The organism is Phenylobacterium sp., assembly GCF_965229015.1.
GTDB lineage: Bacteria > Pseudomonadota > Alphaproteobacteria > Caulobacterales > Caulobacteraceae > Phenylobacterium.
Map to the genome: position 1 here is coordinate 1,318,271 of NZ_CBDDIM010000002.1, position 55,369 is coordinate 1,373,639.

Below are 55,369 nucleotides of genomic sequence, written 5' to 3' on the forward strand. Positions count from 1 at the left end.
GGCCCTGGTGGACCTGATCGTGGCCGACAGCCACACCTGCTACCGCGGCGAACGCGGCGAGCTGCACGACTGGGGCCACGGCTGCGGGGACTGCCCGGCCTGCGAGCTGCGCATCAAGGGCTGGAACGAATGGGTGGCCGCCGGCCGCCCGGAGCTTGTCCTGTGAGCTATTCGGTCAAGGAGATCTTCCTGACCCTGCAGGGGGAGGGGGGCCAGGCCGGTCGCCCCGCCGTCTTCTGCCGGTTCGCCGGCTGCAATCTGTGGTCCGGACGCGAGCAGGACCGCGCGACCGCCGTCTGCACCTTCTGCGACACCGACTTCGTGGGGATGGACGGCGAGGGCGGCGGCCGGTTCGCCACGCCCGACGCCCTGGCCGACGCCGTCGCCGCCAAGTGGACCGGGGGGCCCGACAACCGCCTGGTGGTCTGCACCGGCGGCGAGCCCCTGCTGCAACTGGACCCGCCCCTGATCGCGGCCCTGCACGCGCGGGGTTTCACCATCGCGCTGGAGACCAACGGCACCCTGGCGGCCCCCGAGGGCGTCGACTGGATCTGCGTGAGCCCCAAGGCCGACGCCGCCGTCGTCCAGCGCTCGGGCCAGGAGCTGAAGCTGGTCTTCCCGCAGGCGGGCGTCGATCCGGCGGCCTTCGAGGGCTGGGATTTCGAGCGCTTCCTGCTGCAGCCGATGGATGGTCCGGCGCGCGTCGAAAACACCCAGGCGGCGATCGCCTATTGCATCGCACACCCCCAGTGGCGTTTAAGCGTCCAAACCCACAAATACCTCGGCATCCCATAGGGTTCACGAGCCCTGCCGGACGCCAAAGACAGCTGATGACCGCCCCGATTTTCGAGATCACCAAGTCCGCGACCTTCGACGCGGCGCACTACTTCGAGGACGGGCCGGAGCACCGGCCCTACTCGCGGCTGCACGGCCACTCGTTCAAGGTGGAAGCCACCGTCCGCGGCGCGCCCCAGGAGCCGGTGGGCTGGGTCGCCGACCTGGCCGACCTGGACGCGGCCCTGCGCGGGGTGGCGGCCGAGCTGGATCATGGCCTGCTCAACGAGAAGCCGGGCCTGGAGCGGCCGACCCTCGAACACCTCTGCCTCTATTTCGCCGAGCGGCTGAAGGCCCCGTTCCCCGGCCTGTGCCGGATCGTGGTCTCGCGCCCGACCATCAACGAGAGCTGCGCGCTAAACCTCTAGGCGCCACCGCGGGTTGACGCCGCCGCCGCGCCGCCTCTAATCCGCCGGTAAGGCTTCCGGGGGGAACGGCGATGCGAAAGTGGTTGGGGACGGCGTGCGCCTTGGCTCTCGGCCTTGGCCTGGCAGGTCGGGCCTTCGCGGACGAGGTCACCTCCGTCGACGAACTCATCGTCACCGGCACCCGAGTCACCGGCCTGCGGGCCAGCGACAGCGCCGCGCCGATCCAGGTGGTCGGCCAGGCGGCCCTGGAACGGAGCGCCTCCACCGACCTCGTCAACACCCTGGCCCTCATGGTGCCATCCTTCACCGCCCAGGCCGTGGGAGGCGACACGGCCAACGAGACGCTGTCGGCCCGCCTGAGGGGGCTCAGCCCCAACCACGCCCTGGTGCTGATCAACGGCAAGCGCCGGCACGGCACCTCCAACCTGGCGATCCTGTCGAGCGCCTATCAGGGCGGAGCGACGGCCGACCTGAACTTCATTCCGCCCGCGGCCATCGCCCGCATCGAGATCCTGCAGGACGGGGCCGCGGCCCAGTACGGCTCCGACGCCATCGCCGGTGTCATCAATGTCATCCTCAAGCAGGACGACGCCGGCGGCTCGGCCGACGTCATGGCCGGCCAGTATTTCGAGGGCGATGGCGACACCGGCGAGATCTCCATCAACGCCGGCTTCCGCCCCGCAGGCAACGCCTTCGTCAACGTCACCGCCCTCTCGCGGTACCACAGCTATTCCAACCGCGGCGGCCCCGACCAGCGGGTCGAGCAGGCCATCGCGTCGGGCGCGCATCCGGAGTGGCGCAGCCTCCCGGGCTACCCCTACCTCAACAAGATCTTCGGCGACGCCCGCTATCAGCTGAACCTGGTGACCGTGAACGCCGGCGCCGACCTGGGCGGCGAGACCCGCGCCTACGCCACCGCCACCTACGGCGCCAAGTACGGCGGCGGCTGGGCCAACTTCCGCACGCCCACCCGGTTGCCGGCCCTCTATCCCCAGGGCTTCGACCCCATCGACACCACCAAGGAGCAGGACTACGCCCTCACCGGCGGCGTCGCGGGCGTGTCCGGCGGCTGGACCTGGGACCTGTCGAGCACCTGGGGCCGCGACGAGATCGCCGTCAACGTCACCAACTCGGCCAATATCGATCTCTATAACGACACGGGAAGTACGCCGTCCGACTTCCACGCCGGCGATTTCATCGCCACCCAGTGGACCACCACCCTGGACCTCGCCCGGCCCTTCGACCTGCTGGCGCGCCCGGCGACCTTCGCCGCGGGGATCGAGCGCCGGGAGGAGATCTACGAGATCAGGGCCGGCGACGCGGCCTCCCGCTACAAGGCCGGCTCCCAGTCCTATCCGGGCTTCGCCCTGACCGACGCCGGCAAGCACAAACGCGACAACTGGGCGCTCTACGCGGATCTCGCCTTCGCGCCCGCCCCGGACACCACCCTCGACATCGCCGTGCGCCACGAGCGGTTCAGCGATTTCGGCGACACCACGGTGGGCAAGCTCACCGGCCGTTGGGACGTGACGCCGGCCTTCGCCATCCGCGGCACGGCCAGCACGGGCTTCCGCGCCCCGACCCTGGCGGAGAGCTACTACTCGGCCACCAACGTCCAGCCCAACTCGGCCTATGTCCAGCTGCCGCCCAACGCGCCGGCCGCCGCCCTGATCGGCATCGACAAACTGAAGCCCGAGAAATCGGTGAACTTCAGCGCCGGTGTCCTGGCGCGCCCCGGCGCGGGCGTGGTGATCACCCTCGACGCCTACCAGATCGAGGTGGAGGACCGGGTCGTGGGATCGGGCACCCTCTACGGCTACGCCAACGGCGTGGTCCGCTCGGCCGCGGTCAACGCCGCCATCGCCGCCAACGGCAACGTGCTGGAGCCTGTGCCCTTCAGCGGGATCAACGTCTTCTCCAACGGCGTCGACACCCGTACCCGCGGCGCGGATCTGGTGGTCACCTGGTCCAACAGCTACGGGGCGCCCGGCCGCATCGACTGGACGGTGGCGGCCAACTACAACCAGACCAAGGTCACCGGCGTGCGGGCCACGCCCGCCCAACTGGCCGCCTCCGGCCAGAGCCTGTTCGACAAGGTGGCGCTGTCCACCCTCGAAACCGCCTCGCCCAAGACCAAGCTGGTGGCCGGCGCCCTCTGGCAGGCCGGACGCTGGAGCGTCGACCTGCGGGAGACCTGGTACGGCCAGGCGTCTCGCTACGCCGACCCCGGCGACGGCCGCTACTATCTCGACAAGGCCGGCGCCAAGCTGATCACCGATCTGGTGGTGGGCTACAGGGTGACGGAGGGGGTCAGCCTCACGCTCGGGGCCAACAACCTCTTCGACGTGCGCCCCAATCGCGTGAACGCCGCGGGTCTCGCCGCCAGCGCCGCGGCCGGCAATCCGGCCGTGGAGGTCTATCCCGCCTTCTCGCCCTTCGGCATCAACGGCGGCTTCTACTACGCCAAGGTCGGCTACCGCTTCTGAGCCGGCGGCGTCCGCTTCGGCTAGCGCCGCTTGCGGTCGTCGCGGGTTTCCTCGTCCTTGCCGTCGCCGGGGATCATCGCCCCCACCACCATGCCCGCGCCCTTGGCGGTCATGCCGACGGCGCTGGCGGTGACGCCCACGGCGGTGCCCACCACAGCGCCGGCGGCCATGGCGATGCAACCCGACTGGGAAAGGCCAAGCGCCAGGAACAGGGCGCCGGTGGCGGCGGTGCGGGCGAGTTTCATGCTGGGGTCCCCGGGTGGTCCCGTACGGTTAACCGCCAAACCATACCAAAAGGTGGCGAGGCCGGGGCTGCGGCGTCTCAGCGCCTGGGGCTGCGGGGGACCGGGCCCGCGGCGGCGCGGTCGGCGGCGCGGCGGCGGGGGCCGTCATAGTCGGGGTCGACCTTGCGACGGCGGTCGGGGCCGAAATAGTCGTCGGTGCGGACGAAGGGCCGGGGATGGTCGATGATCTTCTGCAGCCGGTCCAGCACGCCGCGCGCGGTCAGGGGCTTGGCCAGGAACTCGTTGACCCCGGCGTCGCGGGCCTCGTGGATCCGGCGCAGGGTGGAGTGACCGGTGATCATGATCACCGGCGCCATCTGGTTGGGGCTGTCGGCGGAGTTGCGCAGCAGCCGCACGAAGTCGATGCCGTCCAGGGGCTCCATGGCCAGGTCGGTCATGACGATGTCGATGGTGTGGGCCCGCATGCGCTGCAGGGCCTCGGCGCCGTCGCTGGCCTCATAGATGTTGTTCACGCCCACCGCGCGCAGGATCTCCGACAACAGAACCCGGATGTGGGGGTTGTCGTCGACGAGCAGGATCTTGAGAAGGTCAAGCCGCACGGGGCGTCGCTACAATCTAACCTAGAAAATTGGACGCCACGACGGCCCTCGGAATCAAGAGCCGGAAGCGCAGGAGGCGCTCAATAACGGGGCGTAACAAGTTCGGTCAACGCCGAATAATACTGTTCGATCAATTCGATTCCGCAGGGGCGAAGGTCAGGCGCGGCGCTGGCCCGGGTCCGCCCTCAGTCTTCCGCAACCCTGCCGGGCAAGAAGGCTTCGCCACCCGTTTGGGCCCGGTGGCGCAGGAAGGCGTCGGCCAGGACGCAGGCGGTCATGGCCTCCACCACCGGTACGGCGCGCAGGCCCACGCAGGGGTCGTGGCGGCCCTTGGTGCGCAGCTCGATCTCCTCGCCGGCCTCGTTGATGGAGCGGCGCAGGGAGAGGATGGAGGAGGTGGGCTTGAAGGCGACGCGCGCCACCACCGATTGACCGGTGGAGATGCCCCCCAGGATGCCGCCGGCGCTGTTGGAGAGGAACATCGGGCCCTCGTTGCCCATGCGCATCTCGTCGGCGTTCTCCTCGCCGGAGTAGGCGGCCGAGGCGAAGCCCGCGCCGATCTCCACCCCCTTGGCGGCGTTGATGGACATCAGCGCCCCGGCCAGCTCGGCGTCGAGCTTGCCATAGATCGGCGCGCCCCAGCCGGCGGGCACGCCCACAGCCTCCACCTCGACGATGGCGCCGGTGGAGGAGCCGGCCTTGCGGACCTGTTCCAGGTGCTCCTCCCAGACGCCGACCATCGCAGGATCGGGGCACCAGAAGGGGTTCTGTGTGGTCTGGTCCCAGTCGAAGCGCGACCGGTCGATGGCGTGGGGTCCGATCTGCACCACCGCGCCGCGGATCGTCACGCCCGCCAGGATCTTGCGGGCCACGGCGCCGGCGGCGACCCGGGCGGCCGTCTCGCGGGCCGAGGCCCGGCCGCCGCCGCGATAGTCGCGAACCCCGTACTTGGCGAAATAGGCGTAGTCGGCGTGGCCTGGGCGGAAGGCCTGGGCGATCTCCCCGTAGTCGCGGCTGCGCTGGTCGACGTTCTCGATGATCATCGAGATCGGCGTGCCGGTGGTGACCTGGCCGTCGGTGCGCTCGTCCTCGAACACGCCCGACAGGATATTCACCGCGTCCGGCTCCTGGCGCTGGGTGACGAACTTGCCCTGGCCCGGCCGGCGCTTGTCCAGCCAGACCTGGATCTCCTCGGCGGTCAGCTTGATGTTGGGCGGGCACCCGTCCACCACGCAGCCCAGCGCCGGCCCATGGCTTTCGCCCCAGGTGGTGACACGGAACAGGTGGCCGAAGGTGTTGTGCGACATGGCGGCGCTTCTAAACGCGCGGGCTGAATATGGCTAGGCCGCCCAGGCCGCGGCGAACCGGCGGAGCTGGGCGCGGGCGGCGGAATCGCCGGTGGCGCTGTCGGCGGCCAGGCGCAGGAACAGGTGACCCTGGCGGTGGCGGCCGCGCGCCGGCAGGCCCTGGCCCACCAGGCGGATCAGGCCGCGCTCGCAGGCCTTGCGCGTGATCCAGATCACCCGGCGGCCCAGGGGCGTGTCCACCCCGATGCGGCCGCCCTCGGCCAGCAGGCGCGGTTCGATCTTCACGGTGATCCAGAGGTCGTCGCCACGCACCAGCATCTCGCCATCGCCGCGGATGGCCACCTCCAGCTCGGCCTCGCCGGCGCGGACCGTGTCGCCGGCCCGCAGGCCGGGGGGCAGATCGATCTTCACCCGGCGGCCGTCGGGCAGGCGGTGCTCCACCTTGCCGCCGGCCATGGCCACCAGGGGCGGGACCGACAGGGTGGGGGAGGCGGCGACCGGACGGCTCACCGTGGCCGGCGGCTGGCCGACCCGGTCGCGCGGCGCGGGCGCGATCTGCAGGATGCGATAGGCCTCCACCACCTCGCGGAAGCGTTCGGCGTCACCCCCCTTTCGATCAGGATGGGCGCGCTTGGCGGCCTCGCGGAAGGCGCGGCGCAGCTCGGCGGGGCCGGCGAGGGGACCCGCGCCCAGCACCTCGCGCGCCCGCTTCACGCTCATCGTGGTTGTGTTCGCCCCGGCCATCCCGCGCAGTCTTAGGAAGACGCGGTCAATGCGGGGTTAAGCCCCTGACGCTGGGCCACGCCTGCGCTATATGCCGAGCATGACCGACAAGCCCGCCATCCCCGCCTCGCCGAGCGAGGACGACTACGTCCGCAGCGTCACGGAGGCGCATCCCCTGCCGCTGTTGACGGAGGAGGACCCCATGGCCCTGTTCAACGCCTGGCTGGGCGAGGCCCTGGACAAGGAGCCGAACGACGCCAACGCCATGGCCCTGGCCACCGCCGACACCGATGGCCTGCCCGACGTGCGCATGGTGCTGCTGAAGGACGCCGACGACCGGGGCTTCGTCTTCTATTCCAACGAGACCAGCGCCAAGGGCCGCGAACTGGCCGCCAATCCCCAGGCCGCCCTGCTGTTCCACTGGAAGTCCCTGCGCCGCCAGGTGCGGGTCCGTGGGCCGGTCTCCCACGTCACCGACGCCGAGGCCGACGCCTACTGGGCCACCCGCGCGCGGCCCGCCCAGATCGGCGGCTGGGCCTCCCAGCAGTCCCAGGCCCTGCCCGACCGCCTGGCCCTGGAGAAGCGCATCGCCGAGTTCGGCCTGAAGTTCGGCATCTCCAAGGTGCCGCGCCCGCCGCACTGGCGCGGCTTCCGCATCACCCCCCACGTCATCGAGTTCTGGCGCGACCGCCCGTTCCGCCTGCACGAGCGCCTGGTCTTCCAGCGCGAGGGCTCGGGCTGGACCACGACTCGGCTCTATCCTTGACCGACGGCCAGGAAGCCGAGGTGGCGGCCTGGTTCGAGGGCCGCTCCGAGCGCGCCATCGAGACCGCCTGCGCCCGGGTCTACCTGGCCGGCGACCAGGCCTTCAAGGTCAAGCGCCACGTCGACCTCGGCTATCTCGACTACTCCACCCTGGACCTGCGCCACTGGGCCCTGGAGCGGGAGCTTAGCTTCAACCGCGCCGCGGCGTCGGACATCTACCGAGCCGTCCGCCGGGTCAGCCGCGCCGCGGGCGGCGGGCTGGAGCTGGACGGCCCCGGCGAGACCGTCGAGTTCGCCCTGGAGATGCGCCGCTTCGATGAGCATGCGGTGCTGTCGGCCCAACCCTGGGCGGTCGACGGTCCCCTGGCCGACGCCCTGGGACGCACCGTGGCCGGTTTCCACGCCGCGGCCCCGATCCGGCCCAAGGGCGGCGGCGGGGCGGCCCTGAAATACACCATCGATTCCAACGCCCACCTGCTGCGGGGCCTGGCGCCGCGCCTGGGCGCCGAGCGGGTCGAGCGCCTGGTGGCGGCCACCGACGCCGAATACGTCCGCCGCGAGCCCCTGCTGGACGCCCGCCGCGCCGCCGGCTTCGGCCGCCACTGCCATGGCGACCTGCACCTGGGGAACATCCTGCTGGAGGCCGGCCGGCCGATCCTCTTCGACTGCATCGAGTTCAACGACGTGCTCTCGGAGATCGACGTCCAGTACGACCTGGCCTTCCTGCTGATGGACCTGCAGTTCCGCCGGCGCTCCGACGCCGCGGTCCGCGCCCTATCGGCCTATCTGGACGAGGCCGCCCGGGTCTGGGGGGGCGAGCTGCGCCTGGGCCTGGCCGCCCTGCCGCTGATGCTGTCGGTCCGCGCCGCGGTCCGCGCCCATGTCTGCGCCAACAGCGGCGATGACCCCGGCGCCCTGGCCTATCTCGAGGCCGCCATCGCCCACCTGACCCCCGTGACCCCCAGCCTGGCGGCCGTCGGCGGCCTGTCGGGCACCGGCAAGTCCACCTTCGCCCGGCTGATCGCGCCGGGCCTCGGCGCCTCGCCCGGCGCGGTGGTCCTGCGCACCGACGAGGTGCGCAAGCGGCTGCTGGGGGCGGCCCACGACCAGCCGCTCTCCAGCGAGGTCTATTCCCAGTCCTACTACGACCAGGTCTACGACACCCTGTTCGCCGACGCCGCCGACCTGCTGGCGGCCGGCCGGGCGGTGGTGCTGGACGCCACCTTCATCCAGCCGGAGCTGCGGGTCCGGGTCGAGGCCCTGGCGGCGCGGGCCGGGGTCCCCTTCCACGGGGTCTGGCTGGAGGCCGCCCCGGAGATCCTGGCCGGACGCATCCAGGGCCGCACCGGCGACGCCTCCGACGCCACCCTCGCCACCCTGACCATGCAGCTGGCCCGCGACATCGGCCGGGTGGCCTGGACCCGCGTCGACGCCTCGGGTCCCGCCGAGGACTCCGCCGAGGCCTGGTCCACCCGCTACGCCCGCTGACCCTCGTCGCGGACAACCCGTTTTGAGCCTGTGCGGGGACGTCGCAGGCGGGGCCTGATTCATGGTCTGTTAGCCGCGACCGCACAGGGTCTTCCGACACAACTCGGGGATCGGTGTTATGGGCGCGCAGACGCAGACCGCGGACGTCCTGGAGGCCAGCGTCTCCAACATGGTGGGCGTGCTCTCCTGGGAGATCGAGCTGGCCGGCGCCCGCTGCATGAAGCTCGACGTCCTGGTGGCCGAGCTGCTGCACATCCTGCCCCAGGAGCATCGCGAGAAGCTGGTGGAGGGGATGCAGACGGTGGACCTGCTGGGCCAGCAGCTCACCAGCCTGGCGGCCTTCGCCCGCCACCTCAGCGACGAGATCTCCGACGAGGTCACCGCCTCGGTGCAGGACGCCCTGGGGGACATGAAGCTCGCGGCCCTGGCCGACCGGATGTTCACCGCCCTGGGCGGTGAGGAAAAAGGCCTCAACGACGGCGACGAGGCGGGCGACCTTGACCTGTTCTGAGCCGATAGTCGTCCCCACCCGGTCCGCGCGGAAAGGCTGCCCATGACCCACGAAACCCAAGGCCGCCGGATCGTGATCTGCGATCCCGACCGCACCGTCCTCGAGCTGCTGCAGATCCGGCTGGAGCTGGCCGGCTGCGAGACCTTCACCGCCCGCACCGGCGAGGCGGCGCTGGAGACCCTCGAGCAGGTGGCCCCCGACGCGCTGCTGCTGGAGCTGGACCTGCCGGGGATGGACGGGTTCGCGGTCCTGCGCGCCCTGGACCCCGACGGGGAGGGCCTGGCCTTCCCGGTCCTGGTGATGGGCAAGCGGCTCGGCGAGGCCGACTTCCAGCGCGCCGTGGCCCTGGGCGCCCGCGCCGGCCTGGTCAAGCCCTTCGGCGGCACCGACGTGGTGGAGACCGTGGAGCGCGAACTGCGCGCCGCCGCTCCGGCCCGCCGCGCGGCGGTGGCCTAGGCTCTTTCCTTCCCCGCCGCGCCTCGTCCATGGTGGCGGGGTGAACATCCTCTTCATCACCCTCGACCAGTTCCGCGGCGACGCCCTCTCGGCGGCGGGCCATCCGATCGTGCGCACGCCGAACCTCGACCGGCTGGCGCGGGAAGGTGTCCGCTTCGCCCGCCACTACAGCCAGGCCGCCCCCTGCAGCCCGGGGCGGGCCAGCCTCTACACGGGGACCTACCAGCTCAATCACCGGGTGGTGGCCAACGGCACGCCCCTCGACCGGCGGCTGGACAATGTGGCCAAGGCCGCGCGGCGGGCGGGCTATACGCCGACCCTGTTCGGCTACACCGACCAGGCGGTGGATCCCCGTGACGCCACCGGCCCGGACGATCCCCGCTTCCGCTCCTGGGAGGGCGTGCTGCCGGGCTTCGAGGTGGGGCTGAACTTCGCCACCCACAATCCCGAGGTCTGGGTCGAATGGCTGCGCGGCCTGGGACACGAGGTCCCCGACGACTATGAGGGCGCGGTCGGCGGCGAGCCGGGCCGGCCCGCCGAGCACAGCCTGTCGGCCTATCACACCGACGTCCTGCTGGACTGGATCGCCGCCCAGGACGGGCCCTGGTTCGCCCACCTGTCCCAGCTTCGCCCGCACCCGCCCTATGGGGCGGCGGGCCATTTCGCGGCGATGTACGACCCCGCCGACATGGCGCCGCCCATCGCGCCCTCGCAGGACCGCCACCGCCTGCACGACGGCCTGCGCCGCGCCATCGGCGCTCCGGAGGACCCTGCCGAGATGGCCCATATCCAGGCCCAGTATTTCGGCATGGTCAGCGAGGTCGACCACCAGCTCGGCCGGCTCTGGGCCGCCCTGGAGGCCAGCGGCCAGTGGGAGGACACCTTCATCGTGGTCACCGCCGACCACGGCGAGCAGCTCGGCGACCACGGCCTGATCCAGAAGTCGGGCTTCTTCGAGGAGAGCTATCACATCCTCAACATCGTCCGGGACCCGCGGGCGACCCGGGCCCATGGCAAGGTGGTGGACCGCTTCACCGAGAACGTCGACATCCTGCCCACCCTCTGCGAGGCCATGGGGATCCCCGTACCCGACCAGTGCGACGGCCTGCCGCTGACGCCCTTCCTCGCCGGCGAGGACCCGCCCCACTGGCGCGCCGCCGCCCACTGGGAGTTCGACTGGCGGGGCTCAAATATCTCCAAGGGCCCGCAGGCCTGGCCCTGGGACCGGCGGATGGAGCGGCAGAACCTGGCGGTGCTGCGCTCGGACGAGGCGGCCTATGTCCAGTTCGGCGACGGCGACTGGCTGTGCTTTGATCTCGCCGCCGACCCCACCTGGCGCACCCCGGTCACCGACACAGGGGTGATTCTGGCCCACGCCCAGGCCATGCTCACCTGGCGGGCCCAGCACACCGACCGCACCCTCACCGGCCTGTTGATCGACAATGGCGGGACGGGGCGCTGGCCGGTCGCGCACGCCTGACGCAAATGCTAACCAAACGCCTCGCGTCACGGGGGCGCGGCGTTGCGCCCCGGCGCGCGCGAAACTAGCTTGTCGCGCGCCCGTTCAGAGGCCGAAGTTGGAGGACGCTTTCGATGCAAGGCAGGATGCAGGACTGGCCGCTGACGGTCGACCGCATACTCGACCACGCCAAGTCCTGGCACGGGGACCGCGAGATCGTCTCGCGCTCCGTCGAGGGCCCGATCGTCCGCACCACCTATGCGGAGGTCCACGCGCGGGCCAAGCGGGTGTCCAATGTCCTGCGGGGTCTGAACATCCAGCCCGGCGACCGGGTCGCGACGCTCGCCTGGAACACCGCCCGCCACATCGAGGCCTGGTACGGGATCATGGGGATGGGGGCGGTCTGCCACACCCTCAATCCGCGCCTGTTCTCCGAGCAGCTCGTCTACATCATCAACCATGCCGAAGATAAGGTCATCTTCACCGACCTGACCTTCCTGCCCATCCTGGCCTCGATCCGCGACCAGATCCCGACGGTTCAGCACATCATCGTCTTCACCGACGACGGCCACATGACCGCCGACCTGCCCGGCGCCCATTCCTATGAGAGCCTGCTCGGCCAGGTCTCCGAGGACGCCGTCTGGGGCGGCTTCGACGAGAATTCGCCGGCCGGCCTCTGCTACACCTCCGGCACCACGGGCAATCCCAAGGGCGTGCTCTACTCGCACCGCTCCAACTTCCTGCACACCCTCGTCACCATGGGCGCCGACGTGCTCGGCATCGGGGCGACCGACACCGTCCTGCCGGTGGTGCCGATGTTCCACGCCAACGCGTGGGGCGTGGCCTTCTCCGCGCCGGCCGTGGGCGCCAAGCTGGTCATGCCCGGCGCGAAGCTGGACGGCGCCTCCATCCACGAACTGCTGGAGAGCGAGCAGGTCACCTTCTCGGCCGCCGTGCCCACGGTCTGGCAGATGCTGCTGACCCACCTGCGCGAGACCAACGGGACCCTGAACAGCCTCAAGCGCGTGGTCATCGGCGGCTCGGCCGTGCCCGAGGCCATTGTGCGCGCCTTCCGCGACGACTACGGCGTGGCCGTAACCCACGCCTGGGGCATGACCGAGACCTCGCCGCTCGGCACCCAGGCCACCCCCAACCACAAGATCGCGGCCATGGACGACGAGGCCCAGCTTCGCTTCCAGCTCAAGCAGGGCCGCCCGCCGCTGGGCATCGACCTGCGCCTCACCGACGACGCGGGCCACGACCTGCCCCGCGACGGCCACACCTTCGGCAAGCTGCTGGTGAAGGGCCCGTTCGTGGTGGGCGAGTACTTCAAGGGCGACGGGGGCGAGATCCTCGACGACCAGGGCTTCTTCGACACCGGCGACGTCGCCACCCTCGACGAGCACGGCTTCATGCAGATCACCGACCGCGCCAAGGACGTCATCAAGTCCGGCGGCGAGTGGATCAGCACCATCGAGATCGAGAACATCGCCGCCGGCCACCCCAAGGCCGAGCTGGCCGCCGTGATCGGCATGCCGCACCCCAAGTGGGACGAGCGGCCCCTGCTGCTGGTCAAGCTGCGCCCCGGCCAGACCGCCACCAAGGAGGAGTTCCTGCAGTTCCTCGAGGGCAAGATCGCCAAGTGGTGGATGCCCGACGACGTGGTCTTCGTCGACGACATTCCCCTGGGCGCCACCGGCAAGATCGACAAGAAGCTGATCCGCACCCGGATGGCCGACTATGTCCTGCCCACCGCCGTGGCCGCCACGGCGGCCGGCGCCGCCCTGGCCGCTCCGCCCGAGCCCAAGATCTACGCCCCGGAGCCGGAGACCCCCGCCGAGGCGCAGGCCGAACCGCATCACACCGCGCCGGAGCCGCCCACCGCCGACCACACCGCCTGGTCCCCGGCCGCCAAGCCGTTGCAGGAGGAGGCCTATTCCGGCCTGACCGTGGTGACGCCGACCCTGGCCTCCTTCCCCGCCGCCGACGCCGCCGACGCGCCGGAGGCCACGGCGGAGGCCGGCGCCCCTTTTCCCGCTGAGCCGCGGGCCGAGGCCGCGGCGCACGCCGATCTTCCCAGGCCGGAGGTAACGCCGGAGGCGCCCCTGGCCATGCCCCTGCCGCACGAGCGCCGCAAGGCGCGCAAGCGGGGCGGGGGCTTCGCCGGCTTCTACCTGAACCTCGCCACCCTGGTGGCCCTGACCCCGGCCCTGATGGTGGGCGCCGGCATGCTGGGCACCCGCTCGGGCCTGATGGACTGGAAGACCGGCCTGGGGGTCATCGCCCTGGAATGGGCCCCAAAGGTGGCCCTGGTGGCGGTGGCCGCCGGCCTGCTGGGGGTGATCATCGCCCTGTTCTCGGGCTTCGGCCGCTTCTGGGCCCGCGCCCTGCTGGTCCTGGCCATCTGCGGCGCCACCTTCGGGGCCTATGTCTGGGCCCGCCAGGCCCAGGTGACCAACCCGCCGATCAACGACGTCTCCACCGACTGGAGCATGCCGCTGACCTTCTCCCAGAAGATGATGCGCGAGCGCGGTCCCGAGGCGATCATGGTGGAGGCCGATCCCGTGCGACCGCTGGACTCCGCCGCCTATGCCGGACGCCGGGTCGCCGAGATCAACGCCGAGACCTGCGCTCAGGCCCGGCCCCTGCTGCTGCCCGCCGCCCCGGGCGCCGCCTACGCCAAGGCCAAGGCCGCCGTCGAGCAGGCGGGCCTGGCCCTGGTCACCGACGATCCCGCCAGCGGCCGCATCGAGGCCACCGGCCGCAGCCCCGCCTTCGGCCTGAAGAACGACGTGGTGGTCCGCGTCCTGCCGGCCCCCCAGGGCGCCCGCATCGACGTGCGCGCCATCGGCCGCGTCCCCGTCCCCGACTTCGGCGCCAACTGCGCCCGGGTGACCGAGCTCATCGGGGCGATGCGGAGCTAGACCGCCCGGTACTCGCTGTCCGGCCCCGGCGTCCCGTCCGTGGTCACCAGGCCGCGCCGCACCAGGTCGATCATGTGGCCCAGCACCGAGCGGGCCGCGGCCGGATGCAGGCGCGGATCGACGTCGGCATAGAGCACCGGCACCATGTCGCGGATCCTGCCGTGGCCCTCGGTGACGGCTTTCAGCACCTGGGCCTCGCGGGCCCGGCGGTGGGCGATATAGGCCTCGATGAAGGGGGTGACCTCGGTGACCGGCGGGCCGTGGGTTGGCCACAGGACCGAGAACCCGCGCGCCTTCACCTTGTCCAGGCTCTCCATGTAGTCGGTCATGTCGCCGTCCGGCGGGGTGATCACCGTCGTTGACCAGCCCATGATGTGGTCGCCGGAGAACAGGGCGTTCTCCTCGCGCAGGGCGTAGCAGATGTGGTTGGAGGTGTGGCCAGGGGTGGCGATGGCCTCGATGGTCCAGCCCGGCCCCTCGATCACCTGGCCGCCGCCGCACAGGCTGACATCGGGGGCGAAGTCGTGGTCGTGGCCGGCCTCCATCCGCACGCCGCTGTCGTCGGTGGGGGCGTGGGCCACCGCGCAGCCATAGATCGGCGCGCCGGTCCGGGCCTTCAGCGGGCCGGCCAGGGGCGAGTGGTCGGAGTGGTGGTGGGTGATCAGGATGTGGCTGACGGTTTCGCCCGGCTCCAGGGACGCCAGGATCGCCTCCAGATGGTCGTCCATGTCGGGACCGGGATCGATCACCGCCACCTGGCCGCGGCCGACGATGTAGGTGCCGGTGCCCAGATAGGTGAAGGGCCCGGGATTGTTGGCCACCACCCGCCGGATCAGGGGGGAGACCTGGTCGACCTTGCCGTAGTCGAACTTGATGTCGCGGACATAGGGAATCATCGGGCGGTCCTTTTTCCGGCGCCGAGTTTGCGCTGTGAGCCTCAAATCCAGTGATGTGAGGCGGTTATGGCGGCGCAGGCGGCGATGTTTGTTTCAAAACGGCTTCAGCGGGTGGTCTTCGCCCTGATGTGTCTCATGACGGCTCAACTGGTCCTGACCATGGCCAGCTGCGAGCCCGACGAACCGGCCCTGCTGGGCGCGGTCCGCGTGCCCATCTCGATGCCGGGCTAAGCGCGATAGCCGAAAGTGGATACCGGTTTCGGCGACCATCGCGCGTTCTTCAAGAAGTCGGAAGCACCCCGTTCAGGTCGTATCCGGCCTGTTCCCCCAGCTTCACCAGTTCGTCGCGGCTCCGCGCGCCGTCCAGGGCCTCGCCCAGGGACCAGGTGATGATGGAGCGGGTGCCCGAGCGGCAGAAGGCCAGGACCGGCCCCTCGGAGTTCTCCAGGATCGAGCGTTCCTCGGCCACCTGCTCCTGGGTCGGCCCGCCCCGCACCGGGATATAGGCGTAGGCCAGGCCCGCGGCCTTGGCCGCGGCCTCGACGACGGCGCTCGGCGGCTGGGCCGGATCCTCGCCGTCGGGGCGGTTGTTGATCACCAGCTTGAACCCCATCGCCGCGGCGCGGGGCAGGTCCTCCAGGCTGATCTGGGGGCTCACGGAGAGCTGGTCGGTGACGCGTCGAAATTCGGTCATGGTCTGACTTCACTAAGCTGGGGAGAGGCCCTTCGTTGACATCATCAAGGGCCAGTGAAACTTTCGCAACGCCCGGCCGTCAAAAGGCCTCCACGTCGAGCTCCCAAAACCCATGTTGCGTTTCATAGGCCGCCGACTTCTCGTGGCCATTCCGACGCTGTTCCTCGTCGTGACCCTGGCCTTTTTCATGATGCGGGCCGCCCCCGGCAGCCCCTTCGACATGGACCGCAAGCTCTCGCCCGAGATCGAGCGCAACGTCATGGCCAAGTACGGCATGGATAAGCCGCTCGGCGCCCAGTACGCCGACTACCTGACCGGCGTGCTGCACGGCGATTTCGGCCCGTCCCTGAAGTACAAGGACAAGACCGTCCTGCAGATCCTGCAGGAGAACTACAAGGTCAGCCTCACCCTGGGCCTCTCGGCCATAACCCTCGCCGGCGCCATCGGCGTCACCCTGGGGGTGCTGGCGGCGCTGCGGCAGAACGGCTGGGTGGACTACGGCGTCATGGGGGTGGCCATCATCGGGGTCTGCATCCCGACCTTCGTCACCGCGCCCCTGCTGGTGCTGCTGTTCGGCTCGATCCTGCAGTGGCTGCCCAACGGGGGTTGGAACGACGGGGCGCTGGCCAATCTGGTTCTGCCCATCACCGTGCTCGCCCTGCCGCAGATCGCCATCATCTCGCGCCTGACCCGGGCCGGCATGATTGAGGTGCTGCAGTCCAACTATGTGCGCACCGCCCGGGCCAAGGGCCTGCCGGCCCACCGGGTGGTGTTCAAGCACGCCCTGCGCGCGGCCATCCTGCCCCTGGTCAGCTATCTCGGCCCCGCCTGCGCGGGCCTGCTCACCGGCTCCCTGGTGGTGGAGAAGATCTTCAACCTGCCGGGCCTGGGGAAGTTCTTCGTCATCAGCGCCCTGCAGCGCGACTACACCGTCGTCATGGGCATGGTGATCTTCTACGCCGCCCTGATCCTGTTCCTGAACCTGGTCGCCGACCTGCTCTATGCGGTGCTCGACCCTCGCGTGAGGCTGTCGTGAGCACTCCTATTCTCGCTCCCGGCTCGCGCGAAGGCGCGGCCCTCATGGAGACCGCCGTCCGCGGCCGCAGCCTGTGGGACGACGCCCGCCGTCGCCTGCTGCGCAATGGCGGCGCCGTCGGCGGCATGATCATGCTGGCCCTGCTGGTCCTGGTGGCGGTGATCGGCCCCCACGTGGTCCCCTTCGCCTACGATCAGATCAACAAGAACGACGTCTGGGCGCCGCCGCTCACCGCCGGCCACCTGCTGGGCGCCGATTCGCTGGGCCGCGACCTGCTGGCCCGGCTGCTGATGGGCCTGCGGGTGTCGCTGGCCATCGGCCTGATCGCCACCCTGGTCTCCCTGGTGATCGGGGTGGCCTGGGGCGCGGTGGCGGGCTTCGTCGGCGGGGTGGTGGACGAGGTGATGATGCGCATCGTCGACGTGCTCTATTCCCTGCCCTTCATCTTCTTCGTCATCCTGCTGATGGTGACCTTCGGCTCCAACATCATCCTGATCTTCATCGCCATCGGGGCGGTGGAGTGGCTGACCATGAGCCGGATCGTGCGCGGCCAGACCCTGTCGCTGAAGCACAAGGAATTCGTCGAGGCCGCCCGCGCCGCGGGCCTGACCCAGGGCTCGATCATCGCTAAGCACATCGTCCCCAACCTGCTGGGTCCGGTGGTGGTCTATGTGACGCTCACCATCCCCGCCGTGATCCTGGCCGAGAGCTTCCTGAGCTTCCTGGGCCTGGGGGTGCAGCCGCCCATGGCCTCGCTGGGCACCCTGATCGCCGGCGGCGCGCAGGACATGGAGCTGGCCTGGTGGCTGCTGGTCTTCCCCTCGCTGACCATGGTGGTCACCCTGATGAGCTTCAACTTCATCGGCGACGGCCTGCGCGACGCCATCGACCCGAAGGACCGGTGAGGGGAGGGGCTACTTCACCCGCCGCGCCCGCACCGCCCGCTGGCCGTCCAGGTTCATGAAGTAGCCCATGGAGGCCTTGCGGATCTCGGCCTTGGAGCCGGGTTTCGGCGCGCGGGCCAGGATCTCGCTGTCGTTCTGCGCCCAGACGGCCCCGTCCTCCAGCTCCACGACCCACTTCCGGTCGCCGCCCTGATAGGCCTTGGTGACGTTGCTGGTCACGCGGTCCAGGTCCTCGGGCTTCTCGCCGCGCTCGAACATGGCCAGGGAGGGCATGGAGAAGCCGAAGGCCTGCTTGCGGGCGGCGCGAGCCTGATCGCGGTCCACCACCACGATGTCGCCCTTCTTCTCGGCGACGTCCAGGCTGGCGACGGCGGCGTCATAGCAGGCCAGCCTCTCGGCCGCCTCAGTCTTGCCCTTGCAGTCCATCAGGTTCTGGAACACCGCCGTGCGCGCTTCTGTCTTCGGCTCGGCGGCGACCGCCGTTCCGGCCAGGGCCAGGGCGGTCAGGCCAAGGGTGGCCAGCTTTAAGCGCTTAGGAAACTGTGTCATCCGTGACCCCATGATCTCATTGTCCCGCATTGATAAGGCCCCGCCCGGCCGCGGCAAGACGCTGCTCGCAGGCCTGGCCGCCTTTTCGCTCCTGGCCCTGGCGCTCGCCGGCTGCAGCCAGAAGGCCTCGCGGCCGCCCTGTCCGGCCGGTCAGGTCTGCCTGCAGATGGGCAACGGTTCGGAGCCCGCCTCCCTGGACCCGCACAAGATCACCGGCACCTGGGAGGATCGGATCGTCTCGGACCTGATGGTGGGGCTGACCACCGACGACAAGGACGGCAAGTCCGTGCCCGGCATGGCCGAGCGCTGGACCACCAGCCCGGACGGCAAGACCTGGACCTTCTATCTGCGCGACGCGGTCTGGTCCGACGGAGTCCCGGTCACCGCCGACGACTTCGTCTTCGCCCTGCAGCGGATCATGGATCCCAAGACGGCGTCGGAATACGCCTCGCTGCTCTATTTCATCAGGAACGCCCAGCCGGTGAACGAGGGCAAGGCGCCCAAGGACGCCCTCGGGGTCCGCGCCCTGTCCCCCAAGGTGCTGGAGATCACCCTCGAGCACCCGGCCCCCTATCTGCCCGAACTGGCCAAGCACCAGACCATGCTGCCGGTGCCCAAGCATGTGGTGGAGAAGTGGGGCGACGCCTGGAGCCAGCCGGCCCACTACGTCTCCAATGGCCCCTACCTGCTGAAGAGCTGGTCGCTCGGCGACCACGTGGCGGCGGTGAAGAACCCGCGCTTCTATGACGCCAAGAACGTCTGCGTCGACCAGGTCAACTACTACCCCACCAACGACGCCATCGGCGCCGAGCGCCGCGTGCGCCGCGGCGAGCTGGACGCCAACGCCGACATCCAGTCCAACCGCATCGCCTTCCTGCGCGAACGGATGCCGGACTATGTCCACACCTACACCTATCTCGGGGTGGCCTATCTGGCCTTCAATTCCGCGGTGCCGGCCTTCAAGGACAAGCGCGTGCGCGTGGCCCTCGACATGGCCATCGACCGGGAGTTCATCACCAACAAGCTGCTGCGCGGCGGCCAGAAGCCGGCCTACACCTTCGTGCCGCCGGGCGTGGCCAACTATACCCAGGCCGCGGCGCCGGGCTGGGCCGCCTGGCCGCTCGCCAAGCGCCAGGCCGAGGCGCGGCGGCTGCTGGCTGCGGCGGGCTACGGTCCGAACAATCCCCTGAAGATCGAGATCAAGCACCGCAACACCCCCGATCCCATGCTGTTCATGCCCGCCGTCCAGGCCGACTGGAAGGAGGTGGGGGTGGAGACCGCCCTGGTCCAGAACGAGACCCAGATCGCCTACGCCGCCTACCGCTCGCGGGACTTCCAGGTGGCCGACGCCGCCTGGATCGCCGACTACAACGACGCCATGAGCTTCCTCTACCTGCAGCAGTCCTCCACCGGCTCGCAGAACTACGGGGACTACAAGAACCCGATCTTCGACGATCTGCTGGCCCGGGCCGACAACGAGCCCGACGCCAAGGTCCGCGCCGCCTATCTGGCGCAGGCCGAGCAGATCATGCTCGACGACGCCGCCGTGGCCCCGGTCTTCTTCTATGTGAACAAGAACCTGGTCTCACCGAAGATCACCGGCTGGGCCGACAACATCGTCGACCACCACCGCACCCGCTATCTCTGCGTGGGCAAGCCGCGGTCCTGACCCCGACGCTCGCCCTTGGCGCGATTTCCGGGGACGAATGCGACCACAATCGGGCCGCGCGGGCGGGATTCACCGGCTTGACCGAGGTCAATTGAGGCGCCCTGTGCCCCGTTTCGACACAATCGTTCCGGGCTTCGGGTAGGAAACCCGCGAAAAGGCGGCGTTGCAGGCAAGATAGTGCGCTGAGCTGCGTGCGACCCGTAATCTGTGACCAGAATGCGACAGGTCGGCACCCTTCACATTGCCTATCCGTAATGGGCGTTGACCCCCGACCGGTAACCTTCGTAACTCCCGCGTAACCGGGTCCGCATGCGGCCCTGGGACCGAGTCCATTTGTGGGGAGCAGGCCTCGTCCGATCCTGATGATCGAACGAGCTGCTGGAGGATCTAAACCTTGAAAACCAATTCCATGCGATCGCGCCTTCTGGCGTCTTCGATGATCTGCGGCGCCGCGATCACGGCCTTCTCGGCCTCCGCGGCCTACGCCCAGGACAGCGAAGTCACCGAAGTCGTCGTCACCGGTTCGCGCATCGTCCGTCAGGACTACGTGGCCAACAGCCCGATCTCGACGGTGACCGGCGAGCAGACGGTTCAGAACGCCGACATCACCCTCGACACCTATCTGAACACCCTGCCCCAGGTGAACCCGTCCGGGACCACCACCTCCAACAACCCCGGCAACGGCGGTCAGTCCAACATCGACCTTCGTGGTCTGGGCGCGAACCGTAACGTGGTTCTGGTCGACGGCCGTCGTCCGATGGTGTCCGCCAACAACCTGACGGTCGACCTGAACACCATTCCCCAGGCCCTGATCGAGAGCATCGAAGTCATCACCGGCGGCGCCGGTGCGGCCTACGGCGCCGACGCCATCGCCGGCGCGGTCAACGTCAAGCTGAAGCGCAACTTCGAAGGCGTCGACATCCGCGCCAACTACTCCAACAGCACCGAATATTGGGATGCCGAAGAGTACCAACTGTCGGCCGCGATCGGTGGCAACTTCGCCGACGGCAAGGGCAACGCGGTGTTCGGCTTCGACCGTTCCTATCGCGAAGCGATGATCAAGTCGCAGCGTCCCTTCTCTCAGAACGCCACCTCGACCACCTCCTTCCTGCCGGAAGGCGCCCTGTTCTGGGCCAACACCAACGCCCCGACCAAGGCCGCCCTCGACGCCGTCTTCGCCGGCTACGGCGTGACCCCGTCGCAGATTTCCCTGACCTCGGGGACCATCGGCTTCAACATGAACGGCTCGCTGTTCTACAAGGGCGTGTTCAACAACCCGCTCAACGTGCAGCACTTCACCTACCCGATCGACGGTCAGGTGAACCAAACCCTGTACCCCGACCTGTACAGCTACAACTTCGACTATGTGAACATCCTGACCCTGCCGCTCGACCGGTACTCCTTCATGACGAAGGTGAACTACGAGCTGGACAACGGCATCGAGTTCTTCGCCTCGGCCGGCTGGACCGAGTACAAGGCCGCCACGGCCCTGGCCCCGACCCCGTTCCCGACCGTCAACACCCGCAACCCGAGCACCGCCCGGACGCAGGACGTCGTCTCGAGCCTGGTCACCCCGGGCCAGCAGATCGCCCAGCAGCTGGTGATCCCGAGCACCAACCCCTTCATCCCGGCCGACCTGCGCGCCCTGCTGAACTCGCGGACGGGTGATGACCCGGCCCTGGTCGGCGCCGGCGCCACCGAGCCCTTCCGGATGCGTCAGCGCACCCTGGACCTCGGCCTGCGTCAGTCGAACTACGAAAACACCGTCGTCCAGTTCCTGGCCGGCGTGAAAGGCCCGATCGCCGACACCGGCTTCAACTTCGAAGTCTCCGTCTCCGAAGGCCGCACCGAGATCGACCAGACGCAGACCGGGAACCTCAACACCCAGCGTATGCAGACCCTGATCGAAGCGGCCGACGGCGGCCAGAGCATCTGCGCCGGCGGCTTCAACATCTTCGGCCGTCAGCCCATCTCGGCCGCCTGCCGCACCTACCTGGCCTCGGCCACCACCCTGTCCACGGCGATGACCACCCAGATCGCCCAGGGCTTCGTGACCGGCAAGGTCGCCGAACTGCCGGCCGGTGACGTCTCCATCGTGCTCGGCGCCGAATATCGCGGCTTCGAATACGACTTCGATCCGGGTTCCGCCTCGGGCCCGATCTCGGGCTTCTCGACCCAGAACCCCGACCGCGGCACCAACTCGTTCAAGGACTACTTCGGCGAAATCGCCATCCCGCTCGTCAAGGACCAGCCCTTCATCAAGAGTCTGGAACTCGACCTCGGCGCTCGCTACTCCAAGAACGAATTCGCCGACAAGATCGCCGGCGACAAGGTCGAACTGGACGGCGTCTGGGCCTACAAGGCCGAGCTGAACTGGGAGGTCAACGATCTCCTGCGCGCTCGTGCTTCGTACCAGCGCTCGGTCCGCGCCCCGAACTTCTCGGAACTGTTCTCCGGCGGCGGCTCGGCTCCCCAGTACTTCGACCCCTGCTCGGTCACCAGCCAGGCCCGCAAGGGCGCCAATGCGGCCCAGGTCACGGCGCTCTGCCAGTCCGCCGGCTTCAACGGCGGCGTCTCGGGCTCGGCCATCGGCAACTTCGTGCAGACCCCGGGCTCGCAGATCGGCGTCGACCTGCTCGGCAACAAGGCCCTGAAGCCGGAAGAAGGCTCCACCTTCACCGCCGGCCTCGTCTGGAAGTCCCCGTGGGAAAACCAGTGGCTGTCGCGTCTGCAGGGTTCGATCGACTACTACAACATCAAGATCACTGATGCGATCCTGACCCCGACCCCGAACCAGATCGTGGCCGCCTGCTACAACTACTACGGCACCAACCCGACCTACAGCGCCGCCAACAGCAACTGCGATGGCATCCTGCGGACCGGTGGCGACATCCTCTGGGTCTACAACCCGAACAACAACTACGAAGAGTTCACCGCCTCCAACGGCGGCCACCAGAAGACCTCCGGCATCGACATCCAGTTCGATTACGGCTTCGATCTGGAATGGCTGGGTGCGCCTTCGACCTGGGGTTCGGTCCGCATGAACGCGGTCCTCACCCACGTGATCGAGTTCAAGCAGCAAGACCCGATCACCGGCGTGCCGGAACTCGACTTCGCGGGCACCGTCTCCTACTTCGGCGCTGGCCTCGGCACGAGCTTCCCGGACTGGAAGGCCACCATCAACACCAACTGGTCTGTCGGTGACTTCAAGTTCGACGCCCGCGCCCGCTACATCGCGGCGATGGAAAACCGTCTGAACATCGAGTTCCCGGGTGAAACCGAGTTCACGGGTCCGGACGCCGTCTGGTACCTCGACCTCGCCGGCACCTGGGCGATGACGGACAACGTCGAGTTCAAGCTCGGCGTGAACAACGTCTTCAACAAGGAAGCCGAGACCTACGCGCCGAACGTGCAGTCCGGCACCGATCCCTCCACCTACGACGTCGTGGGTCGCCGGGTGTTCGGTGGCGTGAAGCTGCGCTTCTAAGCCTGGTCTGAACTGACGAAATGGGGGCGGCGGACTTCGGTCCGCCGCCCTTTTTCGTGGGCGGTGCATCCAGGGTGGTCGTGCGGAGCAGCGTGGGGCGATAGGCCTATCCGATAAATCTCCTACGTCATCCCGGCCGCAGCGAAGCGGAGAGCCGGGACCCAGGAGCCCAGCCCAGTCACCTGGGCCCGGGATCGGCCTGGCGGCCGTCCGGGATGACGGGAGTTATTGTTCGGCGAGGGGAGCGTGCCCCCTCATCGCGCCGATCTCAGACCGGCCACCCTCCGAGGGAGAACTTCGCCCTCAGGCGTAGCCGAGCAGTTCCCGCAGACCGGGCGCCATGAAGTCCACCAGGCGCTTCTGGGTGTCGGGCAGGACGTCGGGCAGGGCCTGGCCCCCCGACAGCTTCTCGCGGGAGGTGGCGCTGTGCTCGCGGGCCGAGCCCACCTTCACCCGCTCGCGCCAGTCGTCGGGCAGGGCGATACCGAACTTGCCCAGCAGGTCCTCGAAGAAGGCCTTGGCCGCCGGGCCCTCCAGGTCCTTCAGGTGGGCGATGATGTCCTCGTAGCGCACCAGCTCCACCCCCGTGCCCAGCCAGGCCACGGCGTGGAAGGTGAAGACCTCCCGCAGGGCCGGCCCCTTGCCTGGAATGCCAAAGATCATCAGGTTCAACATCTGCTCGACGCTGACGGCCCCGTTCTTCAGGGGGTTGAGCTCAGGATGATCGAGCTGGTCCGACAGGCTGAACCGCGCCCGGGCCAGGACATAGTCATAGGGGTCGCGCACCAGCACCACCTGGCGCGCGTGCTTCAGCGCCATCAGCGAGATGTCGGCGAACACCAGGTGGCCGACGCTGAACTGCGGCCGGCCGGGGTTCAGCGCCCCGATGTGCTGCTGCAGGTTCTGCACCTGGATGAACTCGCGGTCGTAGTGCTGCTCGGTGGGCACGAACATGCGCACGATGTTGCGCAACAGGTGGGTGCCGCACTTGGGCACGCTGTTGAGGAAGGCCGTCTGCCGCAGCGGCGCCTGGGCGAACTTGCGCACCTCCGGCCCCAGGGTGTCGGGCTTGCTGCGGATGATGGCGACCGGTTGAGCCATGAGGACGCTCCTGGAGACAAGACCTATCGCTAGGCGCCGCGCCGCCCCGGCGCAACCGAAAATAAGACGCGCTTCGGCGGGGGAAAATCCGTTAGCCTCAACGAAAGTCCGAGGGGGGCGACGCATAGACAATGAGCGGTTTCGACCAGACGCGACGGGGGCTCATCGCGGGCCTGGCGGCCACGGGGCCGCTGGCGGGCTGCGCCGCGGTCCCGATGAGCGGGCGGGGGATGATCCAGGTCAACCTCACCGAGACCCCCCTGCCGCCGGTCAGCGCGCCGAATCCCCCGCCGCCCAGCGATGACGCCGTGCTGCAGGCCGGCTTCGATCCCGTCCAGCGGATGACCGTGCCGGTGCTGGTGGACGGGGCGGGGCCCTTCACCTTCGTGGTCGACACCGGCGCCAATCATTCGGTCCTGGCCATCGAGACCGCGATCGGCCTGGGCCTGCCCAGCGCCGGGACCGCCCAGATCCACGGCATCGCCGGGGTGGAGCCGGCCGAGACCGTCGCGGTGCGCCGCATGACCATCGGCAGCGTGGTCACCGGCCGCGTCCGCATGCCGCTGATTCCCCGCCGCGACCTGGGGGCCGACGGCCTGCTGGGGGTCGACGTCCTGACCCGCCGCGACGTGCTGCTGGATTTCGAGCGTAACCGCTTCAACATCGCCCCGTCGGACACCAGCTTCCGCAAGCGCGCCACCACCGGGGGCACGGGGCGGCTGGCGGCGCCGGTCTTCGACCCCAACATCGTGGTGGTGCCGGCCCGCTACCGGTTCGGCCAGCTCACCATCATCGATGCGGAGGTCGGCGTCGGCCTGCCCATCACCGCCTTCCTGGACTCAGGCGCCCAGTCGACGGTGGGCAACCTGGCCCTGCGCAACGCCGCCTTCCTGCAGGAGCCGGGCCTGGCCCTGCGCACCCAGAGGGTCCAGCTGGTGAGCGCCACCGGTCAGACGGTCTCCGGCGACCTGGCCCGCCTGCCGGGCCTGCGCCTGGGGGGGCTGCGCATCGGCAACCTCTCCTGCGTCTTCGCCGACCTGCACACCTTCAAGATCTGGGACCTCGTGGACCGGCCGGCCATCCTCATCGGCATGGACGTCATGCGTCACTTCCGGTCCATCGAGCTGGATTTCGGCCGCCGCGAGGTGGTGTTCCAGACCGGCAAGTCCCCCGACCCGCCGGTCTTCCCCCAAGGCTGATCAGAACTCGCGCGGGGCCATGACGCTGGTGTGGCTCTGGCCGCGCAGGCGTTCGTCGGCCAGGTCGTCCAGCACGCTCTGGGCGCGCGGGTCGCCCAGGATCCAGGCCGCCGCCGCCAGGGTCCTCACCGAGGTCGCGGACACCCCCAGGGCCCCTTCCAGGGCCTCGAAGGGCGAGGTCTGGCGGGTCATGCGCTTCAGGCGGACGTCGCCCTTCAGGTCGGCCAGGGCCTTGGCCTTGTCCACCGCCTGGTAGAAGCCGCCGATCTCGTCGACCAGGCCGAGCTGCCGGGCCTGGGCGCCGGTCCACACCCGGCCCTTGGCGATCTCGCGCACGCGGGCCTCGGGCAGGTGGCGGCCGCTGGCGACGCGGGCGATGAAGTTGCCGTAGATCTGGTCCATCCAGCCGGCGAAGTGGGCGCGGTCGCTGGCGGAGAACTCCTGGCCCATGCCGAAGGCGCCGGCATAGGGGGCGCCCACGCTGGTCTCGCGCACGTCGACGCCCTGCTTGGCGAGCGCCGGCCCGAGCGCGAACTTGCCGCCATAGACGCCGATGGAGCCGGTGAGCGTCGTGGGCTGGGCCACGATGGCCGAGGCCTGGGAGGAGATCCAGTAGCCGCCGGAGGCCGCATAGGTCCCCATGGAGATCACCACCGGCTTCTTGGCGGCCTTCGCCGCCCGGATCGCCGCCAGGATCTGTTCCGAGGCGGTGTCGGACCCGCCCGGCGAGTTCAGCCGGAAGACGATGGCCTTGACGTTCTTGTCCTCGACGGCGGCGTAGATGGCGTCCGACAGGTCGTCGGAATAGATGGTCGATCCGCCGGAGAAGGGGTTCTTCACACCGTCATGGCCGGTGATGATCGGGCCCTCGCCCTCCACCACCGCGATGGCCGCCCCCGAGCCGGCGCTGCGGTCGCGCACGGCGTGCATGTAGTCGCCGAAGTCCACCAGCTTGGCGCCGTCCCCGGCCTTGGTCAGCAGGGCGGTCTGGGCCTCCTTCACCTGGCCCACCCTGTCGATCAGGCCCAGCTTGGCGGCGCTCTCAGCCAGATAGGGGCCCGCTTCCATCGTCGCCTGCAGCGCGGCGGGGTTCTTCTTGCGGTCCAGGGCCGCCGTGGTCAGGCTGGTGCGATAGACCGAGCCCATCCAGGACAGGGTCGATTCCTTGTGGGCCGGCGTATAGTCGTCGTGCAGGTAGGGATTGACCGCGTTCTTGTACTCGTAGCGCTGCTCGTAGTCGGCCTTGACGCCGTACTTGTCGAACAGGCGCTTGAAGAAGACGTCCTCGCTGGCCAGGCCGGTGACCTGGAACGAGGCGCCGGGCTGCATCCACAGGTCGCCGCTCGAGGCGCCCACCAGATAGGTCGAGGTGACGATCCCGGAGGGATAGAGCCCCTGGCTGTGGGCCAGGACCGGCTTGCCGCTGGCCCGGAAGTGCTTGATGGCCAGGCGCAGCTCGTCGGCGGCGGCCGGCTCCATGCCCCCCTCGGGCAGGCGGATCAGCAGGCTCTTGATCTTGCCGTCGTTCTCGGCCCGCCTCAGGGTCTCGATCACCGACATCACCGACATCGAGCGCCGCCCGAAGGCCGCCAGGGGGTTGTTGGGGTCCTGGTCGGTCAGGCCGTCGCGCAGGTCCAGGTTCAGGACCGCCCGGGCGGGCGTGGCGTCGGGCCGGGCCGAGGCCGCGGCCAGGGAGATCAGCAGGAAGGGAATCCCCACCAGGAAAAGCACCAGACCCGCGAAGACGCCGGCCGCGGTGATGAGAAACTGCTTCATGGAAATCCTGCGGGGAGACGGCGCCCACAGGCTATATGGTTGTGCGTCTCGATCAAATGAAGACGCCGCAATCTCGGCGGGAGTTTCGCCGCAGGTGCGCGGATTAGCCTAGGCCGCGAGCGCCAGGCTCTTGGGCAGGACGTTGTCCAGGGACAGCAGGCTGACGATGCCCTCGTCGGTGGACATCACCGCGTCGACGAATTCGCGCACCTGGTCGGCGCCGACGTCCGGCGGCTCGTGCAGCATGTTCTCGGTGACGGTGAGGATGTCGCAGACCGCGTCCACCAGCAGGCCGACCTCGCGGTCGTGGATCTGGGTCACCACCACCACGGAGGACTGGTTGGGGGAGGCCATGCCGAGGCCCAGGCGCGAGGCCAGGTCCACCACCGGCAGGATCGAGCCGCGCAGGTTGATCATGCCCAGGACGTGGGAGGGGGCGTGGGGCAGGGGCGTGGACGCCGTCCAGCCGCGGATTTCCCGCACCGACATGATGTCTATGGCGAACTGCTGGCCGCCGGCCATGATCGAGATCAGCTCGGCGCCGACAAGCGGCAGACCCCCGGACGCTGGCATAGGACTTCCTCGCTGCGAATGATCGTCAGCCAACCGACTCACGACCTGTCCTCAGGTGTGGGGCGTGACGGTTAATGTTTCGGAAATCGCGCGCCGAACATGGGGCGCTGGGCCGCGGCGCTTTGTCGCTTGGGGGTGGCGGCCTTCGCGCGATCACGGCTTCATCGACACCGCGTCCAGGATGTAGGCGTTCAGGGCGATGGACATGTCCAGCATGATGACCTTGCCGATGGAGATGGACAGAGCCTCCACCTCGGCGGGCGTGTGCAGCTTGATGGCGGCCCGCAGCAGCTCGGACTGAAAGAAGCTGTAGGCGGCGATGTAGGTGTGAGGCGCGACGCGCGCCTGATAATGCGCCAGGCCCACCATCAGGCAGCTGTGCACATACCTCTGGTCGAAGTCGCAGCTGAACAGGTGGGTCCAGTGTTCCTTCTGGCGGTGCCGAAGCCGGTCCTCGTTGTGCCCCTTCAACAGGGCCTGGGTCTCGGGAAACCGCCGCAGATATTCGTAGAAGTGGGCGATGATGGTCTCCAGCCCGCCGTTCCGCATCACCTTGAGCTGGCCAAGGTTGGTCCGGGTCGATCCATCGATCTGGAAGCGCGACAGGCGGCTCTCCAGATCGACACGCTGGGCGAGCTTCATCGCACGATCGGTCATGCGGGCCGCGCCATCCATCTTGAGACTCCCCACCGCTGCCGATTCGGAAAGTCTCGCAGCCCCGCTCACTACGGCCAAGCTTCCAGGCAGGGCGACAGGCGCGCGAATCCGCGCAGGCGCGGCCCCGGCGGGACGTTGAAATGGGGATTGTTCGCGGGGAGAATCCGCCCCTCGCCGGCGCGAGGGAAGAATTGGTCGGAGTGGCAGGATTCGAACCTGCGACCCCCGCGTCCCGAACGCGGTGCTCTACCAGACTGAGCCACACTCCGACTTGAGGAGGGGGCTTATAGAGGAGCGCTTTCCACGCCGCAAGCGACCCTTGGCGCACCGCAGGCGGAAGTGGATCCCGGTTCCGCCACCCGACGCGCCCCCTTGTTTTGAATCCAGACCCTTCAAGCCGTTTCGGATGAATCCATCCGAAGCGGTCAGGGTCCAGGGGGCGTTGCATCCGGGGAAGGCTTGCGCTATCTCCACGCCCTCGCGCGGGCCCCGGCCCAGCGCCGTTCCTGCTGGGGAATGGTGTAATGGTAACACAGCGGTTTTTGGTACCGTCGTTCTAGGTTCGAGTCCTAGTTCCCCAGCCAGTCTCTCCCATTATCCCTGACGGTCGGCGAGGCGCTCGAAGTTCCCGCCACGCGCGAACCTTTCCCCCTGACCCGCCCTGATTGACTGGCTGCAACCTGCAATGCCAAGGTTGGCTGGATCCTGTGGGGATATCCCCCGGGCCTGTGGGGGACGTTTCGTGCCGACAGTGAGTTTCGCCGGCCCGGTCTACTTCGTCGATGTCCCGGAGTCGGCCGGCTATGTGGAGCGCCAGGTCGTGCTCTCGGCCCCCTCCGCCGAGGTGGTCACGATCGTCATCAAGGGCTTCGTCGCCAACAACGAGGATATCGACCAGTCGCCCCAGACCCTGGTGTTCCAGCCCGGCCAGACCGCCCTGACCTGGCGGGCCGCCATCGTCGATGACGCCCTCTATGAGGCCCACGAAGGCTTCACCTTCACCATCGTCTCGGCGACCAACGCCGATGTTCTGATGTCGCCGACCTCGTGGGGCTACACCCACCAGCTCTCCGTCAAGATCATCGACAGCGACGCGCCGGTGGGTCCGATCGTCCGGTTCTCCGGCGACGGCCGCCAGGTCACGGTCTCCGAAGGCGACGGCTATATTGAGCACCAGATAGAACTGTCGGCGCCGTCGACCGAGGTGGTGACCGTCAGGGTCGACGTTTCCGGCTACCACAATCCGGACGTCGACTATCAGCCCCAGACCATCACCTTCCAGCCGGGGCAGACCACCGCGACCTGGCGGACGGCCATCGTCGACGACAAGCTGACGGAGCTGACCGAGCAGGTGAGCTTCACCCTCGCGGGCGCCACCAACGCCACGGTGGAGCGGGCGGCCGACAGCGGGTTCAACCGGCTCACGGTGAACATCTTCGACAACGACGCCCCCGCCGGCCCCAGCGTCCGGTTCGCCGGCACGCCCTATGTCCACGAGGTCTCGGAGGGTTCGCGCGGGGTCGAGCAACTCGTCCAGCTCTCGGCGGCCTCCACCAAGACCGTCACGGTCACCATCGAAGGCGTCAGCTATCTGAGCTCCGACATGGTCGTCAGCCCCGTGGTGGTCACCTTCGCGCCCGGCCAGACGACCGCCCTGTTCCGCGGGGTGATCTATGACGACGCGAGCCGCGAGGACACCAAGGGCTTCTCCTTCCAGATCGTCTCGGCCACCAACGCCTCGGTGGATCCCACGGTCCTGCCCGAGGGGCCGGTCAGCCGGTTGCAGGGCTACATCTACGACAACGATTCCGACGGCACGGCCGGGAACGACTACCTGCGGTCAACCGTCGGCATGCCGCAGATCCACGGCGGGCTCGGGAACGACACCGTCGAGGGGTCGAACCGGGACGACTTCATCCGTGGGGATGAGGGGAACGACATCATCTATGCCGGCGACGGCTTCGACGACACCCATGGCAACATGGGCAACGACACCATCGCCGGCGGCCGTGGCCCCGACTGGGTGGTGGGGGGCAAGGACGAGGACCTGCTGTGGGGCGAGGACGGCGACGACGTCGTCTACGGCAACCTCGGCGGCGACACCTGCGTGGGCGGCGACGGCCGCGACTGGGTCCGCGGCGGCCAGGGTGACGACTCGCTGTCCGGCGGCGCCGGCGACGACTTCATGTCCGGCGACCGGGGGAACGACACCCTCTATGGCGGCCAGGGCGCGGACCGGTTCAACACCTTCGGCGACGCCGGCCTCGACCGGGTCATGGACTTCAACAGCGCCCAGGGCGACCGGGTCCAGTTCGAGGGGGTCACCCCCTACACCCTGCGCTTCGAGGGCGGCGACACCGTCATCGACATGGGCGGCGGAAACCAGATGATCCTGGTGGGCGTCACCGAGGCCAGCCTCGGACTCTGGCTGGCCTGAGGCCGCGCCTTCCAATGAGAAAATCCCGGTCACGGGACTCCCGGCGCGGAACAGATTTCGCCCAGGCCTGTTAGAGGGGCTCCTGCAACCGGGTCACCGATAATGGCCTCTCGCCCGCCCCTTGGACTCTGGCTCGCCGGCCTGGCCATCGCCCTCTGCGCCGGGGCGGCCAGCGGCGCGGCCCTGCGGCCGGGCCCGGCGGAAACCTCCGAGCCCCCGGCGCCCCAGATCCTGGCCCTGTCCCAGACCGACATGACCCGCTTCGACCCGCGCGCGCCCTAGGCTCGCCCGACCCGGGCCGCGGCAAATCGCAGCGATCTGGCCGCCGCCCAGGAGCGCGGGCCGGAAGAGGTCAATATTTAATCAGTCGAAACCTAGAAACACACGCGACCGGTCCCCGGTCGCGTGTGTGGAGTTTCTAGGCGTGTTCAGTAATTTTAAGATCGGTACGCGTCTGACATCAGGATATGTCATCCTGTTGATCTTGATGATCGCCATGGCGGGCGTGAGTATTAACCGAGTCAACACGATCAACGGTCAGTTGGCGACTATCAATGACGTCAATAGTGTCAAGCAACGATTCGCCATCAACTTCCGCGGCAGCGTGCACGACCGGGCGATCCGCCTGCGGGACGTCGTCCTGGTCTCCGATCCGGCCGAGCTGGCGACGGTCCTGGCCGACATCGACCGGCTGGGCGCCAGCTATGCGGCCTCGGCCAAGCCCCTCGACACGATCCTGGCGGCGGGCGAGCAGGTCACGCCGGACGAACTCGAAATCCTGGCCTCGATCAAGACAACCGAGGCCCGGACCCTGCCGCTGATCACCGAGGTGGTGCGTCTGCGCCAGTCCGGCGACGAGTCGGCCGCCCATGCCCTCTTGATGGGCGAAGCCCGGCCGGCCTTCATCCAGTGGCTGAAGGAGATCAACCAGTTCATCGACCTGGAGGAGGCCAAGAACAAGGCGGTGGCCAGCCAGGCCCGCGCCATCGCCCAGGGTTTCCAGGTCCTGACCCTGCTGCTCTGCGGCGGCGCCGTGGTGATCGGGGCCTTCATCACCACCTGGGCCCTGGTGGCCATCCGGCCCTTGCGGAGCCTGACGGAGGTGATGGGCGTCCTGGCCCAGGACGACTACGCCGTGGAGGTCGAGTTCGCCGAACGCGGCGACGAGATCGGGGCCATGGCCCGGGCGGTCCAGGTCTTCAAGGACAAGGGCCTGCAGGCCCAGGCCCTGGAGGCCGAGGCCGGCCGGATGCGCACCGCCGCCGACACCGAGCGCGGCCGCACCGAGGCCGAGCGTCGCGCGGTGGACGCCGAGCAGGACGCCGTGGTGACGGCCCTGGCCGCGAGCCTCGGGCGGCTGGCCCAGGGGGACCTGACCACCCGGATCGAGGTCGAATTCCAGGGCCGCTACCTGCAGATCAAGACCGACTTCAACGCCGCGGTGGACAGTCTGCGGGAGGCGATCGGCGCCATCTCCAACTCCGTGCGCGGGCTGCACGGCGGCTCCGACGAGATTTCGGCGGCCGCCGACGATCTCTCGCGCCGCACCGAGCAGCAGGCCGCCAGTCTCGAGGAGACCGCCGCGGCCCTCGACGAGGTCACCGTCACCATCAAGCGCAGCGCCGAGGGCGCCAAGCAGGCAGCCTCGGCGGCCGGCGAGGCCAAGGGCCAGGCCGAGCGCTCCGGCCTGGTCATGGGCGACGCCGTCCTGGCCATGGGCGAGATCGCCGAGAGCTCCGGCAAGATCTCCAACATCGTCGGCGTCATCGACGAGATCGCCTTCCAGACCAACCTTCTGGCCCTGAACGCCGGGGTCGAGGCCGCCCGCGCCGGCGAGGCGGGTCGCGGCTTCGCGGTCGTCGCCTCCGAGGTCCGGGCGCTCGCCCAGCGCTCGGCCGGCGCGGCCAAGGAAATCAAGGAGCTGATCGCCGCCAGCCGGCTCCAGGTGGAGCGCGGCGTCAAGGTGGTGGGCGACACCGGCGAGGCGCTGGAGGGCATCGTCACCAAGTTCTCCGAGATCGACCTGCTGATTACGGAGATCTCCAAGTCGTCCCAGGAGCAGGCCGTAGGCCTCAACCAGGTCAACGCCGCCGTCAACCAGATGGACCAGGTGACCCAGCAGAACGCCGCCATGGTGGAGCAGACCACCGCCGCGGCCGCCAGCCTCAAGGGCGAGGCCGCCGACCTGGGTCAGCTCGTCGGCCGTTTCCAGATCGCCCCGGCCGCCCCGGCCGCCGGTCGTCCGGAACCCGTCCGGGCCCCGCGTCATCCCCCGGCGCGCAACCCGGTGGCCGCTCTGCGCTCAAGGCTGCAGCGGTTGTCCTGAGCCGTCCCGCGCGCCCCGCCGCTTGGGGCGGCGGGCGGCCATTGACCCGGGCCGGCCGCTGGCGTGTGATCCCGGCCCATGGACGGGCGGGTCGATGAGCGGGGCGAGCAGGCGAAGCGGCTGCGGGACTATTTCGAGGTCCAGCTGCTGTTCGCCGAGGCGATCGCGGCGCGGACCTCGCGGCTCCTGTCGGACACCTGCCTGGAGCTCACGAACCTGCACCGCCGGTTTGGCCTCGGCCGCCCCGACGGCGGCGCGCCCTCGGCCGGGTGGGCGCGCTACGCCGCCGGCCTCGAGGGTTGCGCCTCCCACGCCGATCGCCTGGACTGGACGGTCGCGGTCTTCGCGGACGCTCCGCCCGAGGCCCGCGCCACCCGCCGCTTCGGCTGCTTCAGCTACGAGCTGCTGAGCCCCGACCCCGTGGTGCGCATCCACTTCAGCAACCGCGACAGCGCGGACGGCCTCGGCCCCCTGGCCCGCGCCAAGGCCGATCGTCGCCAGGCCGAGCTGCGGGAGATGTTCGCCCATATCGGCGCCCACCATACGGACGCGCGGACGGTCCGGGGCGGCTCCTGGCTCTACAACCTGGAGGCCTACCGCCGGCTCTTCCCGCCCGACTACGCGGCCTCGACCTTCGAGCCGGAGCGGGTCCGCCTGGACGGAACCTCCAGCTGGGGCCAGCTGCTGGACTTCCGGGAGGCCGTGAAGCCCGCCGTCCGCCAGGCCCTGCTGGACGCCCTCGACACCCTGGACCTCGCCGCCCCGTGGAAGGCCTTTCCCCTGCGCGCCCTGGGCGCCGAGGCGCCGATCGAGTCCTTCCACCGGTTCTACGGCGAGATCCCCGCGTGACCCTGCGCGCCGTCCCCTACCTGCTGATCGCCTTCCGCCTGCTGGCCGGACCGGCGATGCTGCTCCTGGCCTGGCGTCTGGAGGCCGCCGCCCGCGTCCCCTGCGCGGTGATCCTGGCGCTGGGGGTGCTGTCGGACATCTTCGACGGGGTCATCGCCCGGCGCATCGGCAGCGTCACCGACCGTCTGCGCACCTTCGACAGCCGCACCGACCTCATCTTCTGGTCCTGCGTCACCGCCGCCATGCTGCTGCTGCACCCCAGCCTGCTGGCCGCCACCTGGCCCATGGTTGCGGTGCTGGCGGCCCTGGAGCTCACCACCCACGCCATCAGCTTCGCCCGCTTCCGCCGCGAGGCCTCGCCCCACCATCTGCTGTCGAAGCTGTTCGCCCTGGCGCTCTGGGCCCTGCTGACCCTGATGCTGATCGAGGGCCGGGGCGGGCCGCTCCAACTCCTGGTCTTCGTCATGGGGATCGCCTCCCAGCTGGAGGCCATGGCCATCATGCTGACCCTGCCCGCCTGGCGGCCCGACGTGCGGGGCCTGCGCGAAGCCCTGCGCCTGCGCGCGGCGGCGCGGGCCTAGCGCCTCTGCGGGCCGGGCCTCAGCCGGCCTTGGCCGGGGCCAGGGAGATGTCCACCATGATCTCGCCGGAGATGGCCTCCAGGGCGTCCTGGACCGCCCGCGCGGTCAGGCCGGCCGGCAGGCGCAGGCGGGCTTCCAGATGGAACAGCGGCGCGCCGGAATGGGGTTCGGCGCTGATCCGGGTGCTGAAGGCCTCGATATTGACCCCCAGCCCGCTCAGGATCGCGGTCACCTGGGCGACGATGCCCAGGCGGTCCTGGCCCACCAGACTGAACAGCAGCTCCTCGCCGTCCGCGCCGGGCGCCGCGGCCAGGGCGGGCGCGATGCGCACCTCCAGGCCGTGGGCGTCCACTGCCTGCACGGCCGCCCGCAGGGCCTCGACGTCGCCGGCCTCCACCAGCACCGAGCCCACATAGAGCCCGCCCAGCCGGCTGAGATGGCTCTCCAGCCAGTTGCCACCGGCCGACAGCACCGCGGCCGCCAGGGCCTGGGTGAGACCGGGCCGGTCGCTGCCGACGACGCTGAGGATCAAGGTGGCCATGGCCGACGGTTTCGGTCCCGCGCGGGGCCACGTCAAGACCGGCGTGAGGGGAGGGGGCGCCGCGGCCACGTTCTCCCCGCCGCGGGCGCGGAGTGCGGAATTTCGCGCTTCCGAATAGTTCATTTCCGTATTATCCGTAATCGGCAGAGGCGCGCGCGGCACGCGGCGCTATCGATCGGCGGAGGGTGCGATGGACGAGACCAGGTTGTTGGAACGCTTCGAGGCAGGCACGCTGTCGGAATTCCACCACCGCGACCACATCGCCATCACCTGGTCGTATCTGCGTCGCGATGGCGTCGAAGCCGGATCGCAGCGCGTCAAGGCCGGGATCCTGGCCCTCGCGGCGGCCCATGACGCCTCGGCGAAATACCACGAGACCCTGACCCAGTTCTGGATTGGCCGGGTCGCGGCCGAGGTGGCGGCCGGCCGGTTCCAGACCTTCGAGGCCTTCATCGCGGCCCGCCCGGAGCTCCTGGACAAGGGGTACGCGCTGCAATTCTACCGGCCCGAAACCCTGGCGAGCGCGCAGGCCAGGACGGGCTGGCTGGAGCCGGACCTCAGGCCGCTGCCATGACGGTCCTGCCCCTGCTCATTCCCCTGGCCGCCGTGTTGGCGATGCTCCCGTGGCTCGGGCGGGGCCGGTCGCCCCGGCTCACCGACGACGCCTGGTCGGCGTGGGTGGACCCGCACCGGCGCGACATCCTCGTCGACGGGTTGCAGATGCACGCCATCGACCTCGGCGCCGGCGAGCCGGTCGTGCTGATCCATGGCATCGGCGACTCGACCTATTCCTGGCGGCAGAACGCCCAGGCCCTCGTCGCGGCGGGTCATCGCGTCCTGTTGATCGACCAGCCGGGCTTTGGCCGGTCGGCGATCCCGCCGCGCGGCTGGTCCTACAGCGTCGAACATCAGGCGCAGACCATCCTCAAGACCGTCGATCAACTCGGCGTCGGCGCCTTCAATATCGTCGCCCATTCGCTGGGCGGCGGCGAAGCCCTCTATCTGGCCATGACCCATCCCGATCGGGTCCTGCGCCTGGCGGTCATCTCGCCGGTGTCGGAGCGAACACCTTGCCCCTTCGGCGTCCTGACCGACATGCTGGTCGGCTTGGTGGGCGTTCGGCGGTTCACGGCGCTCGCGCTCCGCAGCGCCTACTTCCGGCCCGAAAAGGTGAGCGACGTGCAGATCGACGAATATGCCCGCCTGCTGGGGCGGCCGGGGCGTCTGGGGTCGGGCGTGCTCGGCGGCGTTTGCAGGACCTATTTCTCCAAGGCCTATGACCGGATGGCCGAGAGCTACCGGACGCTGCGGCCCAGGCTGCTGGTCATCTGGGGCCGGCAGGACACCTGGCATCCGGTGGCCTTCGGTGAGCGGCTGCAGGCGCGCGTCGCCGGGTCCCGGCTTGAGCTGATCGCCGAGGCCGGTCACAACGTTCACCAGGAACGCGCCGACCTGGTCAATCCGTTGCTGGTGGGTTTTCTTGGCGACCGCCTGGTTTGACTCGTCCCGGCCCGCCCCCTACGGCCTAGCAGATGTCCGCCCGCCCCGAGAGCCTCCGCCTTGTCCCGCCGCTGCACCGCGCGACCCATGCGGTGGGGCTGTTTGTGCGTTCGCTGCAACTGGGCGTGAGCCAGGCCGAGGGCCACATCCTGGCCCATCTGATGGCCGAGGGCCCCTCGACCGTGGCGGTGCTGCACGCCGCCTTCGGTCACCGTCGCTCCACGTTGACGGGCATCCTCGACCGCCTGGCCGAGGCCGGCCTGGTGAGCCGCGGCGTCCCGGAGGGCGACCGGCGCACCTTCCTCATCAGCCTGACGCCGCAGGGCGCGGCCCTGGCCGGCCAGGTGCACGCCGCCCTGGCGGGCCTGGAAGCCGCCGTCGCCGGTCAGGTCTCCCCCGCCGACCTCGCCGGCTTCGCCGCCGTCGTCGAAGCCCTGGCGGCGGCGGCCACCACGCCGACCGATTGAGGGCGGCGTGATGCTCGTGTCCCCGCATTCCTGACCGAGGTCGATTGCCATCGTCCGGCGGGCCACTAGCGTGGCCCCATGCCGATCATGTTCCAAACCCTGCTGACCGACGCGGGCCTCGACCTGGGCGCAGTCCGCCTGCTGCGGCATCAGCCGAAGGGGGTGAAAGACCCTTTCCGGCATTTCATACAGTGTTGCTGCACTCCTAGCGCGCAGGAGCGTGGGGTTGTCGACTCGACCCGAAGTTGCGCATGTTGGCGCAAGGGAGGAGCGTATGAGCGCGAACGACACGCTGACCATTCGATTCGAATATCCCGATCAACCGAACCGTCACGACGTTCCTTTCGGGTGGATCTCCGGGGTCGTGTCGTCGGTCGAGATCACCATTGATGAGGTCTTGAAGGCGGTAGCCGAGCCAAGCGGCTTATCTGAAAATCGGGTTGTGACACTTCACCTAACTGCCGAGCCACGCCGCGGCTCCTTGGTCTTGACCTTCGCGATTGTTACCGTTGGGTTGCTGGTGCTGAGCAAACACTATGCCGACGACGCGCTGCGCCTCAATCTGCCGAGTCTAACCAAAGCGGCTGATGCGTCGACAATTGCGGCCTTAGCTCTACAGGTCGCACTGGCTCCTTGGGGGGAACTGGGACAAGTGACGGGGCACGCTAAGCCGCCGCCGCAAGAGGAGCCGGAATGTGTGCTTGCGGCGACGATCTCCGCCGACTTGAACGAGCCCCTGACGGGGGTTGCAGACCTGATGAAGCTGGCAGAGAATTTCAAATGCAAGGTTAGCATTCAGGTTCGCAGTTATCCACCCGTTGATCTCAACGAACCACTTGGTACCAATGCTTCAAAATCGAGGCTAAAGCCGCCGTATGTTGCTGGTGAGGTTGCGGTTGAACGTGCGGGAGTCACCGTCTACGGCCGGAAGAAATATAAACTATTTCGCGACACTGGCGGTAATTATATTCTGATCTTCGAAGATCAGCAGGCGGTCCCTGAGCGCCGACGATTGTCAGTCATCGGCACCTGGTTGTCCCAATCTGAGGCCGCGACACTTCAAGGCGTTCGAAGTGATGACGACGTCTTTCGTGTTACCCGGTTTGAGGTCGCCAAGACCGAGCCACCGCAACCACTGCGCCCACCGATCGACGGCGTTCGTAGACAGTGAAGCCCAGCAGGTAATTGCGCTGACACTGTACGAAAACGCTCAGCCCCTCCGCGCCCACTTGCCCCCACCCCCCGTCAAACGTGCGCCGCCCCCAAAACAATCGCTAAAGTCTAGCGTCCCGCCTTTTTCGGCGCCATCGTCAAAACCTGACGCGCGGGGAGGGCTTCATGGCGCAGGTGCAGTTGTTCGACGGCTATGACGCCGACGCCTATCGCAACAGCGACCTGGTGGGCTCCACCCTGGTCATGCTCAATTCCGGCGGCGAGGTCTTCCACTGGAACGCCGACCGCTACTTCATGGCGCTCACCGGCTCGGGCCTGACCTATGGCGGGCCGAACGGGGCGCTGCTGACCGGCGGGGTGATCACCGGCTTCAGCCTGGCGGCGTCCTACGGCCGGATCGCCATCACCGGCGCCCACGCCGACGCCTCGGTCCTGGGCCTGGCCTATAGCGTCGGCGACGACAGCCTGGGGGCCTCCACCCTGCTGGCCGGGGACGACGTCATCGAGGAGGTGGTAGGCGCCCCACCCACCTCCACCCCCAACGCCGACGAGGTCTATCTGGCCCGCGCCTGGGGCGGCAACGACCTGATGCTGGGGGGCGGGACCCGCTCCAGCTTCTTCGGCGGCGACGGGAACGACACCCTCGACGCCCGGGCGGGCGATGGCAACTACCTGCGGGGCGACGCGGGCGACGACTCCGTGCTCGGGGCCGGCGGCTTCGACGACATCAACGGCAATATGGGCCGCGACACCGCCCACGGCGGCGGCGGCGGCGACTGGGTCGTGGGGGGCAAGGACAACGACCTGCTGTTCGGCGACGCCGGCGGCGACGTGGTGGACGGCAACCTCGGAAACGACACCCTCAGCGGCGGCGACGGCGCCGACCTGGTGCGCGGCGGCCAGGGCGACGACCTGGTCTCCGGCGGGACCGGCGACGACTATCTGTCCGGCGACCGCGGCGCCGACACCCTCACCGGCGGCGCCGGCGCCGACACTCTCCACGGGACGTCCTTCGGCGGCCTCGACTGGGTGCTGGACTTCCGTCTGTCAGAGGGCGACCGCGTCCTCCTCGACCCCGGCACGGCCTTCCAGCTGAGCCAGGTGGGCGCCGACGCCGTCATCGACATGGGCGGCGGCAATCAGATGATCCTGGTGGGCGTGTCGCTGGCGAGCCTGTCCCCCGGCTGGATCACGCTGGGCTGAGGCGCGGCCGTCTGGCTCCTCTCCTCGCCCCCTGGGGGCTCCCATATTGCCCGGTCCGGGTCATGGCCGCGCGCGACGTCGCCACCTATAAGGGCTTCAAAGGGTGGGCCCCGCGGCCACCTGGACATTGACCCGGCGGGCTCGGAGGTGACGGCCATGAAAGTGTATTTCGCCTCCGACCATGCCGGGTTCGACACCAAGAACCGGCTCGTCGAATATGTCCGCGATCACCTCGGCCACGAGGTCGAGGACTGCGGCGCCCTGGTCAATGATCCGCAGGACGACTACCCGGCGATCATCGCGCTGGCCGCCCGGAAGCTCTCGCAGGACGTCGCCGCCGGCAAGGACAGCCGCGCCATCGTCGCCGGCGGCTCAGGACAGGGGGAGGCCATCGTCGCCAACCGGTTCAAGGGGGTCCGCTGCGCGCTCTACTATGGCGACCCGGGGAACGCACAGGTGGACGCCTCGGGCAAGCAGCTGGATATCCTGACCTCGACGCGCGAACACAACGACGCCAACGCGCTCTCCCTCGGCCTGAGGTTCCTGACCCTCGACCAGGCCAAGGCGGCCGTCACCCGCTGGCTCGCCGCCCCGTTCCCCGGCGACGCCCGCCACGCCCGCCGGATCGCTCAGATCGATCAGGTCTAGGCCCCGACCCTCACCCCACCTTCAGCCGCACGAACACCATCCCCGCCGACGGCTCGCCATAACTCGTCCCCAGCGCGCCGGGGATGTCGAAGGCCGAGACCAGCCCGCCGATCCCCAGCTTGACGCCGGGCCGGATCGTCCAGTCGTGGATGGCGCCTACCGAGAGCTTGGCCACCGTCACCGCCGGGGCGCCGTGGACGCCTGAGAGTTCGTCGGCGTCCACCTGTTCGGCGCGGCCGAACAGGGTCCAGGCCTCGTTGGGCGCCCAGGCGGCCTCGGCCAGATAGCCCCACAGCACCGGGCCCGGCGACTTGTCCTTGCGGGCCACGGCCAGGGTCGCGGCCAGCTGGCCGCCGCCGTCCAGGCGCTTCACATAGGCCAGGCTGGTGGAGACGCGGGCTTCGTCGTGGTCGGGCTCCAGGGCCTCGGGGCTCTTGATGTCGGCCCAGCTGGCCTGCACAGACCAGTTCGGGCCGGGGTTCCAGGAGATCCGCGCGGCGGTGGAGTCCAGCGCGCCGGTCTCGATGTCGTAGCGCTTCTCGTCGGGCTCGCGGCCGCGGAAGCGCGAGGCCTCCACCTTCCAGTCGCCCTGGACATAGCCCGCGGTCAGCACCCCGAAGGTGATGTGGGTGCTATCGAGCCAGTGGTGGCTGATGGGCGCCTCGGGGCTGTCCATGGCCGAGAGCCGGTGCATGAAGCTGGGGGGGCCGAAGGCGGGCTCGCCGGGCAGGCCGCCATAGATGAAGACGCTGCCGCGCTCGCCCACCGGCAGGCTGTAGCTGGCCGACAGCTCCATGAAGAGGTCGTGCGGGTGCTGGCGGTCGATGATCGGGGTCTTGCCGTCGGCGCTCTCGCCGGCCGCCAGCAGCAGGGGGTAGCCCTTGGCGCCCATGAAGGGGTCAGGGCTGAGCATGGCCCGCAGGCCCACGGTGCCGGCCCCCAGGGGCCGCTGGGCCATGGCCATCACCATGCCGGCCAGGAAGGCCTTGTCGCCGCCGCGGGGGCCGCCCTGGTCGGAATAGACCACATTGATCAGGGCGTGGCTCATGGTCATCCAGTCGCCGTGCATGCCCATGCCGCCCATGTGCGGGCTGGCGTCGGGCTGCCAGGCGGTGCCCGAGCCGTCGCGGGTCATGGGGAAGGGGCCGAGCGCGCTGGTCATGGCGTGGTCCATGGCCGCCATGTCGTGCGCCGGGGGGGCGGCGTCGTCGGTGGCGGTGGCCGTTGTGTGGCCGCTCATGTCCATGCCCTCCATGCCGGACATGTCGTGGCCGGCGTGCGGATCGGTGGGACCCTGAGGGTCACCTGTCGGCGTCTGTTGGCCGGCCGGCGGCATGGCCATGCCCGGCATGTCTTGAGCGTGCGCGGCGGTGGCCAGCGCGGCGAGGGCGGCGGCGGCGAGGAGGGTAGCTTTCATGGGGGAGGTCGCTCGGGTCTAGTGGGTGCTGCGTTCCAGCAGGGTGATGAGTTCGTTGGCCTTTTTGCGCTGCTCGTCGGCGTCGCCGCTGACGATGGCGCCCTCGATGCAGTGGCTCAGATGGTCGCGCAGCATCTCGGTCTCCACCTTGGCCAGGGCGGCGCGGACCGCCTGCAGCTGGGTGAGGATGTCGATGCAGTAGCGGTCTTCGTCGACCATCCGCGCGATGCCGCGCACCTGGCCTTCGATCCGGCTCAGCCGCGTGAGCAGCTTGGGTTTGTTCTCGCGTTTCATGCCGCCCTTATATACCCCCCTAGGGTAATTGCAATATGCCCCTGGGGGGTATATGTGCTGACCCTCGTTATCTACCCTCCAGGGCGACCGACATGTCCCACGACCACGACCATCACCCCCACGACCACCCGCTCATCGACCCCGTCTGCGGCATGACCGTGAAGACCGACACCCACCGCCACCTGCACGAGGGGGTGGAGTTCGGCTTCTGCTCGGCCGGCTGCAAGACCAAGTTCGCCGCCGACCCGGGCAAGTATCTGGAGGAGCGCGCGCCCGAGCCGCCGCCCCCGCCCGGCACGATCTACACCTGCCCCATGCACCCGGAGATCCGCCAGGAGGGCCCGGGCTCCTGCCCCATCTGCGGCATGGCCCTGGAGCCGGAGCTGGTCAGCCTGGACGCCGGCCCCAACCCCGAGCTCGTCGACTTCACCCGCCGCTTCTGGATCGGCCTGGCCCTCACCGCTCCGGTCTTCGTCCTGGAGATGGGCGGCCACGCGCTGGGCATGCGCACCCCCTGGCCCATGGCCTACAACCCCTGGATCCAGCTGCTCCTGGCCACCCCGGTGGTGCTGTGGGCGGGCTGGCCGTTCTTCGAGCGGGGCTGGGCGAGCCTGGTCAGCCGCAACCTCAACATGTTCACCCTTATCGCCCTGGGGGCGGGGACGGCCTGGCTCTACTCGACCTTCGCCACCCTGTTCCCCGCCGCGATTCCCAATGATTTCAAGACCCCCGGCGGCCAGGTCCCGATCTATTTCGAGGCCGCCGCGGTGATCGTGGTCCTGGTCCTGCTGGGCCAGATGCTGGAGCTGCGGGCCCGCGAGGCCACCTCCGGCGCCATCAAGGCCCTGCTGCACCTGGCCCCCAAGACCGCCCGCCGGATCAGCCCCGACGGGACCGACCACGAGGTCGCCATCGACCAGATCGCCGTCGGCGACCGCCTGCGGGTCCGCCCCGGGGAGAAGGTCCCCGTCGACGGCGAGGTGCTGGAGGGCGCCGGCGCCGTGGACGAGAGCCTGGTCACAGGGGAGTCCATGCCGGTGGAGAAGGCCAAGGGCGCCCGCCTGGTGGCCGGGGCCATCAACAGGACCGGCTCCTTCGTCCTGCGGGCCGACAAGGTCGGCGCCGACACCCTGCTGTCGCAGATCGTCCAGATGGTGGCCCAGGCCCAGCGCAGCCGCGCCCCCATCCAGCGCCTGGCCGACCGGGTCTCGGCCTGGTTCGTGCCGGCGGTCATCGCCTCGGCGCTTCTGGCCTTCGCCGCCTGGTGGTTCCTGGGCCCCGACCCCAAGTTCGCCCACGCCCTGGTGGCGGCGGTCTCGGTGCTGATCATCGCCTGCCCCTGCGCGCTTGGCCTGGCCACACCGATGTCGATCATGGTGGGCGTCGGACGCGGCGCCCAGGCCGGGGTGCTGATCAAGAACGCCGAGGCCCTGGAACGGCTGGAGAAGGTCGACACCCTGGTGGTCGACAAGACCGGCACCCTCACCGAGGGCCGCCCCGCCGTCACCGAAATCCATGTCGCGCAAGGCTTCGCGGAGACCGACCTGCTGCGCCTGGCCGCCAGCCTGGAGCGGGGAAGCGAGCATCCCCTGGCCGAGGCCGTGGTCCGCGCCGCCCTGGAGCGCGGCCTCACCCTGGCTGAGCCCAAGGACTTCGACTCCCCGGTCGGCAAGGGCGTCACAGGGTCCGTCGACGGCCGCAAGCTGGCCATCGGCAGCGACCGCTTCCTCACCGAGTCCGGGATCGACATCGGCCCCCTGAAGGCCGCCGCCGAGGCCCTGCGCGGCCACGGCGCCACGGGAATCTTCGTCGCCATCGACGGCGCCCTGGCCGGCCTGTTCGGCATCGCCGACCCGATCAAGGCCGACGCCGCCGAGGTGGTGGCCGAGCTGCGCGGAGCCGGGGTGCGGGTGGTCATGCTCACCGGCGACAACCGTGTCACCGCCCAGGCCGTGGCCGCCCGCCTGGGGATCGCCGAGGTGGAGGCCGAGGTCCTGCCCCAGGACAAGGCCGCCGTGGTGGCTCGCCTGAGGTCGCAGGGCCGCATCGTCGCCATGGCCGGGGACGGGGTGAACGACGCCCCGGCGCTCGCCGCCGCCGAGGTGGGGATCGCCATGGGCGCCGGCTCCGACGTGGCCATCGAAAGCGCGGGGATCACCCTGCTGCAGGGCGACCTGCGGGCCCTGCTGCGGGCCCGCCGGCTGTCGCGGGCGGTGATGGGCAACATCCGCCAGAACCTGGTCCTGGCCTTCGTCTACAACGTCCTGGGCGTGCCCATCGCCGCGGGCGTGCTCTATCCGGCCTTCGGCCTGCTGTTGACCCCGGCCATCGCCGCGGCGGCCATGTCGCTGTCCTCGGTGAGCGTCATCAGCAACGCCCTGCGCCTGAGGCTGATCAAGCTCTAGAGCACGTCAAGTTTTGAAGCTGGACCCTTCTTGCCGTTTCAGATGGATCCATCTGAAACGGTCAGGGTCTAGTGGCCGGTCAGGACCAGGCCGCCGGCGTCGGGAAGGGTCGCGTCGCCGCCGTTCAGGGGCTTCTGCATCCAGACGGTGTCGACCCAGCGCCCATGCTTGAAGCCGACGCTGCGGCAGACCCCGGCATGCTCGAAGCCGAGGGACCGGTGCAGGCCGATGGAGCCGGCGTTGCCGCTGTCGCCGATCACCGCCATCACCTGGCGCAGGCCGAGCGCCTCGCAGGCCGCCAACACCTCCGTGAGGACGGCCTTGCCCACGCCGCGCCCCTTGGCGTCGGGGGCCACATAGACGCTGTCCTCCACGGTGAACCGGTAGGCCGCGCGGGGCCGGAACAGGCCGGCATAGGCGAAGCCCAGCACCTTGCCGTCCGCCTCGGCCACCAGGTGCGGCAGGCCCCGCTCCACGATGGCCAGGCGGCGCGCGGCCATCTCCTCAGGCGAGGGCGGGACCTCCTCGAAGGTGCCGAAGCCGTGCAGGACGTCGTGGCCGTAGATGGCCGCCAGGGCGGCCGCGTCGCTCTCCAGCGAAGCTCTGACGATCATGGCTTCTCCCACCCCTTGTCCATCGCCCAGATGGCGAAGGCATAGTCCAGGGCGATCTCCTTGAGGAAGTCGAACCGCCCCGAGGCGCCGCCGTGGCCGGCCTCCATGTTGATCTTGAGCAGGATGGGAGCATCCGATGTCGAGAACTGCCGCAGTCTGGCCACCCACTTCTCCGGTTCCCAATAGGTGACGCGCGGATCGGACAGGCCCCCGGTCGCCAGGATCGGCGGATAGGGCAGGGCGGCGACCTGGTCGTAGGGGCTGTAGGCGGCGATGGTGTCGTAGGCCGCCGCGTCCTCCAGCGGATTGCCCCACTCGGGCCACTCCGGCGGGGTCAGCGGCAGGGTGGTGTCGCTCATGGTGTTGAGCACGTCGACGAAGGGCACCGCGGCGATGATCCCGGCCCAGAGGTCGGGGCGCAGGTTGGCCACCGCCCCCATCAGCATGCCGCCGGCCGAGCCGCCATAGGCCACCATTCGCCCGGCCTTGCCGTATCCCTCGGCAGACAGATGCTCGGCGCAGGCGATGAAGTCGGTGAAGGAGTTGATCTTCTTCTCCTTGCGGCCATCCAGGAACCAGCCCCAGCCCTTGTCGGAACCGCCGCGCACGTGGGCCACAGCCCAGATCCAGCCACGGTCCACCAGGCTGAGGCTGCGGATCGAGAAGCTGGGCTCCATGGCGTGGCCATAGGCGCCATAGCCGTAGAGCAGCAGGGGCGCCGAGCCGTCGAGCGGGGTGTCCTTCAGCATCAGGACGGTGATCGGAACCTCGGCGCCGTCGGCGGCCTTGGCCATCAGGCGGCGCGCCACATAGCGGGCCGGATCGTGGCCGGAGGGGATCTCCTGCGTCTTGCGCAGGGTCCGCTCGCGGGTGGCCATGTCGTAGTCGAACCACTGCCGCGGCGTGGTGGGGGACTGGTAGACGAAGCGGGTCAGCGGCGTGTCGTACTCGTAGCCGCCGGTGAGGGAGAGGGCATAGGCCTCCTCGTCGAAGGCCACCTCGTGTTCGCCGCCGGCCCGGTCCATCACCACGATGCGGTCGCTGGCGTCGACCCGCTCCAGCCGCACCAGGTGGCCCGCATAGGCCGAAAAGCCGGTGATGTAGCGGCCGGGCTTGTGGGGGACGAAGTCGGCCCAGGTGAACTTGGCCGGAATCTCCGCGGTGCTGGTCACCAGCTTGAAGTCGATGGCCCCGTCGTCATTGGTGCGGATCACCCAGCGGTCGCCCCAGTGGTCCAGCTCGTACTTGATCCCGACCCGGCGCGGCTCGGAGACGAAGGGCGGGCGGGTCGGATCGGCGGCCGGGATCAACCAGATCTCGGTGGTCTCCTGGTTGCCCACATGGATGGCGATGTGGCTGTCGTCGGCGGTGGTCCCGACGCCGAGGAACATGCCCTCGTCGGCCTCCTCATAGACCAGGATGTCCTCGCCGCCGCGCGCTGGGCGGCGGAAGACCTTGGAGGGGCGGGCGTTCTCGTCGCGCCAGATCCAGAACAGCCACTGGCTGTCGGGCGAGAAGGTGAAGTCGCCGTAGGCGCTCTCGATCTCCACCGGCAGGGCCTCGCCGGTGGCCAGGTCCTTGATCCGGATCGTGTAGTACTCCGACCCCTGCTCGTCGGCGGCCCAGGCGTAGAGCCGATGGTCGGGGCTGTGATGGGCCGCGCCCACCTGGAAGAAGGGCTTGCCCTTGGAGAGCGCCTCCTCGTCCAGCAGCACCACCTCGCCGTCATTGCGGCCCCGCGGCCGGCGGCCATGCACCGGATGCTCGGCGCCGATCTCGTAGCGGACATAGTAGTCCCAGGCCCCGTCGGAGGCGGGCACCGACGAATCGTCCTCCTTGATCCGCCCCTTCATCTCGGCGAACAGGGCGTCCTGCAGGGCCTGGGTCGGCGCTTCCAGCAGGGCCTTGGTGTAGGCGTTCTCGGCCTCCAGATGCTCGCGGATGTCGGCGCGCAGCACCTTGGGATCGCGCAGCACCTCCTTCCAGTTGTCGTCCTTCATCCAGGCGTAGTCGTCGACGCGCGTGCGGCCGAGCTGGGTGAAGGTTTTCGGCTGGCGCCGGGCGGTGGGCGGTGTGGGACGGGTCATGCCCGTTAGATGCGCCAGGCCTGAGGCGCTCTCAAGGCCTTGAGGCGTTTCCGACGCGGCAATCGGGCGCACGGGTCGCAGGCCAGATGGGCCTTTGCGTTAACCGTGATCTTAAGGAACTATCTGCTTTAGTCGGGTGCGTGAGTTGCGACTTTTTCGGGGGCGTCGATGGTCTATGACCTTTCCGTGGAATTGATCCACGCGACGGTGCAGCTAGAGCAGCCGTTGGGCGATGGAACGCGCACCGTGGGCACCGGGTTCCTGATCCAGTCGATCAGCCCCGACGGCCAGCCGCACACCGTCCTCGTCACCGCCAATCACGTGCTCTCCAAGATGCCCGGCGCCGAGGCGCGGATCGGCTACCGGATCGAGAATCCCGACGGCTCCTGGACCTATTCGCCCCAGACCCTGAAGATCCGCGACAGCGCCGGCCATGAGCTGTGGACCCACCACCCGTCCCGCGACGTGGCCGCCATCTCCATCACCGCGCCGGAAGAGTTCGCCAAGGCCGCCATCCCCCTGACCTGGCTGGCCGACGACCAGACCTTCGCCAGCCTGCAGGTGGGCGCGGGCGACGAGATGATGGCGCTCGGCTTCCCCCGCGGCCTGGCCGCCAACCGGGCCGGCTTCCCGATCCTGCGGGCCGGCCGCGTGGCCTCCTATCCCATCGCCCCGGCCAAGGTCTTCCCGACCTTCCTGCTGGATTTCAGCGTCTTCCCGGGCAATTCGGGCGGGCCGGTGTTCATGGCCGACAATTCGCGCCGCCGCGTCGGCGCCACCGAGGCGCAGCCGGCGCAGTTCATCGCGGGTCTGCTGACCCAGCAGGTGGAGCTGAACAATGAGCGCCTGGAGATCGGGATCGTCACCCAGGCCAAGTACATCCGCGAGACCATCGGCCTGGTGGAGAACCCCTACGCCCCGGTGACCACAGCCTCCAACGAGGTGTTCACGGGCGCCAAGGCGGCCTCGGCCGAAGAGGCCGTCTCGCCCGACTGGTAGCCTCCCCGCCCCGAAGGGCAGGGAGAACTCTCAGGTCTTACGCCCCGTACAGCAGGGACAAGGTCTCGGCGATGCAGGCGGGCTTGTCCTCGCCTTCGATCTCGATGGTGCATTCGTTGCGGATCTGCACGCCGCCGGCCTTGGGCTCGACGCCGATCAGCTTCTGACGCAGGCGCACGCGCTTGCCGACCCGGACCATGTTCACGAAGCGAACCTTGTCGGAGCCGTAGTTGATGCCGCGGGTCACGCCCTTCACCGGCAGCAGGCCGCCGCCCAGGAAGGGCAGCAGCGACAGGGTCAGATAGCCGTGGGCGATCGGTCCGCCCATCTCGCGATTGGCGCGCTCGACGTCGACGTGGATCCACTGATGGTCCCCGGTGGCCTCGGCGAACTTGTTGACGCGGTCCTGGGTGATCTCCAGCCAATCCGACACGCCGGTCTCCTGGCCCACCAGGCCGGGCAGATCCTTGAATTCCACGGGGTTCATACGTCTCTCCGTCGTCTTTGAAACAGGTGTTCGACGTCTAGCATCTGACGGGCGGCGGGCAAGGGCGCATCAGGCGATGGCCTCGGCGACATAGGTCCCGTAGACGCCGTCATGGACCCGGCTCACCAGGCGGAAGCCGGCCTCGGTGATCATGCGGGCCAAGATCCAGCCGAAGGTCGTGTGCTCCTCGCGCACGTGGCAGGCGACGTCCTCGCGGCTGTAGCCGGTCTCCCGCGTCATCCAGCCGATCCAGCTCTCCACTGTGCGCGGGATGGCGTCCGGCGGGCAGTTGAAGACCACGTCGCGGATATAGAGCCGCCCGCCCGGCTTCAGGGCGTCGCGCATGCGGGTGAGCGCCACGGCCTTCCACATGTCGGGCAGGTGATGCAGGGCGTTCTTGGTGACGATCAGGTCGAGGTCGCCGCTGGCGGGGAAGGTCAGGAAGCCGCCCCGCTCGAAGGCGATGTTGCTCAGCCCCTGGTCGCGGGCCCGGGCCTGGGCGGTGCGCAGCATGGCGCCCGAGACGTCGATGGCCCGGACCGAACGGGCCATGCCGGCGGCCGCGCAGGCCAGGATGCCGGTGCCGCAGCCGATGTCGGCCAGCGCCGTGTCGCGGGTCACCCCCAGGCCCGAGAGCAGGGCGCGGTCGGCGGCGGCGTCGCCTCCCTGGCGGCCGTCGTAGGTCGCCACCTGGCCTTCGTCCTCGAAGTCGAGGCCGACCTGCCTGAGATCGTCGTACCACCAGTCGGGTTGGGTCATGTCTGTCTCCATCTGTGACGCGGATGGAGAGGGTCTGTCCGATCCATCCGCAGGCTTGCGGGGGATCGGATTGCGGTGAGGTCTGGCTAGACTCGCGCGCGTCCAATCCCCGGGAGGGGATTGGCTACTTTCCGGGCGAGGCGGGTCTGCGGGCTCATGTTGGAGCCAGACTACACCGAACGGGGAAGTCGTCTAGGGCATGTACTCACAGACTGAAGGCCGGCGAAGCCGCAGGCTTGGCGGCGACGACCGACAGGCTGACCCTGGGAATGTCAGAGATGGGTGGTTAGCGGACCAAAATGCCTTTGCCGACGTCACCCGTCTCTAGGTCAACAAGATACTCACCGCCGTTCCAGTTGTACGCGGTGAGCCGCCCGGTATCGGTCAGAGAGATGTTGGTGAAGGGCTGTCGCTCGCCGTCATCCGCCACCGACTGGATGCGCCAGAGCACTTTACCCCTCGCCGTGCAGCGGCAGACGTTGCGGTTCACCTCCTCCTGATCGCTTGCGCTCCCGAGCATCTGTACGAGAACGACGGTGTCGCCATCCGGCAGGCTCAGGGTGACTTCCGCAGGTGCGCCGCTCTTCTGCATTCGGTGACTGTGACGGTTTGCTGGACGTCTGCAAGGGGTCGAAGGCTGGCATTGGCTTCTGCGCCGAAGGCGGACTTGCCCGAAATTATGAGGACAGGCCCTAGACGATCTTGGAGCCTTCCTTGCCCCAGTAGGCGTCGCGGATCAGGCGCTTGTAGAGCTTGCCTGTGGGGTGGCGCGGCAGTTCCTGCATGAACTCCAGCATGCGCGGCGACTTGATGTGGGAGAGGTTGGCCCGGCAATAGGCCATCAGCTCGTTGCGCAGGTCGTCCCCGGCGTCGGCCCAGTCGGCGGGCTGGATGACCGCGACGACCTTCTCGCCCATCTCCTCGTCGGGGGCGCCCACCACGGCCACGTCGGCGACGCGGGGATGGGTGACCAGCAGGTTCTCGATCTCCTGCGGATAGATGTTCACCCCGCCGGAGATGATCATGAAGCTCTTGCGGTCGGTCAGGTAGAGGAAGCCCTCCTCGTCCACCCAGCCCACGTCGCCCAGCGTGGTCCAGCCGTGCTTGTTGGTGTTCTCGGCGATCTTGTCGGGGGCGTTGTGATAGGTGAGCGGCGCGCCGTTGGCGAAGTAGACGACGCCTTCGCTGCGGGGCGGCAGGGGTTCGCCCTCGTCGTCGCAGATCTTGACCTCGGCGGTGGTGCCCTTGCCCACCGAGCCCTTGTGGGCCAGCCAGTCCTCCGGGCCGATGTAGCAGAAGCCGTTGCCTTCGCTGCCGGCGTAGTACTCGTGGATCACCGGACCCCACCAGCTCATCATCTGCTCCTTCACCGGGATGGGGCAGGGGGCGGCGGCGTGGACGGCCGAGCGCATGGAGGAGACGTCGTAACGGTCGCGGACCTCCTGCGGCAGCTTCAACATGCGCACGAAGTGGGTGGGCACGAACTGGCCGACGTCGACCTTGTGCTTCTCGATCAGGCGCAGGGCGTCCTCTGGATCGAACTTCTCCATCACCACCACAGTGCCGCCCAGCCGCTGGACGCTCATGCACCAGCGCAGGGGGGCGGCGTGATAGAGCGGCGCGGGGGACAGGTAGACGCTGTCGGGCCGGAAGCCGAACAGACCCTGGGCCATCATGGCCAGCGGATTGGGGGCGTCGATCGGCGCGCCGGTCAGGGCCGGCTTGATCCCCTTGGGACGGCCGGTGGTGCCGGAGGAATAGAGCATGTCGGCGCCGGCGCTCTCGTCGGCCACCGGGGTCGTGGGCATCTTGTCCCGGGCGGCCTCGAAGCTCTCGTAGGGGGCGCGGGCCTCGCCCACCATGTAGAGCTTCACGCCCGGCAGCAGGGCCGGCAGCTCGTCGATCACCGGGCCAACGCCGGCCGAGGTGATCAGCAGCTTGGCCGCGCAATCCTTCATGATGTAGTCGATTTCGCCCGCCTGCAGCTTGGACGAGATGCAGGCGTAGTAGAGGCCGCAGCGCTGGGCCGCCCAGGCGATCTCGAAGAAGCGGGGGCTGTTGTCCATCAGGATGGCGATGACGTCGCCGGTGTTCAGGCCAAGGGACCGGAACAGCTGGGCGCCCTGGTTGGAGCGCTCGTCGAGCTGCTTGTAGGTCACCGTCTCGCCGGAGCCCGACATGATGTAGGCGGCGCGGTCGGGATGGGTCGTGGCGTGGGTGGCCGGATGCATGGCGGGTCCTAAAACTGGGCCAGGCCGCCGCTTTGGCGCTCCTGGCTCCTCCCAAACTTATCGTTGTTAATGAGCATATGCGGTGCTTGACGGACCGTCCGTCAAGCGGCGCGAACTGAAGAAAATCATGGGAGGAAGACGATGGCTTCGCAGACTTTCGAGACGCTCGCCTACGCTGTCGAGGACGGGATCGCCACGATCACCCTCAATCGGCCCGACAAGCTCAACGCCTTCAACACCCAGATGATGAAGGACATGATCGCCGCCTTCGACGTCACCGACGCCGACGACGCGGTCAAGGTGGTGATCGTCACCGGGGCCGGCCGCGGCTTCTGCGCCGGCGCCGATCTGTCGGGCGGCGCCCAGACCTTCGACTACGAGGCCCGCGGCGGCGAGGACAAGGAAGCCCGCACCCGCGAGGGCGTGCAGCGCGACGGCGGCGGCCTGCTGACCCTGCGAATCTATGACAGCCTCAAGCCGGTGATCGCCGCGGTGAACGGCCCCGCCGTGGGGGTCGGCGTCACCATGCAGCTGCCCATGGACATCCGGATGGCGTCCACCGAGGCGCGATTCGGTCTGGTGTTCGCCCGTCGCGGCCTCAATCCCGAGGCGGCCTCCTCCTGGTTCCTGCCCAGGCTGGTGGGGGTCCAGACGGCCCTGGAGTGGTGCTATACCGGCCGCATCTTCTCGGCCCAGGAGGCGCTGGAGAAGGGGCTGGTCCGCTCGCTGCACGCGCCTGACGACCTGCTGCCGGCCGCCCGCAAGCTGGCCCGCGAGATCGCCGACAACACCGCGCCGGTCTCCATCGCCATCACCCGCCAGTTGATCTGGCGGATGGCCGGCGCCTCGCACCCGATGGAGGCCCACCGCGCCGACAGCCGCGGCATCCAGAAGCGCGGCGCCATGGCCGACGCCCGCGAGGGGGTGATGAGCTTCCTGGAGAAGCGCCCGCCGGCCTTCACCGACAAGGTCTCCACCGATGTGCCCGACATCTGGGAGCAGTGGAGCGCCCCCACGTTCAAGTGACATGAACACGTCCGGTTAAGGCCGGTATGATGGACTCAGCGTGGATCCATCATGAATCAAGCTGCGACACCGACCGACCAAGTTCCCGTCTTCCGCGCGCGCACCGCGTTGCTGAAACGGATGGCCGATGTCGTCTGCCTGCCGTCCTCGCGGGTGAACGCCTTCGAGCGGGCCATGACCGCCGACCTGCTGGTGGACATGCTTCGCGAGGCCGAGCCGGAAGATCGGCTGAAGGTGGCGCGGCGCCTGGCCAACCTGACCGAGATTCCGGCCAGCCTGGTGCGGCTGCTGCTGCGCGACCACGTGGACATCGCCGAGGCCCTGCTCAGCAACTGCGCCTCGCTCAGCGACAGCGACCTGCTGGACTGCGCGCGCTCGACCGGCCTGGAGCATCGTCGGCTGATCGCCCTGCGCCGCGGGGTCAGCGAGGTGGTCTGCGAGGTGCTGGTGGAGTTCGGCGAGGCCCTGGTCATCGAGTGCCTGCTGAAGAACGAGCTGGCCAAGCTGTCCAACGCCTGTGTCGAGGCCATCGTCGCCTCCACCCGGGGCGACGCGCGCACGGCCCCGACCCTGCTGAAGCGGCCCGAACTGCGTCCCGCCCACGCCTATGTGCTGTTCTGGTGGGCCGACGCCGAGGCGCGGCGCACCATCCTCCAGCGGTTCGCCGTCTCCCGCGAGGTGCTGCAGGAGGCCACGGGCGACATCTTCCCCATGGCCGCGGCGGAGAACTGGCAGGACCCGCTGGCGCGCAAGGCGCTGCAGTTCATCGAACGCCGCCAGCGCAACCGGGCGGCGATCGAGAAGTCCCCCTTCGACAGCCTTGAGGCCGCCGTGGCGGCCGCCCAGAGCGGCCTGACCCGCGAAACGGCCGAGGAGATCTCCTACCTCTCGGGCCTCAAGCCGATGACCGGCGCCAAGATCTTCACCGATCCGGGCGGCGAGCCCCTGGCCATTCTGTGCAAGGCCACCGGCCTGCCCAAACAGGCCGTGCGGGCCCTGTGGCGCGGCCTGCGGCGGCCCGAAACCGAGGCCGACGGCAGCCCCAATCCCAACCTGGAACGGGTGCTGGTGACCTATGACATGGTGGCGGTCGATCGCGCGCAAACCGTTCTGCGCTACTGGAACTGGTCCCTGTCCTCGGCCTTGACCCCGGCGTTGCTGAAGGCCATTCGCGACGGCGATGAAGACGGCGTCGATGAATACTCGGTGCCGCAGCGCGCAGCGATGCTTGCGCTCTCCAAGGAATTCGGACGTTAGGCTCGGTTCGAGCAAAAGCCGCCTACAAGGTCGCCCCGCGCGGGCTGCTGTTGTTCGGCGCCTAAGCTCACTGTTGCAGTGCAGAATATCGTATTTGGCTACTGGACGCGGGGCGCCACCTTCCGGTGCATAAGGCCCGTTTGTCTTGGTATCGAACGTGTTCGGCCAAGATGTCGCGGATTATCGCCGCTTGTGCTGGTCCTGAGTCCCCTATAATGACGCCTTAACTGATGTCGTGAATCAGTCATCCCCCCAACTTGGGTAGTTACCCAGCACGGAATCGAGAATTATGGACGAAAAGTCGGAAGTCATTGAGATGACGGCGGATATTGTCTCCGCCTACGTCGGTAACAATTCGGTCGCAGCGTCGGATCTCCCCGCCCTCATCCAGAGCATCCACCGCGCTCTGTCCGGAATCTCGCAGGGCGCGGACGTCCAAGAGGCCGCGCCGAAGGAACCCGCGGTTCCCGTGCGCCGCTCCATCACTCCGGACCACCTGGTCTGCTTGGAGGATGGCCGTAAGTTCAAGTCTCTGAAGCGCCACCTGCGCACCAAGTACAATATGAGCCCCGAGGAATACCGGGCCAAGTGGAGCCTGCCGAAGGACTATCCGATGGTCGCGCCGAACTACGCCAAGGCGCGCTCGGATCTCGCCAAGCAGATGGGCCTCGGCCAGGGCGGCCGTCAGGCGCCGCGCAAGCGCAAGTAGGCTTCTCCGCGATTTCATCGTGACGACGGAACGCCCGCCCACCCGGCGGGCGTTCTGTTGTCTGGAACCTGCGGCAAAAGCGGTTTTCTGCGCCTAGGCCATGATTTCGCCTTGCCGCCGATTCGCGGCTCAGGCCATAAGTGATTCGTCGTGATTCCAAGGGGTTGTTAAGGAATCTGAATATGGCGGCACAGATCGGATCTTCGGCGGCGGCCGCCCGCGCGCATGAGGAGCTCTACGCCTACTGGGCGGGACTCCGGCATGGGCCGCGGCTGCCTGGCCGTGGCGACATCAAGCCCGAGGACTTCAAGCGCCTGCTGCCGACGGTCAGCCTGATCGACGTGCGCCGCGATCCCCTGGACTTCCGCCTGCGCCTGGCCGGCACCGGCCTCTACAGCGTCTATGGCCGCGAGATCACCGGCCGCGGGCTGGACGACGTCTACAACTCCGCCGCCGCCGACTACTGGCGGGTGGAACTGGGCAAGATCGTCGAGGAGCGCCGCCCGGCGGTGGGGGTCCACAGCCTCTCCTGGCGCGGCGCCTCGCACATGTCGATCCTCTGGCTGCGCCTGCCGCTGGCCACCAACGGCGTCGATGTGGACATGATCCTCGGCTACGACGCGGTGGTCGGCATCCAGGGCCAGAGCTCGTC

52 protein-coding genes, 2 tRNA genes and 1 pseudogene (2 of these 55 cut by a window edge) are annotated in these 55,369 nt (G+C 69.0%); 34 read left to right on the top strand and 21 right to left on the bottom strand.

The window, feature by feature from the left end; translation table 11 throughout:
* The 4 genes from queC to ACO06I_RS22755 form a co-directional block, all read left to right on the top strand.
* Positions 1-166, top strand: partial view of a 7-cyano-7-deazaguanine synthase QueC gene (gene queC / locus ACO06I_RS22740; protein ID WP_421934898.1) — the final stretch only. It extends 557 nt beyond the left edge of the window; 166 of the gene's 723 nt are visible here — the last part of the coding sequence; its start codon lies off the left edge, out of view; its stop codon occupies positions 164-166.
* A complete protein-coding gene (queE, locus tag ACO06I_RS22745) occupies positions 163-795 on the top strand; it encodes a 7-carboxy-7-deazaguanine synthase (RefSeq protein WP_421934899.1) in 633 nt (210 codons plus the stop codon). Before queC ends, queE begins: the two co-directional genes overlap by 4 nt.
* 35 nt (positions 796-830) lie before the next feature.
* Entirely contained in the window at positions 831-1,202 is a 372-nt protein-coding gene (locus ACO06I_RS22750; protein ID WP_421934900.1) for a 6-carboxytetrahydropterin synthase, read from the top strand.
* A gap of 101 nt (positions 1,203-1,303) precedes the next feature.
* Complete coding sequence (locus ACO06I_RS22755; RefSeq protein WP_421934901.1) at positions 1,304-3,688, top strand: TonB-dependent receptor plug domain-containing protein; 2,385 nt, start codon at positions 1,304-1,306, stop codon at positions 3,686-3,688.
* 20 nt (positions 3,689-3,708) lie between these two features.
* Here the strand turns inward: ACO06I_RS22755 and ACO06I_RS22760 are convergent, their stop codons facing one another.
* The 4 genes from ACO06I_RS22760 to ACO06I_RS22775 all read right to left on the bottom strand — a co-directional run bounded on the left by ACO06I_RS22760 (position 3,709) and on the right by ACO06I_RS22775 (position 6,559).
* Positions 3,709-3,933 (bottom strand): hypothetical protein, encoded by a 225-nt coding sequence (locus tag ACO06I_RS22760; RefSeq protein WP_421934902.1) that lies wholly within the window; start codon positions 3,931-3,933, stop codon positions 3,709-3,711.
* 77 nt (positions 3,934-4,010) lie between these two features.
* Positions 4,011-4,532: a response regulator gene (locus ACO06I_RS22765; RefSeq protein ID WP_421934903.1), complete on the bottom strand. Its 522-nt coding sequence runs from the start codon at positions 4,530-4,532 to the stop codon at positions 4,011-4,013.
* Positions 4,533-4,717: 185 nt separating this feature from the next.
* Positions 4,718-5,839: a chorismate synthase gene (aroC, locus tag ACO06I_RS22770; protein WP_421934904.1), complete on the bottom strand. Its 1,122-nt coding sequence runs from the start codon at positions 5,837-5,839 to the stop codon at positions 4,718-4,720.
* A 33-nt stretch (positions 5,840-5,872) separates the two neighbouring features.
* Positions 5,873-6,559: a DnaJ domain-containing protein gene (locus ACO06I_RS22775; protein ID WP_421934905.1), complete on the bottom strand. Its 687-nt coding sequence runs from the start codon at positions 6,557-6,559 to the stop codon at positions 5,873-5,875.
* Between the two features lie 103 nt (positions 6,560-6,662).
* Between ACO06I_RS22775 and pdxH the strand changes: the two genes are divergently transcribed.
* The 6 genes from pdxH (at position 6,663) to ACO06I_RS22805 (ending at position 14,165) form a co-directional block, all read left to right on the top strand.
* Positions 6,663-7,328 (top strand): pyridoxamine 5'-phosphate oxidase, encoded by a 666-nt coding sequence (gene pdxH / locus ACO06I_RS22780; RefSeq protein ID WP_421934906.1) that lies wholly within the window; start codon positions 6,663-6,665, stop codon positions 7,326-7,328.
* Positions 7,325-8,815 (top strand): AAA family ATPase, encoded by a 1,491-nt coding sequence (locus ACO06I_RS22785; protein ID WP_421934907.1) that lies wholly within the window; start codon positions 7,325-7,327, stop codon positions 8,813-8,815. Before pdxH ends, ACO06I_RS22785 begins: the two co-directional genes overlap by 4 nt.
* Positions 8,816-8,933: 118 nt before the next feature.
* On the top strand, positions 8,934-9,326 hold the full coding sequence (locus ACO06I_RS22790; protein ID WP_421934908.1) for a hypothetical protein: 393 nt from the start codon (positions 8,934-8,936) through the stop codon (positions 9,324-9,326).
* A gap of 42 nt (positions 9,327-9,368) precedes the next feature.
* Positions 9,369-9,782: a response regulator gene (locus tag ACO06I_RS22795; RefSeq protein ID WP_421934909.1), complete on the top strand. Its 414-nt coding sequence runs from the start codon at positions 9,369-9,371 to the stop codon at positions 9,780-9,782.
* Between the two features lie 40 nt (positions 9,783-9,822).
* Complete coding sequence (locus ACO06I_RS22800; RefSeq protein WP_421934910.1) at positions 9,823-11,262, top strand: sulfatase-like hydrolase/transferase; 1,440 nt, start codon at positions 9,823-9,825, stop codon at positions 11,260-11,262.
* A 113-nt stretch (positions 11,263-11,375) separates the two neighbouring features.
* A complete protein-coding gene (locus ACO06I_RS22805; protein ID WP_421934911.1) occupies positions 11,376-14,165 on the top strand; it encodes a long-chain-fatty-acid--CoA ligase in 2,790 nt (929 codons plus the stop codon).
* On the opposite strand, the gene ACO06I_RS22810 is transcribed toward ACO06I_RS22805, so the two are convergent.
* Entirely contained in the window at positions 14,162-15,061 is a 900-nt protein-coding gene (locus tag ACO06I_RS22810; protein ID WP_421934912.1) for an MBL fold metallo-hydrolase, read from the bottom strand. The two genes, ACO06I_RS22805 and ACO06I_RS22810, sit on opposite strands and share 4 nt — an antisense overlap.
* Positions 15,062-15,341: 280 nt before the next feature.
* Positions 15,342-15,755 carry a TIGR01244 family sulfur transferase gene (locus ACO06I_RS22815; protein ID WP_421934913.1) on the bottom strand — a complete coding sequence of 138 codons (414 nt, stop codon included), beginning with the start codon at positions 15,753-15,755 and terminating at the stop codon, positions 15,342-15,344.
* Positions 15,756-15,867: 112 nt separating this feature from the next.
* Here ACO06I_RS22815 and oppB point away from each other — a divergent pair, with 112 nt between their 5' ends.
* Both oppB and ACO06I_RS22825 read left to right on the top strand, forming a co-directional pair.
* The gene (gene oppB, locus ACO06I_RS22820) at positions 15,868-16,791 is read left to right on the top strand and encodes an oligopeptide ABC transporter permease OppB (protein WP_421934914.1); all 924 of its coding nucleotides are present in this window, start codon (positions 15,868-15,870) and stop codon (positions 16,789-16,791) included.
* Between the two features lie 44 nt (positions 16,792-16,835).
* Positions 16,836-17,696: an ABC transporter permease gene (locus tag ACO06I_RS22825; RefSeq protein WP_421934915.1), complete on the top strand. Its 861-nt coding sequence runs from the start codon at positions 16,836-16,838 to the stop codon at positions 17,694-17,696.
* Between the two features lie 9 nt (positions 17,697-17,705).
* Here ACO06I_RS22825 and ACO06I_RS22830 read toward each other — a convergent pair whose 3' ends face one another.
* A complete protein-coding gene (locus ACO06I_RS22830) occupies positions 17,706-18,245 on the bottom strand; it encodes a hypothetical protein (RefSeq protein WP_421934916.1) in 540 nt (179 codons plus the stop codon).
* 19 nt (positions 18,246-18,264) lie between these two features.
* Here ACO06I_RS22830 and ACO06I_RS22835 point away from each other — a divergent pair, with 19 nt between their 5' ends.
* The 3 genes and pseudogenes from ACO06I_RS22835 to ACO06I_RS22845 form a co-directional block, all read left to right on the top strand.
* Positions 18,265-19,914 carry a peptide ABC transporter substrate-binding protein gene (locus tag ACO06I_RS22835; RefSeq protein ID WP_421934917.1) on the top strand — a complete coding sequence of 550 codons (1,650 nt, stop codon included), beginning with the start codon at positions 18,265-18,267 and terminating at the stop codon, positions 19,912-19,914.
* Positions 19,915-20,323: 409 nt separating this feature from the next.
* Positions 20,324-23,401, top strand: a complete 3,078-nt coding sequence (locus tag ACO06I_RS22840) for a TonB-dependent receptor domain-containing protein (protein WP_421934918.1) — start codon at positions 20,324-20,326, stop codon at positions 23,399-23,401.
* A 128-nt stretch (positions 23,402-23,529) separates the two neighbouring features.
* Positions 23,530-23,607 (top strand): annotated as a pseudogene (locus ACO06I_RS22845) (hypothetical protein); the annotation flags it as partial.
* Between the two features lie 97 nt (positions 23,608-23,704).
* On the opposite strand, the gene ACO06I_RS22850 reads toward ACO06I_RS22845, so the two are convergent.
* A complete protein-coding gene (locus ACO06I_RS22850; protein ID WP_421934919.1) occupies positions 23,705-24,502 on the bottom strand; it encodes a hypothetical protein in 798 nt (265 codons plus the stop codon).
* Positions 24,503-24,633: 131 nt separating this feature from the next.
* Here ACO06I_RS22850 and ACO06I_RS22855 point away from each other — a divergent pair, with 131 nt between their 5' ends.
* Positions 24,634-25,701 carry a retroviral-like aspartic protease family protein gene (locus ACO06I_RS22855; protein ID WP_421934920.1) on the top strand — a complete coding sequence of 356 codons (1,068 nt, stop codon included), beginning with the start codon at positions 24,634-24,636 and terminating at the stop codon, positions 25,699-25,701.
* Here ACO06I_RS22855 and sppA read toward each other — a convergent pair whose 3' ends face one another.
* The 4 genes from sppA to ACO06I_RS22875 all read right to left on the bottom strand — a co-directional run bounded on the left by sppA (position 25,702) and on the right by ACO06I_RS22875 (position 28,976).
* Complete coding sequence (gene sppA / locus ACO06I_RS22860; RefSeq protein ID WP_421934921.1) at positions 25,702-27,477, bottom strand: signal peptide peptidase SppA; 1,776 nt, start codon at positions 27,475-27,477, stop codon at positions 25,702-25,704. It abuts the gene before it with no gap.
* A gap of 108 nt (positions 27,478-27,585) precedes the next feature.
* Complete coding sequence (locus ACO06I_RS22865) at positions 27,586-28,050, bottom strand: chemotaxis protein CheW (protein ID WP_293498167.1); 465 nt, start codon at positions 28,048-28,050, stop codon at positions 27,586-27,588.
* A gap of 153 nt (positions 28,051-28,203) precedes the next feature.
* Positions 28,204-28,707 carry a protoglobin domain-containing protein gene (locus tag ACO06I_RS22870; protein WP_421934922.1) on the bottom strand — a complete coding sequence of 168 codons (504 nt, stop codon included), beginning with the start codon at positions 28,705-28,707 and terminating at the stop codon, positions 28,204-28,206.
* 192 nt (positions 28,708-28,899) lie between these two features.
* Positions 28,900-28,976 (bottom strand) — tRNA-Pro (locus ACO06I_RS22875).
* Between the two features lie 241 nt (positions 28,977-29,217).
* On the opposite strand from ACO06I_RS22875, the gene ACO06I_RS22880 reads away from it, so the two are divergent.
* The 6 genes from ACO06I_RS22880 (at position 29,218) to ACO06I_RS22905 (ending at position 34,900) form a co-directional block, all read left to right on the top strand.
* A tRNA-Gln gene (locus ACO06I_RS22880) sits at positions 29,218-29,291 on the top strand.
* A 158-nt stretch (positions 29,292-29,449) separates the two neighbouring features.
* Positions 29,450-31,144: a Calx-beta domain-containing protein gene (locus tag ACO06I_RS22885; protein WP_421934923.1), complete on the top strand. Its 1,695-nt coding sequence runs from the start codon at positions 29,450-29,452 to the stop codon at positions 31,142-31,144.
* A gap of 102 nt (positions 31,145-31,246) precedes the next feature.
* Entirely contained in the window at positions 31,247-31,426 is a 180-nt protein-coding gene (locus ACO06I_RS22890) for a hypothetical protein (protein WP_421934924.1), read from the top strand.
* A gap of 142 nt (positions 31,427-31,568) precedes the next feature.
* Positions 31,569-33,470 (top strand): HAMP domain-containing methyl-accepting chemotaxis protein, encoded by a 1,902-nt coding sequence (locus ACO06I_RS22895; protein ID WP_421934925.1) that lies wholly within the window; start codon positions 31,569-31,571, stop codon positions 33,468-33,470.
* A gap of 78 nt (positions 33,471-33,548) precedes the next feature.
* A complete protein-coding gene (locus ACO06I_RS22900) occupies positions 33,549-34,319 on the top strand; it encodes a hypothetical protein (protein WP_421934926.1) in 771 nt (256 codons plus the stop codon).
* The gene (locus ACO06I_RS22905; RefSeq protein WP_421934927.1) at positions 34,316-34,900 is read left to right on the top strand and encodes a CDP-alcohol phosphatidyltransferase family protein; all 585 of its coding nucleotides are present in this window, start codon (positions 34,316-34,318) and stop codon (positions 34,898-34,900) included. The genes ACO06I_RS22900 and ACO06I_RS22905 overlap by 4 nt, the downstream gene beginning before the upstream one ends.
* Positions 34,901-34,919: 19 nt before the next feature.
* On the opposite strand, the gene ACO06I_RS22910 is transcribed toward ACO06I_RS22905, so the two are convergent.
* Positions 34,920-35,441: a glycine cleavage system protein R gene (locus tag ACO06I_RS22910; protein ID WP_421934928.1), complete on the bottom strand. Its 522-nt coding sequence runs from the start codon at positions 35,439-35,441 to the stop codon at positions 34,920-34,922.
* A 190-nt stretch (positions 35,442-35,631) separates the two neighbouring features.
* Between ACO06I_RS22910 and ACO06I_RS22915 the strand changes: the two genes are divergently transcribed.
* From ACO06I_RS22915 to ACO06I_RS22940, 6 genes are all read left to right on the top strand, one after another.
* Positions 35,632-36,015: a hypothetical protein gene (locus tag ACO06I_RS22915; protein ID WP_421934929.1), complete on the top strand. Its 384-nt coding sequence runs from the start codon at positions 35,632-35,634 to the stop codon at positions 36,013-36,015.
* Positions 36,012-36,941 carry an alpha/beta fold hydrolase gene (locus ACO06I_RS22920; RefSeq protein ID WP_421934930.1) on the top strand — a complete coding sequence of 310 codons (930 nt, stop codon included), beginning with the start codon at positions 36,012-36,014 and terminating at the stop codon, positions 36,939-36,941. The genes ACO06I_RS22915 and ACO06I_RS22920 overlap by 4 nt, the downstream gene beginning before the upstream one ends.
* Before the next feature lie 32 nt (positions 36,942-36,973).
* On the top strand, positions 36,974-37,408 hold the full coding sequence (locus ACO06I_RS22925) for a MarR family winged helix-turn-helix transcriptional regulator (RefSeq protein WP_421934931.1): 435 nt from the start codon (positions 36,974-36,976) through the stop codon (positions 37,406-37,408).
* 274 nt (positions 37,409-37,682) lie between these two features.
* Positions 37,683-38,579: a hypothetical protein gene (locus ACO06I_RS22930; RefSeq protein WP_421934932.1), complete on the top strand. Its 897-nt coding sequence runs from the start codon at positions 37,683-37,685 to the stop codon at positions 38,577-38,579.
* A gap of 167 nt (positions 38,580-38,746) precedes the next feature.
* Positions 38,747-39,784, top strand: a complete 1,038-nt coding sequence (locus ACO06I_RS22935) for a calcium-binding protein (protein WP_421934933.1) — start codon at positions 38,747-38,749, stop codon at positions 39,782-39,784.
* Between the two features lie 156 nt (positions 39,785-39,940).
* Positions 39,941-40,432 carry an RpiB/LacA/LacB family sugar-phosphate isomerase gene (locus ACO06I_RS22940; RefSeq protein WP_421934934.1) on the top strand — a complete coding sequence of 164 codons (492 nt, stop codon included), beginning with the start codon at positions 39,941-39,943 and terminating at the stop codon, positions 40,430-40,432.
* A 10-nt stretch (positions 40,433-40,442) separates the two neighbouring features.
* Here ACO06I_RS22940 and ACO06I_RS22945 read toward each other — a convergent pair whose 3' ends face one another.
* Positions 40,443-41,849 carry a hypothetical protein gene (locus ACO06I_RS22945; protein ID WP_421934935.1) on the bottom strand — a complete coding sequence of 469 codons (1,407 nt, stop codon included), beginning with the start codon at positions 41,847-41,849 and terminating at the stop codon, positions 40,443-40,445.
* A gap of 18 nt (positions 41,850-41,867) precedes the next feature.
* Positions 41,868-42,143, bottom strand: coding sequence for a metal-sensitive transcriptional regulator (locus tag ACO06I_RS22950; protein ID WP_421934936.1), 276 nt, complete (start codon positions 42,141-42,143; stop codon positions 41,868-41,870).
* Between the two features lie 92 nt (positions 42,144-42,235).
* Between ACO06I_RS22950 and ACO06I_RS22955 the strand changes: the two genes are divergently transcribed.
* Positions 42,236-44,548, top strand: coding sequence for a heavy metal translocating P-type ATPase (locus tag ACO06I_RS22955; protein ID WP_421934937.1), 2,313 nt, complete (start codon positions 42,236-42,238; stop codon positions 44,546-44,548).
* Positions 44,549-44,616: 68 nt separating this feature from the next.
* Here ACO06I_RS22955 and ACO06I_RS22960 read toward each other — a convergent pair whose 3' ends face one another.
* Together ACO06I_RS22960 and ACO06I_RS22965 are read right to left on the bottom strand one after the other, a co-directional pair.
* A complete protein-coding gene (locus ACO06I_RS22960; protein ID WP_421934938.1) occupies positions 44,617-45,162 on the bottom strand; it encodes a GNAT family N-acetyltransferase in 546 nt (181 codons plus the stop codon).
* Complete coding sequence (locus ACO06I_RS22965) at positions 45,159-47,249, bottom strand: S9 family peptidase (RefSeq protein WP_421934939.1); 2,091 nt, start codon at positions 47,247-47,249, stop codon at positions 45,159-45,161. Before ACO06I_RS22965 ends, ACO06I_RS22960 begins: the two co-directional genes overlap by 4 nt.
* A gap of 246 nt (positions 47,250-47,495) precedes the next feature.
* Here ACO06I_RS22965 and ACO06I_RS22970 point away from each other — a divergent pair, with 246 nt between their 5' ends.
* A complete protein-coding gene (locus ACO06I_RS22970) occupies positions 47,496-48,248 on the top strand; it encodes a trypsin-like serine peptidase (RefSeq protein WP_421934940.1) in 753 nt (250 codons plus the stop codon).
* A gap of 37 nt (positions 48,249-48,285) precedes the next feature.
* On the opposite strand, the gene ACO06I_RS22975 is transcribed toward ACO06I_RS22970, so the two are convergent.
* From ACO06I_RS22975 to ACO06I_RS22990, 4 genes are all read right to left on the bottom strand, one after another.
* A complete protein-coding gene (locus ACO06I_RS22975) occupies positions 48,286-48,735 on the bottom strand; it encodes a MaoC family dehydratase (protein WP_421934941.1) in 450 nt (149 codons plus the stop codon).
* Positions 48,736-48,804: 69 nt separating this feature from the next.
* Positions 48,805-49,494, bottom strand: coding sequence for a class I SAM-dependent methyltransferase (locus ACO06I_RS22980; RefSeq protein ID WP_421934942.1), 690 nt, complete (start codon positions 49,492-49,494; stop codon positions 48,805-48,807).
* A 286-nt stretch (positions 49,495-49,780) separates the two neighbouring features.
* Positions 49,781-50,086, bottom strand: a complete 306-nt coding sequence (locus tag ACO06I_RS22985) for a hypothetical protein (protein ID WP_421934943.1) — start codon at positions 50,084-50,086, stop codon at positions 49,781-49,783.
* Positions 50,087-50,186: 100 nt separating this feature from the next.
* Positions 50,187-51,725, bottom strand: a complete 1,539-nt coding sequence (locus ACO06I_RS22990) for an acyl-CoA synthetase (protein ID WP_421934944.1) — start codon at positions 51,723-51,725, stop codon at positions 50,187-50,189.
* Positions 51,726-51,866: 141 nt separating this feature from the next.
* On the opposite strand from ACO06I_RS22990, the gene ACO06I_RS22995 reads away from it, so the two are divergent.
* From ACO06I_RS22995 to ACO06I_RS23010, 4 genes are all read left to right on the top strand, one after another.
* Positions 51,867-52,751: a crotonase/enoyl-CoA hydratase family protein gene (locus ACO06I_RS22995; protein ID WP_421934945.1), complete on the top strand. Its 885-nt coding sequence runs from the start codon at positions 51,867-51,869 to the stop codon at positions 52,749-52,751.
* Positions 52,752-52,802: 51 nt separating this feature from the next.
* Positions 52,803-54,008 (top strand): DUF2336 domain-containing protein, encoded by a 1,206-nt coding sequence (locus tag ACO06I_RS23000; RefSeq protein ID WP_421934946.1) that lies wholly within the window; start codon positions 52,803-52,805, stop codon positions 54,006-54,008.
* A 289-nt stretch (positions 54,009-54,297) separates the two neighbouring features.
* On the top strand, positions 54,298-54,717 hold the full coding sequence (locus ACO06I_RS23005; RefSeq protein WP_421934947.1) for a MucR family transcriptional regulator: 420 nt from the start codon (positions 54,298-54,300) through the stop codon (positions 54,715-54,717).
* A 182-nt stretch (positions 54,718-54,899) separates the two neighbouring features.
* A protein-coding gene (locus ACO06I_RS23010) for a PAS domain-containing protein (RefSeq protein ID WP_421934948.1) crosses the window boundary here: on the top strand, positions 54,900-55,369 show its 5' portion. 25 nt of this gene lie beyond the right edge of the window; only the first 470 of its 495 coding nucleotides appear in the window; its start codon is at positions 54,900-54,902; the stop codon falls past the right edge of the window.

Bases quoted from the DNA above. Each gene is read 5' to 3' on its own strand.
- ACO06I_RS22815 (WP_421934913.1), bottom strand. From the start codon at position 15,755: ATGACCGAATTTCGACGCGTCACCGACCAGCTCTCCGTGAGCCCCCAG.
- ACO06I_RS22795 (WP_421934909.1), top strand. From the start codon at position 9,369: ATGACCCACGAAACCCAAGGCCGCCGGATCGTGATCTGCGATCCCGAC.
- ACO06I_RS22985 (WP_421934943.1), bottom strand. From the start codon at position 50,086: ATGCAGAAGAGCGGCGCACCTGCGGAAGTCACCCTGAGCCTGCCGGAT.
- ACO06I_RS22775 (WP_421934905.1), bottom strand. From the start codon at position 6,559: ATGAGCGTGAAGCGGGCGCGCGAGGTGCTGGGCGCGGGTCCCCTCGCC.
- ACO06I_RS22850 (WP_421934919.1), bottom strand. From the start codon at position 24,502: ATGGCTCAACCGGTCGCCATCATCCGCAGCAAGCCCGACACCCTGGGG.
- ACO06I_RS22935 (WP_421934933.1), top strand. From the start codon at position 38,747: ATGGCGCAGGTGCAGTTGTTCGACGGCTATGACGCCGACGCCTATCGC.
- ACO06I_RS22825 (WP_421934915.1), top strand. From the start codon at position 16,836: ATGGAGACCGCCGTCCGCGGCCGCAGCCTGTGGGACGACGCCCGCCGT.
- ACO06I_RS22750 (WP_421934900.1), top strand. From the start codon at position 831: ATGACCGCCCCGATTTTCGAGATCACCAAGTCCGCGACCTTCGACGCG.
- ACO06I_RS22805 (WP_421934911.1), top strand. From the start codon at position 11,376: ATGCAAGGCAGGATGCAGGACTGGCCGCTGACGGTCGACCGCATACTC.
- ACO06I_RS22925 (WP_421934931.1), top strand. From the start codon at position 36,974: ATGTCCGCCCGCCCCGAGAGCCTCCGCCTTGTCCCGCCGCTGCACCGC.
- pdxH (WP_421934906.1), top strand. From the start codon at position 6,663: ATGACCGACAAGCCCGCCATCCCCGCCTCGCCGAGCGAGGACGACTAC.
- ACO06I_RS22790 (WP_421934908.1), top strand. From the start codon at position 8,934: ATGGGCGCGCAGACGCAGACCGCGGACGTCCTGGAGGCCAGCGTCTCC.
- ACO06I_RS22980 (WP_421934942.1), bottom strand. From the start codon at position 49,494: ATGACCCAACCCGACTGGTGGTACGACGATCTCAGGCAGGTCGGCCTC.
- ACO06I_RS22990 (WP_421934944.1), bottom strand. From the start codon at position 51,725: ATGCATCCGGCCACCCACGCCACGACCCATCCCGACCGCGCCGCCTAC.
- ACO06I_RS22950 (WP_421934936.1), bottom strand. From the start codon at position 42,143: ATGAAACGCGAGAACAAACCCAAGCTGCTCACGCGGCTGAGCCGGATC.
- ACO06I_RS22855 (WP_421934920.1), top strand. From the start codon at position 24,634: ATGAGCGGTTTCGACCAGACGCGACGGGGGCTCATCGCGGGCCTGGCG.
- sppA (WP_421934921.1), bottom strand. From the start codon at position 27,477: ATGAAGCAGTTTCTCATCACCGCGGCCGGCGTCTTCGCGGGTCTGGTG.
- ACO06I_RS22945 (WP_421934935.1), bottom strand. From the start codon at position 41,849: ATGAAAGCTACCCTCCTCGCCGCCGCCGCCCTCGCCGCGCTGGCCACC.
- ACO06I_RS22865 (WP_293498167.1), bottom strand. From the start codon at position 28,050: ATGCCAGCGTCCGGGGGTCTGCCGCTTGTCGGCGCCGAGCTGATCTCG.
- ACO06I_RS22920 (WP_421934930.1), top strand. From the start codon at position 36,012: ATGACGGTCCTGCCCCTGCTCATTCCCCTGGCCGCCGTGTTGGCGATG.
- ACO06I_RS22760 (WP_421934902.1), bottom strand. From the start codon at position 3,933: ATGAAACTCGCCCGCACCGCCGCCACCGGCGCCCTGTTCCTGGCGCTT.
- oppB (WP_421934914.1), top strand. From the start codon at position 15,868: ATGTTGCGTTTCATAGGCCGCCGACTTCTCGTGGCCATTCCGACGCTG.
- ACO06I_RS22965 (WP_421934939.1), bottom strand. From the start codon at position 47,249: ATGACCCGTCCCACACCGCCCACCGCCCGGCGCCAGCCGAAAACCTTC.
- ACO06I_RS22915 (WP_421934929.1), top strand. From the start codon at position 35,632: ATGGACGAGACCAGGTTGTTGGAACGCTTCGAGGCAGGCACGCTGTCG.
- ACO06I_RS22960 (WP_421934938.1), bottom strand. From the start codon at position 45,162: ATGATCGTCAGAGCTTCGCTGGAGAGCGACGCGGCCGCCCTGGCGGCC.
- ACO06I_RS23005 (WP_421934947.1), top strand. From the start codon at position 54,298: ATGGACGAAAAGTCGGAAGTCATTGAGATGACGGCGGATATTGTCTCC.
- ACO06I_RS22890 (WP_421934924.1), top strand. From the start codon at position 31,247: ATGGCCTCTCGCCCGCCCCTTGGACTCTGGCTCGCCGGCCTGGCCATC.
- ACO06I_RS22810 (WP_421934912.1), bottom strand. From the start codon at position 15,061: ATGATTCCCTATGTCCGCGACATCAAGTTCGACTACGGCAAGGTCGAC.
- ACO06I_RS22840 (WP_421934918.1), top strand. From the start codon at position 20,324: ATGCGATCGCGCCTTCTGGCGTCTTCGATGATCTGCGGCGCCGCGATC.
- ACO06I_RS22830 (WP_421934916.1), bottom strand. From the start codon at position 18,245: ATGACACAGTTTCCTAAGCGCTTAAAGCTGGCCACCCTTGGCCTGACC.
- ACO06I_RS23000 (WP_421934946.1), top strand. From the start codon at position 52,803: ATGAATCAAGCTGCGACACCGACCGACCAAGTTCCCGTCTTCCGCGCG.
- ACO06I_RS22955 (WP_421934937.1), top strand. From the start codon at position 42,236: ATGTCCCACGACCACGACCATCACCCCCACGACCACCCGCTCATCGAC.
- ACO06I_RS22900 (WP_421934926.1), top strand. From the start codon at position 33,549: ATGGACGGGCGGGTCGATGAGCGGGGCGAGCAGGCGAAGCGGCTGCGG.
- ACO06I_RS22910 (WP_421934928.1), bottom strand. From the start codon at position 35,441: ATGGCCACCTTGATCCTCAGCGTCGTCGGCAGCGACCGGCCCGGTCTC.
- ACO06I_RS22870 (WP_421934922.1), bottom strand. From the start codon at position 28,707: ATGACCGATCGTGCGATGAAGCTCGCCCAGCGTGTCGATCTGGAGAGC.
- aroC (WP_421934904.1), bottom strand. From the start codon at position 5,839: ATGTCGCACAACACCTTCGGCCACCTGTTCCGTGTCACCACCTGGGGC.
- ACO06I_RS22940 (WP_421934934.1), top strand. From the start codon at position 39,941: ATGAAAGTGTATTTCGCCTCCGACCATGCCGGGTTCGACACCAAGAAC.
- ACO06I_RS22975 (WP_421934941.1), bottom strand. From the start codon at position 48,735: ATGAACCCCGTGGAATTCAAGGATCTGCCCGGCCTGGTGGGCCAGGAG.
- ACO06I_RS22930 (WP_421934932.1), top strand. From the start codon at position 37,683: ATGAGCGCGAACGACACGCTGACCATTCGATTCGAATATCCCGATCAA.
- ACO06I_RS22995 (WP_421934945.1), top strand. From the start codon at position 51,867: ATGGCTTCGCAGACTTTCGAGACGCTCGCCTACGCTGTCGAGGACGGG.